Origin of the sequence: Breoghania sp. L-A4 (assembly GCF_003432385.1) — a bacterium.
Lineage (GTDB): Bacteria > Pseudomonadota > Alphaproteobacteria > Rhizobiales > Stappiaceae > Breoghania.
This window is the reverse complement of record NZ_CP031841.1, coordinates 4,582,501-4,638,912: the sequence shown is the minus strand read 5'-3', so window position 1 is coordinate 4,638,912 and position 56,412 is coordinate 4,582,501. Positions and strand designations below refer to the sequence as shown.

General features: G+C 65.3%; 49 protein-coding genes and 3 pseudogenes (2 of these 52 cut by a window edge). 26 read left to right on the top strand and 26 right to left on the bottom strand.

What is annotated here, in order from left to right; genetic code table 11:
- The 5 genes from D1F64_RS21200 to D1F64_RS21185 form a co-directional block, all read right to left on the bottom strand.
- Positions 1-839, bottom strand: partial view of a Gfo/Idh/MocA family oxidoreductase gene (locus tag D1F64_RS21200; RefSeq protein ID WP_117414042.1) — the 5' portion only. The gene continues 466 nt to the left of window position 1, outside the view; 839 of the gene's 1,305 nt are visible here — the first part of the coding sequence; it begins with the start codon at positions 837-839; the stop codon falls past the left edge of the window.
- An 89-nt stretch (positions 840-928) separates the two neighbouring features.
- The gene (locus D1F64_RS21195; RefSeq protein ID WP_117414041.1) at positions 929-1,324 is read right to left on the bottom strand and encodes a GtrA family protein; all 396 of its coding nucleotides are present in this window, start codon (positions 1,322-1,324) and stop codon (positions 929-931) included.
- Positions 1,325-1,337: 13 nt separating this feature from the next.
- Positions 1,338-1,787, bottom strand: coding sequence for a hypothetical protein (locus tag D1F64_RS25565; protein WP_346432273.1), 450 nt, complete (start codon positions 1,785-1,787; stop codon positions 1,338-1,340).
- Positions 1,784-2,347, bottom strand: a complete 564-nt coding sequence (locus tag D1F64_RS25560) for a glycosyltransferase family 2 protein (protein WP_346432272.1) — start codon at positions 2,345-2,347, stop codon at positions 1,784-1,786. Before D1F64_RS25560 ends, D1F64_RS25565 begins: the two co-directional genes overlap by 4 nt.
- On the bottom strand, positions 2,340-3,557 hold the full coding sequence (locus D1F64_RS21185; protein WP_117414040.1) for a glycosyltransferase family 87 protein: 1,218 nt from the start codon (positions 3,555-3,557) through the stop codon (positions 2,340-2,342). Before D1F64_RS21185 ends, D1F64_RS25560 begins: the two co-directional genes overlap by 8 nt.
- A 240-nt stretch (positions 3,558-3,797) precedes the next feature.
- On the opposite strand from D1F64_RS21185, the gene D1F64_RS21180 reads away from it, so the two are divergent.
- The 4 genes from D1F64_RS21180 (at position 3,798) to D1F64_RS21165 (ending at position 7,168) form a co-directional block, all read left to right on the top strand.
- Positions 3,798-5,000 (top strand): pyridoxal phosphate-dependent aminotransferase, encoded by a 1,203-nt coding sequence (locus D1F64_RS21180; RefSeq protein ID WP_117414767.1) that lies wholly within the window; start codon positions 3,798-3,800, stop codon positions 4,998-5,000.
- Between the two features lie 181 nt (positions 5,001-5,181).
- Positions 5,182-5,664, top strand: a complete 483-nt coding sequence (locus tag D1F64_RS21175; protein WP_248304539.1) for a DUF992 domain-containing protein — start codon at positions 5,182-5,184, stop codon at positions 5,662-5,664.
- 150 nt (positions 5,665-5,814) lie between these two features.
- Positions 5,815-6,213 carry a DUF992 domain-containing protein gene (locus D1F64_RS21170; RefSeq protein WP_162901694.1) on the top strand — a complete coding sequence of 133 codons (399 nt, stop codon included), beginning with the start codon at positions 5,815-5,817 and terminating at the stop codon, positions 6,211-6,213.
- Between the two features lie 124 nt (positions 6,214-6,337).
- Positions 6,338-7,168 (top strand): hypothetical protein, encoded by an 831-nt coding sequence (locus tag D1F64_RS21165; RefSeq protein ID WP_162901693.1) that lies wholly within the window; start codon positions 6,338-6,340, stop codon positions 7,166-7,168.
- Between the two features lie 112 nt (positions 7,169-7,280).
- Here the strand turns inward: D1F64_RS21165 and D1F64_RS21160 are convergent, their stop codons facing one another.
- Entirely contained in the window at positions 7,281-8,576 is a 1,296-nt protein-coding gene (locus D1F64_RS21160; protein WP_117414036.1) for a phenylacetate--CoA ligase family protein, read from the bottom strand.
- 300 nt (positions 8,577-8,876) lie between these two features.
- Between D1F64_RS21160 and D1F64_RS21155 the strand changes: the two are divergent.
- Together D1F64_RS21155 and msrP are read left to right on the top strand one after the other, a co-directional pair.
- Positions 8,877-10,945: pseudogene (locus tag D1F64_RS21155) on the top strand (elongation factor G).
- Between the two features lie 156 nt (positions 10,946-11,101).
- On the top strand, positions 11,102-12,067 hold the full coding sequence (gene msrP, locus D1F64_RS21150) for a protein-methionine-sulfoxide reductase catalytic subunit MsrP (protein WP_117414035.1): 966 nt from the start codon (positions 11,102-11,104) through the stop codon (positions 12,065-12,067).
- Positions 12,068-12,451: 384 nt separating this feature from the next.
- Here the strand turns inward: msrP and D1F64_RS21145 are convergent, their stop codons facing one another.
- The 3 genes from D1F64_RS21145 to D1F64_RS21135 all read right to left on the bottom strand — a co-directional run bounded on the left by D1F64_RS21145 (position 12,452) and on the right by D1F64_RS21135 (position 15,392).
- Positions 12,452-13,348 (bottom strand): LysR family transcriptional regulator, encoded by an 897-nt coding sequence (locus tag D1F64_RS21145; RefSeq protein ID WP_117414034.1) that lies wholly within the window; start codon positions 13,346-13,348, stop codon positions 12,452-12,454.
- 73 nt (positions 13,349-13,421) lie between these two features.
- Positions 13,422-14,387 (bottom strand): thioredoxin-disulfide reductase, encoded by a 966-nt coding sequence (trxB, locus tag D1F64_RS21140; RefSeq protein WP_117414766.1) that lies wholly within the window; start codon positions 14,385-14,387, stop codon positions 13,422-13,424.
- 57 nt (positions 14,388-14,444) lie between these two features.
- Positions 14,445-15,392, bottom strand: a complete 948-nt coding sequence (locus D1F64_RS21135; RefSeq protein ID WP_248304538.1) for a mitochondrial fission ELM1 family protein — start codon at positions 15,390-15,392, stop codon at positions 14,445-14,447.
- Between the two features lie 156 nt (positions 15,393-15,548).
- Here D1F64_RS21135 and D1F64_RS21130 point away from each other — a divergent pair, with 156 nt between their 5' ends.
- Entirely contained in the window at positions 15,549-16,016 is a 468-nt protein-coding gene (locus D1F64_RS21130; protein ID WP_248304537.1) for an Lrp/AsnC family transcriptional regulator, read from the top strand.
- Between the two features lie 95 nt (positions 16,017-16,111).
- Here the strand turns inward: D1F64_RS21130 and D1F64_RS21125 are convergent, their stop codons facing one another.
- The 6 genes from D1F64_RS21125 to D1F64_RS21100 all read right to left on the bottom strand — a co-directional run bounded on the left by D1F64_RS21125 (position 16,112) and on the right by D1F64_RS21100 (position 21,315).
- Entirely contained in the window at positions 16,112-16,321 is a 210-nt protein-coding gene (locus tag D1F64_RS21125; RefSeq protein WP_117414031.1) for a cold-shock protein, read from the bottom strand.
- Positions 16,322-16,765: 444 nt separating this feature from the next.
- On the bottom strand, positions 16,766-18,460 hold the full coding sequence (locus tag D1F64_RS21120) for an acyl-CoA dehydrogenase family protein (RefSeq protein WP_117414030.1): 1,695 nt from the start codon (positions 18,458-18,460) through the stop codon (positions 16,766-16,768).
- A gap of 244 nt (positions 18,461-18,704) precedes the next feature.
- Positions 18,705-18,929: a Flp family type IVb pilin gene (locus D1F64_RS21115; protein ID WP_117414029.1), complete on the bottom strand. Its 225-nt coding sequence runs from the start codon at positions 18,927-18,929 to the stop codon at positions 18,705-18,707.
- Between the two features lie 41 nt (positions 18,930-18,970).
- The gene (locus tag D1F64_RS21110; protein WP_117414028.1) at positions 18,971-19,372 is read right to left on the bottom strand and encodes a (deoxy)nucleoside triphosphate pyrophosphohydrolase; all 402 of its coding nucleotides are present in this window, start codon (positions 19,370-19,372) and stop codon (positions 18,971-18,973) included.
- Positions 19,373-19,704: 332 nt separating this feature from the next.
- Positions 19,705-20,946 carry a bifunctional glutamate N-acetyltransferase/amino-acid acetyltransferase ArgJ gene (argJ, locus tag D1F64_RS21105; protein WP_117414027.1) on the bottom strand — a complete coding sequence of 414 codons (1,242 nt, stop codon included), beginning with the start codon at positions 20,944-20,946 and terminating at the stop codon, positions 19,705-19,707.
- Positions 20,947-21,066: 120 nt separating this feature from the next.
- Positions 21,067-21,315, bottom strand: a complete 249-nt coding sequence (locus D1F64_RS21100) for a hypothetical protein (protein WP_117414026.1) — start codon at positions 21,313-21,315, stop codon at positions 21,067-21,069.
- Positions 21,316-21,532: 217 nt separating this feature from the next.
- On the opposite strand from D1F64_RS21100, the gene D1F64_RS21095 reads away from it, so the two are divergent.
- Positions 21,533-22,129, top strand: coding sequence for a TetR/AcrR family transcriptional regulator (locus D1F64_RS21095; RefSeq protein ID WP_117414025.1), 597 nt, complete (start codon positions 21,533-21,535; stop codon positions 22,127-22,129).
- Positions 22,130-22,220: 91 nt separating this feature from the next.
- Here D1F64_RS21095 and D1F64_RS21090 read toward each other — a convergent pair whose 3' ends face one another.
- Complete coding sequence (locus D1F64_RS21090) at positions 22,221-23,093, bottom strand: peptidylprolyl isomerase (RefSeq protein WP_117414024.1); 873 nt, start codon at positions 23,091-23,093, stop codon at positions 22,221-22,223.
- 391 nt (positions 23,094-23,484) lie between these two features.
- Here D1F64_RS21090 and secA point away from each other — a divergent pair.
- The 4 genes and pseudogenes from secA to D1F64_RS21070 all read left to right on the top strand — a co-directional run bounded on the left by secA (position 23,485) and on the right by D1F64_RS21070 (position 29,286).
- Positions 23,485-26,261: pseudogene (gene secA, locus D1F64_RS21085) on the top strand (preprotein translocase subunit SecA).
- Between the two features lie 159 nt (positions 26,262-26,420).
- Positions 26,421-27,485 carry a glycosyltransferase family 2 protein gene (locus D1F64_RS21080; RefSeq protein ID WP_117414023.1) on the top strand — a complete coding sequence of 355 codons (1,065 nt, stop codon included), beginning with the start codon at positions 26,421-26,423 and terminating at the stop codon, positions 27,483-27,485.
- Positions 27,482-27,931 carry a GtrA family protein gene (locus D1F64_RS21075; RefSeq protein WP_205470568.1) on the top strand — a complete coding sequence of 150 codons (450 nt, stop codon included), beginning with the start codon at positions 27,482-27,484 and terminating at the stop codon, positions 27,929-27,931. Before D1F64_RS21080 ends, D1F64_RS21075 begins: the two co-directional genes overlap by 4 nt.
- 125 nt (positions 27,932-28,056) lie before the next feature.
- On the top strand, positions 28,057-29,286 hold the full coding sequence (locus D1F64_RS21070) for an adenylate/guanylate cyclase domain-containing protein (protein ID WP_117414022.1): 1,230 nt from the start codon (positions 28,057-28,059) through the stop codon (positions 29,284-29,286).
- A 90-nt stretch (positions 29,287-29,376) separates the two neighbouring features.
- On the opposite strand, the gene D1F64_RS21065 is transcribed toward D1F64_RS21070, so the two are convergent.
- Positions 29,377-29,979: a L,D-transpeptidase gene (locus D1F64_RS21065; protein WP_117414764.1), complete on the bottom strand. Its 603-nt coding sequence runs from the start codon at positions 29,977-29,979 to the stop codon at positions 29,377-29,379.
- A 338-nt stretch (positions 29,980-30,317) separates the two neighbouring features.
- On the opposite strand from D1F64_RS21065, the gene D1F64_RS21060 reads away from it, so the two are divergent.
- Positions 30,318-31,097 carry an alpha/beta fold hydrolase gene (locus tag D1F64_RS21060; protein WP_117414021.1) on the top strand — a complete coding sequence of 260 codons (780 nt, stop codon included), beginning with the start codon at positions 30,318-30,320 and terminating at the stop codon, positions 31,095-31,097.
- Between the two features lie 28 nt (positions 31,098-31,125).
- Here D1F64_RS21060 and D1F64_RS21055 read toward each other — a convergent pair whose 3' ends face one another.
- The 3 genes from D1F64_RS21055 to D1F64_RS23635 all read right to left on the bottom strand — a co-directional run bounded on the left by D1F64_RS21055 (position 31,126) and on the right by D1F64_RS23635 (position 34,614).
- Entirely contained in the window at positions 31,126-32,328 is a 1,203-nt protein-coding gene (locus tag D1F64_RS21055) for an FAD-dependent oxidoreductase (protein ID WP_117414020.1), read from the bottom strand.
- A gap of 127 nt (positions 32,329-32,455) precedes the next feature.
- Positions 32,456-33,466, bottom strand: a complete 1,011-nt coding sequence (locus D1F64_RS23640) for a methyl-accepting chemotaxis protein (RefSeq protein WP_205470567.1) — start codon at positions 33,464-33,466, stop codon at positions 32,456-32,458.
- Positions 33,463-34,614, bottom strand: coding sequence for a hypothetical protein (locus D1F64_RS23635; RefSeq protein WP_162901692.1), 1,152 nt, complete (start codon positions 34,612-34,614; stop codon positions 33,463-33,465). The genes D1F64_RS23640 and D1F64_RS23635 overlap by 4 nt, the downstream gene beginning before the upstream one ends.
- Positions 34,615-34,965: 351 nt before the next feature.
- Between D1F64_RS23635 and D1F64_RS21045 the strand changes: the two genes are divergently transcribed.
- Entirely contained in the window at positions 34,966-35,871 is a 906-nt protein-coding gene (locus D1F64_RS21045) for a DMT family transporter (protein ID WP_117414019.1), read from the top strand.
- A 10-nt stretch (positions 35,872-35,881) separates the two neighbouring features.
- Here D1F64_RS21045 and D1F64_RS21040 read toward each other — a convergent pair whose 3' ends face one another.
- Positions 35,882-36,811 carry a methyltransferase domain-containing protein gene (locus tag D1F64_RS21040; protein ID WP_117414018.1) on the bottom strand — a complete coding sequence of 310 codons (930 nt, stop codon included), beginning with the start codon at positions 36,809-36,811 and terminating at the stop codon, positions 35,882-35,884.
- Between the two features lie 130 nt (positions 36,812-36,941).
- Between D1F64_RS21040 and D1F64_RS21035 the strand changes: the two genes are divergently transcribed.
- The 4 genes from D1F64_RS21035 to D1F64_RS21020 all read left to right on the top strand — a co-directional run bounded on the left by D1F64_RS21035 (position 36,942) and on the right by D1F64_RS21020 (position 39,617).
- Complete coding sequence (locus D1F64_RS21035; RefSeq protein WP_117414017.1) at positions 36,942-37,751, top strand: ComF family protein; 810 nt, start codon at positions 36,942-36,944, stop codon at positions 37,749-37,751.
- A 156-nt stretch (positions 37,752-37,907) separates the two neighbouring features.
- Positions 37,908-38,165, top strand: coding sequence for a glutaredoxin 3 (gene grxC, locus D1F64_RS21030; RefSeq protein WP_117414016.1), 258 nt, complete (start codon positions 37,908-37,910; stop codon positions 38,163-38,165).
- Positions 38,166-38,232: 67 nt separating this feature from the next.
- Positions 38,233-39,093 carry a carbon-nitrogen hydrolase family protein gene (locus tag D1F64_RS21025; protein WP_117414015.1) on the top strand — a complete coding sequence of 287 codons (861 nt, stop codon included), beginning with the start codon at positions 38,233-38,235 and terminating at the stop codon, positions 39,091-39,093.
- Complete coding sequence (locus D1F64_RS21020) at positions 39,090-39,617, top strand: DUF1178 family protein (protein WP_117414014.1); 528 nt, start codon at positions 39,090-39,092, stop codon at positions 39,615-39,617. The genes D1F64_RS21025 and D1F64_RS21020 overlap by 4 nt, the downstream gene beginning before the upstream one ends.
- Before the next feature lie 103 nt (positions 39,618-39,720).
- On the opposite strand, the gene D1F64_RS21015 is transcribed toward D1F64_RS21020, so the two are convergent.
- Positions 39,721-40,167: a phasin family protein gene (locus tag D1F64_RS21015; protein ID WP_162901691.1), complete on the bottom strand. Its 447-nt coding sequence runs from the start codon at positions 40,165-40,167 to the stop codon at positions 39,721-39,723.
- A 584-nt stretch (positions 40,168-40,751) separates the two neighbouring features.
- On the opposite strand from D1F64_RS21015, the gene D1F64_RS21010 reads away from it, so the two are divergent.
- The gene (locus D1F64_RS21010; RefSeq protein WP_117414012.1) at positions 40,752-42,596 is read left to right on the top strand and encodes an alpha/beta fold hydrolase; all 1,845 of its coding nucleotides are present in this window, start codon (positions 40,752-40,754) and stop codon (positions 42,594-42,596) included.
- Between the two features lie 15 nt (positions 42,597-42,611).
- On the opposite strand, the gene D1F64_RS21005 is transcribed toward D1F64_RS21010, so the two are convergent.
- A complete protein-coding gene (locus tag D1F64_RS21005) occupies positions 42,612-43,301 on the bottom strand; it encodes an alpha/beta fold hydrolase (protein WP_117414011.1) in 690 nt (229 codons plus the stop codon).
- A 179-nt stretch (positions 43,302-43,480) separates the two neighbouring features.
- On the opposite strand from D1F64_RS21005, the gene D1F64_RS21000 reads away from it, so the two are divergent.
- Positions 43,481-44,428 carry a helix-turn-helix domain-containing GNAT family N-acetyltransferase gene (locus tag D1F64_RS21000; RefSeq protein ID WP_117414010.1) on the top strand — a complete coding sequence of 316 codons (948 nt, stop codon included), beginning with the start codon at positions 43,481-43,483 and terminating at the stop codon, positions 44,426-44,428.
- Positions 44,429-44,437: 9 nt separating this feature from the next.
- Here the strand turns inward: D1F64_RS21000 and ubiG are convergent, their stop codons facing one another.
- Positions 44,438-45,187, bottom strand: coding sequence for a bifunctional 2-polyprenyl-6-hydroxyphenol methylase/3-demethylubiquinol 3-O-methyltransferase UbiG (gene ubiG, locus D1F64_RS20995; protein ID WP_117414009.1), 750 nt, complete (start codon positions 45,185-45,187; stop codon positions 44,438-44,440).
- Positions 45,188-45,399: 212 nt separating this feature from the next.
- On the opposite strand from ubiG, the gene D1F64_RS20990 reads away from it, so the two are divergent.
- From D1F64_RS20990 to clpB, 6 genes and pseudogenes are all read left to right on the top strand, one after another.
- Positions 45,400-46,650 (top strand): aspartate kinase, encoded by a 1,251-nt coding sequence (locus D1F64_RS20990; protein ID WP_117414008.1) that lies wholly within the window; start codon positions 45,400-45,402, stop codon positions 46,648-46,650.
- Positions 46,651-46,734: 84 nt separating this feature from the next.
- Positions 46,735-49,002, top strand: coding sequence for a phosphoenolpyruvate--protein phosphotransferase (ptsP, locus tag D1F64_RS20985; protein WP_117414007.1), 2,268 nt, complete (start codon positions 46,735-46,737; stop codon positions 49,000-49,002).
- An 82-nt stretch (positions 49,003-49,084) separates the two neighbouring features.
- On the top strand, positions 49,085-50,158 hold the full coding sequence (gene prfA, locus D1F64_RS20980) for a peptide chain release factor 1 (RefSeq protein WP_117414006.1): 1,074 nt from the start codon (positions 49,085-49,087) through the stop codon (positions 50,156-50,158).
- On the top strand, positions 50,155-51,027 hold the full coding sequence (prmC, locus tag D1F64_RS20975) for a peptide chain release factor N(5)-glutamine methyltransferase (RefSeq protein WP_248304536.1): 873 nt from the start codon (positions 50,155-50,157) through the stop codon (positions 51,025-51,027). The genes prfA and prmC overlap by 4 nt, the downstream gene beginning before the upstream one ends.
- 453 nt (positions 51,028-51,480) lie before the next feature.
- Positions 51,481-52,230, top strand: coding sequence for a DUF4167 domain-containing protein (locus D1F64_RS20970; RefSeq protein WP_248304535.1), 750 nt, complete (start codon positions 51,481-51,483; stop codon positions 52,228-52,230).
- Positions 52,231-52,582: 352 nt separating this feature from the next.
- Positions 52,583-55,182 (top strand): annotated as a pseudogene (gene clpB / locus D1F64_RS25230) (ATP-dependent chaperone ClpB).
- Positions 55,183-55,425: 243 nt separating this feature from the next.
- Here clpB and D1F64_RS24930 read toward each other — a convergent pair.
- Both D1F64_RS24930 and D1F64_RS24925 read right to left on the bottom strand, forming a co-directional pair.
- Entirely contained in the window at positions 55,426-55,923 is a 498-nt protein-coding gene (locus D1F64_RS24930) for a M23 family metallopeptidase (RefSeq protein ID WP_205470566.1), read from the bottom strand.
- Positions 55,923-56,412: the 3' portion of a hypothetical protein gene (locus D1F64_RS24925; protein ID WP_205470565.1), read on the bottom strand. 155 nt of this gene lie beyond the right edge of the window; 490 of the gene's 645 nt are visible here — the last part of the coding sequence; its start codon lies off the right edge, out of view; its stop codon occupies positions 55,923-55,925. The genes D1F64_RS24930 and D1F64_RS24925 overlap by 1 nt, the downstream gene beginning before the upstream one ends.

Here is a 56,412-nt window from a genome sequence, read left to right as displayed (position 1 = left end):
TCGCGGTAGACCGGGCGGCCGTCGCGCTCCAGGCTCGAGACCACCTCGACCATCCCCGGGCCTTCGAGCTGGCCGCCGGCCTCTTGCGGGCGCAGCACATGGGCCAGGTCGTCGACCCCGCATGGCGGGAACCGCAATCCGTCCGAGGGCACGGCGAGATCGCAGGCGTTGGCGATGGCCGCCATCTCGATGGCCGACTTGGTGCCGTCGAGAAACGAGTTGAACATCTGCGGGTTCATGCCCGCGCTCTGAGCCTGTTCAGGCGTCAGCCCGTAGTGGCCCCAGACGGTGTCCGGCGTGCTGAGGTGATAGCTGGGAAGATATTTGGTGCCCTTGCCGGCGGCTGTGACCCGGAAGCCGCAGGCGCGCGCCCAGTCGACCATTTCCGCCGTCAGCGCGGGCTGGTCGCCATAGGCCAGCGAGTAGACCGTGCCGGCCTCGCGCGCCTTCTCCGCCAGCATGGGCCCTGCGAGGACATCCGCCTCCACGTTGACCATGACGATGTGCTTGGCGTTGCCGATGGCGTCGAGCGCATGCTTGATGCCGGCCAGCGGGTGCCCGGTCGCCTCCACGACCACGTCGACATCGCCGCTGGCGATCAGGTCGCGGCCGCTGTCGAGAAACCGGACCGCACTGATGCATTCGCTGCTCCAGCCGACGTCCTTGCATGCCCTGCGCGCGCGTTCGGGATCGAGATCGGCGATGGCCGTCACTGCAAGGCCGGGGCTGGTCGGCACCTGCGAGAGAAACATCGAGCCGAACTTGCCGGCGCCGATCAGCCCGACCCGGACGGGATTGCCCGACGCGGCCCGTTCGGCCGCCAGTTTCGCAAGGTTCATCACCGTCTCCCCCGTATCGCTTGTTTGGGGGATGGTTTCCGCTCGCCCGCGGTTTGGCAAGCGGCAAACATTTGTTCCCGGGCGAACGGTCAGCCAGGACGCCCGCGGAAGGCATAGATCCGCGATCCGGTGAAATTGACGATGAGCGCCGCAGCCGAGGCGCCGGCAAGCGCGACCAGTGGCTCGAGCGCGGCGAAGACGAAGAGCAGGGCGGCATAGACGGAGAAGTTGAACGCCGCGCCGACGCCGTTCACGGCCACAAAGCGCAGCCATTCGGCCGTACGGCGGGGATCTTGTGAGCTGAAGGTGTAGCGGCGGTGGAAGCCCCAGGTGACGCTGACGGCGACGAGGATGGCGAGCACGCGCGCGGGGATCGGATCGAGCCCGACGCCCCGGTGCAACAGCAGCAGCACACCGGCGTCGATTATGAGACCGAGGATGCCGATGAGGCAGAAGCGTACGAACGTGGTCAATTCACCGCGCACGAGGGTCTCCCGCTCATGTGAACGTCGGCATGGCGCTGAGCGAGGGCAGCTGCAGGTAGCGCAACCGCTTGGCCTCGCGCCGGCCCTCGCTGATGGCCTTGAGGATCACCCCGGCCGTGGTGCTCAGGATGCCGATCTGCATGATGCCGGTCGCAAGGATCGCGGTGGGGAAGCGCGGCACCAGCCCGGTTTCTAGAAAGGTGGCGACGATGGGCGCGCCGAGAATGACCGCGACCAGGCATTGGGCGAGGCCGATGCCGCCGTAGAAGTGCAGCGGTTTCAGCGCGCGGTACATCTTCATGATGATCCAAAGAATGCGCAGCCCGTCGCGGTAGGTGTTGAGCTTGGAATGCGAGTTTTCGGGACGCGACGCATAGCGCACCGGCACCTCCGCCGTGGCGATCTTCAGATCCAGCGCGTGGATCGACAGTTCGGTCTCGATCTCGAAGCCCGAGGAACTCACGGGGAAGGATTTCGCGAAGCGCCGCGACATCGCCCGGTAGCCGGAGAAGATGTCGGAGAAGCCGGGCCGAACAGGCCGCGCACGATGTGGTTGAAGGTTCGGTTGCCGAAGCGGTGGCCGCGGCGGTAGGCCTCGGACTCATCGGTCTGGCGGACGCCGACGGTCATGTCGAGGTTGTTGGCGACCAGTGTCTGGATGAGCAGTGAGGCGGCCTTCGGATCATAGGTCATGTCGCCGTCGGCGATCAGGTAGATGTCCGCGTCGATGTCGGCCAGCATGCGGCGCACGACGTTGCCCTTGCCCTGCAGGTGCTCCCGGTGGACGCTCGCGCCGGCTGCCTGGGCCTTCGCCGCCGTTTCGTCCGCCGAATTGTTGTCGTAGACGTAGATCCGGGCGCCGGGGAGGGCCTGGGCGAAGCCGGCGATGGTCGGTGCGATGGTCTCCGCCTCGTTGTAGCAGGGCAGCAGCACCGCGATGCTGTGACGCCTGCTTGCATCCTCGGGCGTGCCGTGCGGGCTCGCGGCGAGCGGTGCGGCGGCGGATGTCGCTGGGCTAGGCATGCCGTATGTCTCCGTGTGCGGCTGCAACACTCTGCTCGCTCCAGGCGCGGTTCATCACGACACCATAGAAGGCAAGCATGGCGAGGAAGCCGATCGGCAGCGGAATATGGCCGCCAATGGTTCGCGAGATCAGTGGAGCGATCCACAACACCGCGAGCGTGGTCTTCTCCCAGTCGCGAAAACCCATGCGTACGCCGTGGGCGGCGAACCAGGCGATTGCCGGGGCGAGCGCCACCATATCGTAGTCCAGCGCATAGGGGGTGACCAGAAGCGAGGCGGCGATCAGGGCGGCGGCTTTCAGCGCAAACGCACTGGATCCGCGCCACAGCCATGTCAGCGAGACGGTCAGCGCCGCGGCCAGGACCAATTGTGCCGCATAGGCCGCCTCGACGCTGCCGCCCAGGTGGCGCACGGCCGAGAACAGACTCTGGATCTTCTCCCAGCCCGTGCCCCCGGCCTCCAGCACAATTTCGCGCGTGAACCCGGTGCTCTCCAGGAACGCGGTCCAGATGTCGATGCCGAAGGCAAGGGTTGCGACCGCGACCAGCGCCGCGACGGTCAGGCTGGCTGCCGCGAAGGTCGTCCAGCGGCCGCTCACGGCCAGCACGAGCGGCAGGAAAATCCCGAACTGCGGCTTGTACGCCAGCAGCCCGATGAGCACGCCCGCCAGGATCGCGCGCCTGTCGAGGCACAGCAGCGCGCCGCCGATCAGCGCGGCGGTCAGAAATCCATTATGGCCGTGACCCAGGTTGATGAACACCGCGGGAAAGGCGAGCGCGGCCACAAGCGTTAGCGGGTGCGGCGCAATCTTTCGCACGACGACGAGATACAGCGGCAGCGTTGCCGCCTGCCACAGCACAAGCGCGGGCGCATAGGGCAGCAGCGCCAGCACGGCTGCGACCAGCAGGAAGAACGGCGGATAATGCCAGCCGTAGAAGGGAATATCGGCGCGCGCGAAGGTCTGCTGTTGGACCGCATAGTGGCTCGCCGGGTCATAGGCCAGTGGCGCGTGACCCTCGAGCACCATGCGCCCCGCGGTCCAGACATTGGAAAAGTCCGTGCCCAGCGGTTTGCCGAAGGCGTCGACCAGCCCGTCGGCGAACACGACCAGGCCCGCCAGCGCGAGCAGCGCCTGGGCGATCAGTATCCACGAATAGACCTTGATCCGCTCGCGCGTTAGCCAGTCGCCCGAGCGCAGCAGTGCCAGCATGAGGCCAATTCCGGTTGCCGCTTCAGTGGCGTTATTTCCTACAGCGAAGATTCTAAGGAATGCTTTCACGCCATGTTAATTTGCCGCCGCCGGCCCGATCCGGCGGATCGGGCTTGAACTTCGACGCTGCCGGGCCTAGAGCATATGGCGTTCCATGGATCGGCGGAATGGCTCCATTTCGCCGGATTTTGCTTCGGACCGGACGTGCCTCCGTCGCGATCCGAGAGTGAGGAGATACAGATGGCCTTTATCGCCGACGCGCTTTCCCGTGTGCAACCGTCCGCTACGATCGCGGTCACCAACAAGGCGCGGGAACTGAAAGCCGCGGGCCGCGACGTGATCGGTCTTGGCGCAGGGGAGCCGGATTTCGACACGCCCGAGAACATCAAGCAGGCGGCGATCGATGCCATCAATCAGGGCAAGACCAAATACACCGCCGTCGACGGCATCCCGGAACTGAAGCAGGCGATCTGCGACAAGTTCAAGCGCGAGAACGGCCTCGACTACACGCCGGCGCAGGTGACGGTCGGCACCGGCGGCAAGCAGGTGCTCTACAACGCGCTGATCGCGACGATCAACCCCGGCGACGAAGTGCTGGTGCCTGCGCCCTACTGGGTGTCCTACCCGGACATGGTGTTGCTGGCCGGCGGCACGCCGGTCACCGTCGACGCTTCCATGGACACCGGCTTCAAGATGACGCCGGAGGCGCTTGAGGCGGCGATCACGCCGAAGACCAAGTGGCTGATCTTCAACTCGCCGTCCAACCCCTCGGGTGCCGCCTACACGCGCGCCGAGCTGAAGGCGCTCACCGACGTGCTGATGAAGCATCCTCAGGTCTGGGTGATGACGGACGACATGTACGAGCATCTCGTCTACGACGATTTCGAGTTCACCACGCCCGCGCAGGTCGAGCCGGCGCTCTACGAGCGCACGCTGACGGTCAATGGCGTCTCCAAGGCCTATGCGATGACCGGCTGGCGCATCGGCTATGCCGCGGGTCCGGTGGAACTGATCAAGGCGATGGCCAAGATCCAGTCGCAGTCGACCTCCAATCCCTGCTCGATTTCGCAGTGGGCGGCGGTCGAGGCGCTGAACGGGCCGCAGGACTTCATCGGCGAGAACAACAAGGTGTTCAAGCAGCGCCGCGATCTGGTGGTGTCCATGCTCAACCAGGCGACCGGGATTTCCTGCCCGACGCCGGAAGGCGCGTTTTATGTCTATCCCTCCTGCGCGGGGCTGATCGGCAAGACGGCGCCTTCGGGCAAGGTGATCGAGACGGACGAGGATTTCGTCACCGAGCTGCTGGAGACCGAAGGCGTGGCCGTTGTGCAGGGCTCGGCCTTCGGTCTGGGACCGAACTTCCGCATTTCCTACGCCACCTCGACCGAGGCGCTCGAGGAAGCCTGCATGCGCATCCAGCGGTTCTGCGGCAACGTCAGATAGGCCGTCTGCGAGTTCATGTGTGCGGGGCGATGGAACCAATGGTTCCTCGCCCCGTTGTATTCCCGAGCCTTGAATCACGGTCGTTCTGGTGGCGCGTTCGCCGCTGGGTCGTCAACTTCGTGATGACGCTTGGTTGCAGATGTTCCGCGACGCTCGCGCGAGCACAGCGAAAGGAATACACATGACACGTTCTATGAAAGCACTGCTCGCCACCGCCCTCATCGCCACTGCTGCGCCCGTCGGGCTCGCGCATGCCGAGGATGCCGGCGTGAAGGCCGGTGTCCTCAATTGCACGGTGGCCGGCGGCACGGGCTTCATCTTCGGTTCGTCGAAGACCCTGAGCTGCGCCTATCATCCCGTTCAGGGTGCGACCGAGGTCTACACGGGCTCGATCACCAAGTTCGGCATCGATGTTGGCGTCACCAACGTGACCCAGCTGTCCTGGGCCGTTTTCGCGCCGAGCTCCGATGTTGAGCCGGGCGCGCTGGAAGGCGACTATGCCGGCGTGACGGCCGAGGCCACGCTTGGTGCCGGTGTCGGCGCCAACGCGCTTGTGGGCGGGTTGGACAAGTCCGTCGCGCTGAATCCGCTCAGCGTTCAGGTGCAGACCGGTCTGAACGTCGCCGCCGGCATCGCGTCGCTGAAGCTGACCTCGGTGCAGTGATCGCCCTGGCGCGGCCGCTTGAAACACGAGCACGGAACGCGCCGGAGGCACTGCGACGATGACAAGAGGGTTCCTCCGATGCGTATGATTCGAACATTCCTGGCAGGCGCGCTGGTTTTTGCCAGTGCGCCTGCCGTCGCGCAGACACATGTGAAAATCGGCGTACTGGATTGCGCGGTGAAGAGCGGTCAGACGACCGTTCTGTCGTCGGCCAAGGATCTGTCGTGCAATTTTCTGCGTGGCGAGGATGCTCCCGCGGACGTCTATTTCGGTCAGATCCGGCGCGTCGGAATCGAGCTTGGGTCAACCGAAAACGGCGTGATCCGCTGGGTCGTGCTGGCGCCAAGCGAGGATGTGCCCACCGGTGCGCTGGCTGGCGATTATGTCGGCGTGTCGGCGCAGGCGACGCTCGGCGTCGGAGCCGGCGCCAATGTGCTTGTCGGCGGCAGCGAAAGCTCCTTCGCGCTACAGCCTGTCAGCCTCCAGACTCAGACCGGACTCAATCTTGCCGCCGGGATCGCGGAGCTGGAATTGCGGTCATTCAACTGAGCGGGCCGTTGCGCTTGTGATCGATCCGCAACACGTTTGATGGATTTACCTTACCTTACGTAATGTTACTTCGCCAGGCCGGGACTTCGTGGAACCATGCACGGAGCAACGACGGAGGCTTGGCATGGTAGACCGATCGAAATGGTTCATGTGCACCGCCTTGTCCGGCGGCTGGCTGATTGCCGCTGTGCCCGGTTTCGCGGCCGATTATTCCGACGCGGCTTTCGGCGCCGGCACGCGTCCGGCTGTTTCCGAGATCAACGGCAAAATCGCCGGCGGCTTCGGCATCTTCGATGACGACGCGCTGGCGTTCGGGCTTGGCTCCGTCAGCGTGCCGCTTGGACATGCCTTCGGCTTCCAGCTCGACGGTATTGGCGGTGGCGCCGGATCCGGTTTCGGCGGCGTCGCCGGCCATGCCTTCTGGCGCGATCCGGACCGCGCGCTCCTCGGCGTCTATGCTTCCTATCTGAAGAACAACCGTGTCGATTTCGACGTCGGCCACGTTGCCGCCGAGGGCGAGTTCTATTTCAACCGGGTGTCGCTGGAAGGCCTGGCGGGCGTCGAATTCGGCGATGCCGACACCGATTTCTACGGTTCCGCCAACCTGGCGTTCTATCCGGTCGACGATTTGCGCCTCTATGCCGGCTACCGCTATGTCAACGAGATCAACGTCGCGGCCGCCGGCTTCGAATGGCAGGTGCCCAACGACCGGGTTCACGGCCTGTCGCTGTTCGGCGACGGCCGCGTCTCCGATACCCGCCTGTGGTCCGTGTTCGCCGGCCTGCGGATCTACCTCGGCGACGACAAGTCGCTGATCCGGCGCCACCGCGAGGATGATCCCAACGGCACCCAGCTGATCGACGATCTGTTCGGCCTGTCCGACCAGCGGGGCTCCTCCTGCGACCCGCCGAACATGATCATCGACGGCACCTGCGTGATAATCACTCCGGAATAGGCCGTCCGCCTCGAGAGCGGCAGTTGGGCCGTGATCGTCGCTCTGACGACGCTCGGAGCGCGTTTTTGAATCCATCGGAACAACCGGTGTTTCGCGCCCGTCTCGACCCGCCTCAAAAATCCCGCACATATTCCTGGTATTTTCCACCCGGCAAACGCGCGATGGTCTCGCACGGTCGGAAGCTGACGTCGATCCGCGGGTCGAACTGCCGACGCAGATAGGCGGCCAGTGCCGCCCGGTCCTCGGACTGTCCCGGCTGTTGCGGAACATAGCGGTATTCGACCGCAAGCGGCGCCGTCTGGGCGATCTGGAATTGCCGGCTCGGCACGTGACGCAGCATCTCCACCGAGGATGCCTGCGGCCAGATGCTGCGGCCGCCGGGAAAGGTGAACATGTGCCGCTGCCGGCCGAGTATCCGCGCGATCGTCGGCAGGGTGCGGCCGCAGACGCAGGACGCGGCACCGGCGGTGGCCAAGTCGCCGGTGTCGTAGCGGATGAACGGCATGGCGAAATTGTAGAAGCTGGTCACCACCAGCCGCCCGGGCGCGCCGGCCGGCACCGGATCGCCCGCCGCGTCGACGATCTCGACGAACTGGCTTTCCGCACACACGTGATAGTGCGGCGCCTGCGGGCATTGCCCGGCGATTTGACCGAGTTCCTGGGTGCCGTAGGCATCGACGACGCGGCCGCCCGACAGTCCCGCAATCTCCCGGCGCGTGTCGTCGCCGATCACTTCGCCCGTGGTCAGCACCGCCTCCAGTGGAAGCGGCGGCCCCTGTTCGGCGGCGGCGCGCAGGATTGCCAGCGCCGCAGTCGGATAGCTCAACAGATAACTCGGCGCGACACGCCGCAGCCACGCCGCCTGTTGCGCCGCGTCGCTGCCCTCGATGCCCAGATGCCAACCCTCGCCCGTCCCCTCTCGGCTCCACGGTCCGCCACACAGGCCGTCGGGAAGCACCGCGCGGCCGCTCCAGTCGATGGTGATGCGCGCCAGCCGCTTGTCGAAGTCAAGGCCGTGCCAGCGGTGCAGCCGGGTGGTCATGGCGTTGGAGGCAAGGTCGGCGAGCGCGCTGCGGGCGTGGTGGAACGACATGCCGGTGGAACCCGAGGTCTGGCCCTCGACCGTGGCACCCGCCTGCTCCGGCACGCGCGCCGCGCGCAAGGCGTCGACCTGCTGCTGCGCCTGTGGCCGGGTGAAGATGGGCACCTCGCGCCAGGCTTCGGGTACGAACCGGTCCGCGGAATCGAACAGCGCATCCAGCCGCGCGCGATAGAATGGAACCTGCGCGCGCGCGTGCCGCGCCAGCCGCTCCAGCGCCCGGCCGCGATAGCGCGCCATATCGCCTGGCGACAGCCGCTCGGTGGTCGCGAATGTCGCGGTGAAATGCTCAAGCGTCGTGTCGCTCATCGAGTCCCGCCGTCGAATCCGCGGTCGGCCTCTGGAACGATGTCCCCGGCCGAACGCCGCAAGGCTGTTCTAACCCCGCGGCACCTTTCTGTCTTCCGCCAACCGTATTGGTTCCGCCCCGTGCCGCGCGCGGTGGGTTTGGCCGTTGGCGCATCGCCCCGGATGCCGCAGTGCGGCGCGAGTTTCCCTTGCGTGATGTCTCGTTGCTTGAGACGATAAAGCCCTATCGGCGCTTCCCGCAGCCGTACATCGCACGGCCATCGGGCGCAGCATGCCGAGCACACAGCGGGAGAGATCATCATGGGAGACGACCAAGGCAAAGACACCGACCATGGCAGAGAGGCCGGGCCCCGGTGCGTAGCGCTCGTTGGACCTTTCGCCAGCGGCAAGACGTCGCTGCTCGAGGCCATTCTGGCGCGCACGGGGCCATAGCCAGGCAGGGCCGGGTGGCGGAGGGCAACACGCTCGGTGACGCGACGCCGGAAGCCCGCGCCCATACGATGAGCGTGGAGGCGAATATCGCCGAAACCGATTTCATGGGTGATGCCTACACCTTCATCGACTGTCCCGGCTCGGTGGAGTTCCTGTTCGAGTCGCAGGGCATCCTGGGTGGCGCGGATGTCGCCGTGGTGGTGGCCGAAGCCGACGAACGCAAGGTGCCCGCGCTTCAGGTGATCATGAAGACGCTGGAAGACCGCGGCATTCCGCGGATGCTGTTTCTCAACAAGATCGACAAGGCGGACAAGGGCGTGCGCGCCGTGCTGGAAATGCTGCAGCCGGCATCCAGCATTCCGCTCGTGCTGCGCCAGATCCCGATCTGGAAGGACGGCGTGGCGACGGGCTTCATCGATCTGGCGCTGGAACGCGCCCACGTCTACCAGCACCACGCGGAAAGCGAGATTGTGCAGATCCCGGACGCGGAGAAGAGCCGCGAGCTGGACGCGCGCTTCGAGATGCTGGAAACGGTGGCCGATTATGACGACGCCCTGATGGAGCAACTGCTGGAGGACATTCCGCCGGAACCCGACGCGGTGTTCGCGGATCTGGCGGCCGAACTGCGCCAGGGACTGATCTGCCCGGTGTTCATCGGCTCGGCGGAGAACGGCAACGGCATTCTGAGGCTGCTGAAGGCCTTGCGGCACGAGTCGCCGTCCATCGTGGAGACGCGGGCGCGGCTCGGCGCCGGCGAGGCGCAAGGCACCGTGGTGCAGGTGCTCAAGACCATCCACACGACGCACGGCGGCAAACTCTCCGTCGGCCGGGTGCTTTCAGGCGAGGCGGGCGACGGCTCGGTTCTGCTGCGCACCAGCGGCGAGGAAAATCGCATCTCGGGACTGTTTCGCGTGATGGGCACCCAGGCGCTCAAGCGCGGCGCGGCTCACGCCGGCGAGACCGTGGCGTTCGGGCGTCTCGATACGGTGCAGACCGGCGACACGCTTGCGGTGGACGCGCCGTTTGCGGAGAATCTGATCGCGCTGCAGCCGCCCGAGCCGGTGCTGGGCATGGCCGTGTCCCCGGTCGAGCGCAAGGACGAGGTGAAACTGTCGGCGGCGCTGTCAAAGGTGGTCGAGGAGGATCCCTCCATCCGCGTCACCCAGCTGCAGGACACCGGCGAGACGCTTCTGGAGGGGCAGGGGGAAATGCACCTCCGCGTGGCGCTGGAGCGGCTGACCGGAAAATACGCCATCTCCGTGGATACGGCGCCGCCGCAGGTCTCTTACCGCGAGACGATCCGCGCGGGCGCTTCCGCGCGCGGCCGCCACAAGAAGCAGTCCGGCGGTCATGGCCAGTTCGGCGACGTGGCTTTGGAGATCCGGCCGCTGCTGCGTGGCGAGGGCATTCAGTTCGCCGAGACGATCACCGGCGGCGTGGTGCCCAAGCAATATATTTCCTCCGTCGAGCAGGGCGTGCGCGAGTATCTCAAGAGCGGGCCGCTGGGCTTCCCGGTGGTCGATGTGGCGGTGACGCTCGTCGACGGCTCGTATCATTCGGTCGACAGTTCCGACCAGGCCTTCAAGATGGCAGCGCAACTGGGCATGCGGGAAGGCATGGGCGGCTGCAAGCCGGTGCTGCTGGAGCCGATTTCGGAGGTCTGTATCCATTGCCCCTCGGAGGCGACCGCCCGGATCAACGCGATCGTCTCCAGCCGCCGCGGTCAGATCATGGGGTTTGACGCGCGCGACGGTTGGCCGGGCTGGGACAGCGTGCGGGCGATGATGCCGGAGGCCGAGCTGCAGGACCTGATTGTCGAGCTGCGGTCGGCGACCGCCGGTGTCGGCACCTACACCAAACGCTTCGATCATCTGAACGAACTGACGGGAAAGCTGGCCGATCAGGTGCTGATGAAATACGGACGCCGCGCAGCGTGAGCGCGGGGTGTCTATGACACGGAGATGACTACCCATAAAACGGAGGTGATTTGCCCATGACACGGCAGTGATTTGCCCATGACACAGAGGTGATTTGAATGTGTGCCGGGCCCGTTCTAGCTGTACTTGAGACTGGAACGGACTCGGGAGAAGACCATGCTGATCAAGCGCCGACAGGGCTGGGAGATACCCGAAAGCCAGGCAACGCCGGAGGGCATTTTCCTCAACCGGCGCGCGTTCCTCTCGGGCACGGCGGCCCTCGGCGCGTCGATCGCCACAAGCGCCATGCTGCCGGGTCGCGCCCGGGCGGAGACCGATCCCAGCGCCCATCTCTATCCGGCCGAGCGCAACGAGGCCTTCGTCCTCGACCGCGCGGTGACGCCGGAAGAGATCAATTCCACCTACAACAATTTCTACGAGTTCGGTTCGCACAAGCAGATCTACACCTACGCGCAGAAGCTGCCGATCCGGCCGTGGGAAGTGCGCATCGACGGCATGGTCGATGAGGAGATGACGCTCGGCATTGACGAGCTGCTCGCCAGGGTATCGCTTGAGGAGCGGCTCTACCGGCACCGCTGCGTCGAGGCCTGGGCGATGGCCATTCCGTGGAGCGGTTTCGCGCTGGCCGATCTGGTGCGCATCGCCAGCCCCAAGGCGGGCGCGAAATATCTGGCGATGGAAACCTTCTTCAATCCCGACGTGGCCTCGGGCCAGCGCCAGTCCTGGAATCCGTGGCCTTATACCGAAGCCGTGACCATGGCCGAGGCGACCAACGATCTGGCGTTCCTCGTCACCGGCGCCTACGGCAAGCCGCTCGCCAAGCAGTTCGGCGCGCCGCTCCGCCTGGCCCTGCCGTGGAAATACGGCTTCAAGTCCATCAAGTCGATTGTCCGCTTCACCTTCACCGATGTGCGCCCGCAGAGCTTCTGGGAGAAGATCGGCCCGAGCGAATACGGTTTCTGGGCCAACGTGAATCCGGATGTGCCGCATCCGCGCTGGAGCCAGGCAAGCGAACGCATTCTGGGGACGAATGAGACTGTGCCGACGCAACTGTTCAACGGCTATGGCGAGCAAGTTGCCGGAATGTACGCGGGACTCGACGGCGAAAAGCTCTTCATGTGACCGCGGCCGGATGATCGCCGCCCGGGTGTGGCGTGGCAATCGGCATGCCGCAATCGCATGGCTGCGACATTCTGTCAGGCCGTCAGATTGCCAAGGCGCAGATTAAAATCTGGGCGCGCTTAATTTTTCATCAAATAGTGGGATTGGACAAAAAAGAAGCCGGACTCCAGAGGAGCCCGGCAGTTCTGACCGCAATTGCTTGCGGTGCAATACCTTCCAGAGGGAACAGCTGGTTGCCTCGTCGTTTGCCGGGAGGAGATTGCAAACGATTTGACGATCAGCTGGCGCTTATATGCGCAAACGGTGCCCGCCAGACAAGCAGTTCGGACGCAATGCTGGTATGCGATTTTCGCATATGTGAAGGGAGCTGCTGAAACCGCAGCGTCAGAAGGTCCAGCGCTCGGCGTTCGACAGCAAAAAGTCCCGGAACGCGGTGATGCGCGCGGTGTTGCGCAGTTCCGCCGGGTAGACGAAGTAGGTGTCGAAACTGGGCGCCTGGGCCTCGGGAATCAGCTGCACCAGGCCAGAATCGGCCTCGATCAGATAGTCCGGCAGGATGCCGATGCCAATGCCGCGTTGAATGGCGCGTTTGATCGCGACCACATTGTTGACGCGCAGCGCGGTTCGCCGCCGCTGTCCTTCCGGCATGCCGGCGGTTTCCAGCCAGTTCATTTCGCGCAGATAGGCGGGGGCGGGCTCGCCGAACATGACGATGCGGTGGTTGTGGCTGTCGAGATCGTCGACGGTCGCGGGGCTGCCGAAGCGCTGCAGGTAGGCGGGCGAGGCATAGAGATGAAAGTGCACCGTGAACAGCTTGCGCTGGATCAGGTCGGGCTGCACCGGCTGGCGCAGGCGAATGGCGACATCGGCCTCGCGCATGGTGAGGTCCAGCTCGTCGTCGTTGAGGATGATCTGCAACTCGACATCCGGATACAGCTCGACAAATTCGTTCAGCCGTGACGTCAGCCAGGTGGAGCCCAGACCGACGGTCGTGGTGACCCGCAGCAGGCCGGAGGGCTTTTCCTTGCTGTCCGTCAGCCGGGCCTGCACGGCTTCGAGCTTGCGCAGCACGTCCTGCGCCGTGCGGTAGAGCAATTCGCCCTGTTCGGTCAGCAGCAGGCCTCTGGCGTGCCGGTAGAACAGCGAGACGCCGATCTCCTGTTCGAGCGCGGAGACCTGCCGGCTGACGGCGGACTGGCTCATGTGCAGCGTATCGCCGGCATGCGTGAAGCTGCCGGCCTGGGCGGCCGCATGAAAGATGCGCAGTTTATCCCAATCCATCACCGGTCCCCGGTTGGTCGGCGCGCCAGCGCAAGGAGATGGCCGGCACGCGCGGCAGCAATATGAGAGCCGGTTACTCGGCTGCTTCCTCGGAGACGGTTTCCAGCGCCGTCACGTATTTTTCCGCTTCCAAAGCCGCCATGCAGCCCATGCCGGCGGCCGTGACGGCCTGGCGATAGACTTCATCGGTCACATCACCGGCGGCGAAGACGCCCGGGATCGAGGTGCGCGTGGAATCGCCCTCGGTCCAGATGTAGCCCGACGGCTTCAGCTTGACCTGGTCCTTGAACAGTTCGACCGCCGGCGCGTGGCCGATGGCGATAAAGATGCCCTCGGCGTCCACGTCGGTGGTGGCGCCGGTCTTGACGTTCTTCAGCCGCGCGCCGGTGACGCCCATCGGCTGGCCGCCGCCGAGCACTTCCTCAAGCGCGCTGTCCCAGATCACGTTGATCTTCGGATTGGCGAATAGACGGTTCTGCAGGATCTTCTCGGACCGCAACTCGCCGCGGCGGTGCACCAGTGTGACGCTCTCCGCCAGATTGGCGAGATAGAGCGCTTCCTCGACGGCCGTGTTGCCGCCGCCGATCACGATGACCTTCTTGCCGCGGTAAAAGAACCCGTCGCAGGTGGCGCACGCTGAGACACCGAGGCCCTTGAACTTTTCTTCGGTATCGATGCCGAGCCACTTGGCCTGGGCGCCCGTGGCGATCACCAGCGCATCGGCGGTGTAGACGTCGCCGCTGTCGCCGATGAGCCGGACCGGCTTGGCGGTCACGTCGGCCTCCACGATGGTGTCGTAGATGATCTTCGTGCCGACGTTCTCGGCCTGCTTTTGCATCTGCTCCATCAGCCACGGACCCTGAATGGGATCGGCGAAGCCGGGATAGTTTTCCACATCGGTGGTGATCGTCAGCTGCCCGCCCGGCTGGATGCCGCACACCAGCGTCGGTTCCAGCATGGCGCGCGCGCCATAGATTGCCGCGGTGTAGCCCGCGGGGCCCGATCCGATGATGAGAAGCTTGCTGTGATACGTGGTCATGGCGTCTTGCCCGGGCTTGTCGCTGCCCGCGCATGCGGCCAACGGGGTCTGTAACGGTTACGCGTGCGCATCCGCCTTGCGGCGATAACGCTCGAGGATCGCGGCTGCGATCGTGCAGGTGGAATCTAGTGGCTCGTACCTATAGGTTTCAAGGCGTCCGGCAAAGGGGCGTGTGATCCCCAACTCTGACATTTTTTTGAGAAAATGCCGAATTTTCGCATGGCCGCCGCTTGGCTCGAACACCAGCACGGGTTTTCCGGTGACCGCGGCCTCGCCGACCATGTTGGTCGAATCCGCCGTCACCACCACGGCATCCGCGTGAGCGAGAAAATCGGCAAGCGGATTGCCGCCGGTTCCATCCCACAGCACGTGGTCGCCGGAGGCGGCGATCTCGCGCAGGACGCGGGCGAGTGACTCGGGCGTGCGCCGCGATGTGGTGATCATCAGGTGGGCGCCCGACGCGGCAAGGCTTTGCAGCTTGGCGGAGAGACTTTCGATGTCCCGGGGTGTGAAGGTGTGGTGCCGGCTGTCGCCGCCGACCAGAACCGCGACGCGCGGCGCGGGCAGGGCCGCAATGTCCGCCGGCGTCGCCGCGCGGCACTCTTCCAGTATCTGGGCGGAGAAGCGGTGCGGCGGTGTCGGTGTCGCCAGGACGTTGGGACCGCGCAAAGCATCATGCTCGGGAACCCAGATGAAGTCTGCGGCGCCGGCGCCTGTGCGCGGGTCTTTCAGAAATACCGTGAAGCAGGCGCCCCGGGAGGCGCGGCGCAGGGCGCGCAGGTAGGGTACGGCGCGGCGGCCCGAGGCGATGGCGACGTCGGGCCAGGGTGGGGCAAGCGGGCTACCAACGCGCGATGGCGCGTCGCGGGGGTCTATGGGGCCCCAGGGCATCAGCAGCGCGAACAGAGGGCGCGGTGCCACGCGCCGGATCGTGTAGGGCACGGCGAGCGCCTCGGCGACGCCGATGCATTGCGCCTCGTCGCCGGGTTTTCCGTCGCTCAGCACCCAAACGCTCCGGGGGGTGGCGAGTCTCGTCAAGCCGCGCGCCTTTCGTGATCTTTTCGAATCATGCGTGGAATTGTTATAGTCTTGCAAATTCACGCAAAGAATCATAACGAAGCCTCTGATGAATTGTGCACCTGCGAATACGAGGAGACCAGCGTGAAGGCGCGTCTTGATGCTATCGACTGGAAGATCCTGAAGGAACTTCAGGACAACGGGCGCATCACCAACGTGGAGCTGGCGCGGCGCGTCGGCATTTCCGCGCCGCCGTGCCTGCGCCGGGTGCGCGCGCTCGAGGAAGCCGGGATCATTCACGGCTACCGCACGCTGGTTGACGAGAAGCAGCTCGGCTACGACCTGACGGCGTTTGCCATGGTCGGCCTGCACAGCCAGGCGGAGAGCGATCTGCTGGCCTTCCAGGAAACCGTCGAGACCTGGCCGCTGGTGCGCGAGGCGCACATGTTGTCGGGCGAGGTGGATTTCCTGCTCAAGTGCGTGGCGCCGGACCTGCAGGCGTTCCAGACGTTCGTGATCCGGGATCTCACCGCCGCGCCGAACGTCGACAGTGTGCGCACCGCGCTGACCATCCGCCGCACCAAGGACGTGCCGCTGGTGCCGATCGACTGAGCCGGCTTGCGGGCGCGCTTCCGGACGTCCGCCTCAGAATGCAAAAAAGCCTCCCCGGGCGACCGGGGAGGCTTTTCATTCACGACAGGCGTGAATTAATCGATCGCGCGGAGCGAGCCAGCGGAGGTACGGCCGTCACGACCGGTCTCGAGCTCGAACTCCACCTTCTGGTTCTCGTCCAGGCCGTGCATGCCAGCGCGCTCAACGGCCGAGATGTGCACGAAGACGTCCTTGCCGCCGTCGTCCGGCTGGATGAAACCAAAACCTTTGGTGGTATTGAAGAATTTAACGGTGCCGGTAGCCATCTACCTGTCTCCATATTTTAGGACCGCACTGCGATATGCCGCGGCTTCGACTCAGTTACCGAAATCATCGAGAGACTGCGGCCTTGGTCAGACAGGCAGGATCTATCAATGCGTATCAACTGGTGGCGGCCATTTAAAACTTTGTACAGCCAGAATCAAGAGCTTCTGTCGCGAAAAATTTATGAGCACGGGGCACATACCGACCGTGTATGTCCGAACGTTGAATGTCACTAGAGGCAAATCTTGTCAGAATTCAAACGATTTAGTGGCGTTCGCACAATTTCCGGGAAAGCCCGTGTGCCGCTGCGTAAATTTTGTGCTCTCAATTTCGTGATCGAACCGGCGCGGAACGATTGCCCGCGACGCGGGCGCGGCGGCATGCATTCGGGCGCTCCGGGCCAGCTTTGCAGGTCCGAAAAACGGTGAACGGGCAAATCCGCCGCATTACTGTCCCGCGGTTTCAAGCAATCGCCGCGCAATCACCTGGGCCTGAATTTCCGCGGCGCCCTCGAAGATGTTGAGGATCCGGGCGTCGCAGAGAACGCGGGAGACCGGGTATTCCTGCGCGAATCCGTTGCCGCCGTGGATCTGCACGGCGTTGTCGGCCGCAGCCCACGCGACGCGCGCGCCCAGCAGTTTCGCCATGCCGGCTTCCAGGTCGCAGCGATGACCCTGGTCCTTTTCGCGGGCCGAATGATAGGTCAACTGGCGGGTGATCATCACTTCCGCGGCCATCATCGCCAGCTTGTCGGAAACGCGCGGAAAGTCGATCAGCGGCTTGCCGAACTGCACGCGATCCTGAGCGTAGCGCAGGGCCAGGTCCATGGCCGACTGGGCGACACCGATGGCGCGGGCCGCGGTCTGGATGCGGGCGCCCTCGAATGTCTGCATCAATTGTTTGAAACCCTGACCCTCGACCTGGCCGAGCAGGTTCTCGCCCGCCACCTCGAAGCCGTCGAAGGCGATCTCATATTCCTTCATGCCGCGGTAGCCGAGCACCTCGATCTCGCCGCCGCTCATGCCGTCCGCCGGGAACGGATTGGCGTCGTCGCCGCGCGGCTTCTCCGCAAGGAACATCGACAGGCCCTTGTAGCCGGGCTCGGCCGGATTGGTGCGGGCCAGCAGGGTCATGACGTCGGCGCGCACCGGATGGGTGATCCAGGTCTTGTTGCCGGTGACCTTCCAGACGTCGCCGTCCTGAACCGCGCGGGTTTTCAGCGAGGCGAGGTCGGAGCCGGTGTTGGGCTCGGTGAAGACGGCCGTTGGCAGGATCTCGCCCGAGGCGATCAGCGGCAGCCATTTGTCCTTCTGCGCGTCGGTGCCGCCGCACAGGATGAGTTCGGCGGCGATCTCGGAGCGGGTGCCGAGCGAGCCCACGCCGATATAGGCGCGGCTCAGTTCCTCGGAGACCACGCACATGCTTTCCTTGCCGAGCCCGAGCCCGCCGTATTGCTCGGGAATGGTCAGGCCGAAGACGCCGAGCTCGGACATTTTCTCGATGATGGAGAGCGGGATGTATTCGTTCTTCAGGTGCCATTCATGCGCGTGGGGCATCACCTCGGCATCGGCGAAGCGGCGCATTTCGTTGCGGATCTGCTCGTAGGTGTCCTCAAGCCCGGCATCGCCCAGGGTCGAGGAACCTTCGCTCTCGCGCATCAGGGCGACGATGCGGGCGCGCAGCTCCGGTGTGTTTCCGGTGCTGATCAGCGTCTCGACCGTGTCGGTGCGCGCGTCCGCGGCCGTCTGGGCGGTCACGCCCAGATCGGCCAGGCGAACGATCTCGCCCTGGTTCATCGGGATGCCGCCGAAAATCTGCGCCAGATACTCGCCGAACGCCAGGCGGACCAGCAGCGTCTCGATCTCGCCGAGACGGCCTTCGCCCTGCATGCGGTCGGCATAGGCGCTCATCTGGCGCAGCGCCTCCACATAGGTGGCGATCCAGGCAAGCCCATGCGTGGCCCGCTGCTCGGCCTCAACGCGGGCCGATGACACGCGGCCATCGACAAGGAACCGGGCGCGCACGGCGTCGCGCGCCTGCGCCAGAAGTCTGTCCAGCGTCGGCAGGGCCTCGCGGGCAAGTGTGATCGCATCGATGCCGGATGCGTTCGAAACGGTTTCTGAGGCCACGGCCTGGCTCATGGGAATGCTCCGTGCTGCGCACTGAACGCGCCAAATTGCTGCATCGCAAACTTAGCCGGGTCCAGCGGCTTCGCAATGCATCTTTTGGTCAAACGGCAAAGATCATGCCCAAGCCGGCGTCCGCGCCGCATGCTTCGCGGCGCGCGCGACAGGCGGCGGTGCGCCGGAAAGCGCATCGGAGACAGAGTCAGGCGGTTGGAAATGTTATGAGTTCGAAGCGCGCGCGAAAGTCGCGCGAGGGTGCCTATTCGGCCGGCTGGGAACTGACGAAGGCGTTGGAAATGGTCGGGTTGTAAAGCGATTCGGTCACGCTTTCCCTCAACGTGATCAGCGAGCCGATCAGCGCGATCGTAAGGATCGCGGCAATCAGGCCATATTCGATGGCGGTCGAGCCACGCTCGTCGCGCAGGAAGGTCGCGGCCAGGTGACCGAAGGCTGTCTTGTTGGTTTTTCCGGTCCGAAGCGCCATTGCACCCACCCATGCTGCTCAGACCGTCCCGCGCGATCTCCTCACAGAAGATCGATCAGGTGCGGGATGAGCGGTTCATCCGCCGGCGGCATCGGATAGTCCCGCAGGCGCACCGGACGTACCCATTTGAGGGATTGCCCTTCCACGCCGCGGGTCGTACCCGACCATCGCCGACATATGTAAAGTGGCATGAGCAAGTGAAAATCATCATAAGCGTGGCTGGCGAAGGTCAGCGGCGCAAGGCACTCTTTCTTAACCTCAATTCCAAGTTCCTCGGCGAGTTCCCGGATCAGAGTCTCCTCCGGACGTTCGCCTGTTTCGACCTTTCCACCGGGGAATTCCCACAATCCGGCCATGGATTTTCCAGCCGGCCGCTGCGCGATAAGAACCCGGCCGTCGACATCGACAAGGGCGCAGGCGACGACGAGAAGCATCCGTGACATGGGCGCAGTGTTCCGTAGTGAGACGCGGCCCGAACGGCCGGTTAACGATAACGAGGAATTGGTGGGTCGTGGCGCACCACTCCGCGGCCCGCGGCTGGCGGGCGCCGATAGTGATAGCGACAGGCTTTGGAAAAGCCCAGTCCCGCGTATGGCGCCTGTGCGCTCCGGTTGTGTCCGGCGACCTGCAGCGACGCGGTGACGGGGTTGCAGGGCGACAGCCGCGCGACCCATCCCTCGCTGATCGTTTTGTCGAGCGCGGGGAAGGCCCTGAGATCGGCCACTCCAGGGTCTGGATCAGCGAGAGGTCATCCGGCCGGTCGACACAGGGCGCCTCAGCTTCTGTAGTCGCCATTGATCGCCACATATTCCTTGGTGAGGTCGCAGGTCCAGACGGTGGCCGAACCGTCGCCGAGGCCAAGGTCCACGCGCAGCGGGATTTCCTGCCGTTTCATCACCGCGGAGGCGGCGGCTTCGGAATAGTCGGGATCGCGTTCGCCCTCGACGGCCACCCGCACATCACCGAACCAGATGGCGAGGCGGTCGCGGTCCGCCGGTTCGCCGGCCTTGCCCACGGCCATGACGACGCGGCCCCAATTGGCGTCCTCGCCGGCGATCGCCGTCTTGACCAGCGGCGAGTTGGCGATGGACAGGGCGATGCGCTTGGCCGAGGCATCGCTTTCCGCGCCATGGATGCTCACCTCGACGAACTTGCGCGCGCCCTCGCCGTCCTTGACGATCCAGTGCGCCAGTTCCCGCATCAGATCGGCCAGGGCCGTGCGGAACGTCTCCAGGCGCGGGTCGGCGGCGTCGGTGATCATCGGCGCGCCGCGCTCAGCAGCCTTGCCCGTGGCGAACAGCAGGACTGTGTCGGACGTCGATGTGTCGCTGTCGATGGTGATGGCGTTGAAGGAGCCGCCGACGTTCTGCGACAGCAGCGACTGCAGCACGGGGGATGCGATCGGCGCGTCGGTGAACAGGAACGACAGCATGGTGGCCATGTCGGGCGCGATCATGCCGGCGCCCTTGGCGATGCCGTTCAGCGTCACGTCCACGCCGCCCAGATCGATGGTGCGGGTGGCGACCTTGGGAAAGGTGTCGGTGGTCATGATGGCCCTGGCGGCCTCGATCCAGGGACCCGCCGTGGCGCGCTGCGCCAGATCATCGGCGACGGCCGCGAATTTTTCCGCGGCCAGCGGCTCGCCGATGACGCCTGTCGAGGCAAGATAGATTTCCGAAGGCGCACAGCCGATGGCCCTGGCGACGATGTCGGCTGAAAGCTCCACCGCCGCCTGACCCTTCTTGCCGGTGAAGGCGTTGGCATTGCCGGAATTGACCAGCAGGGCCCGCGCGGCTCCGTCTGCGAGGTTCGCTCGGCACCAGTCGACCGGCGCGGAAGGGCAGCGGGATTTCGTGAACACGCCGGCGACGCTGGTCTCAGGGTCCAGCAGCATCAACAGCACATCGGTGCGGCCCTTGTATTTGATCCCGGCCTCGGCGGTGGCGAAGCGCACGCCCGGCACGTCCGGCATGGACGGATAGGATTGCGGGGCAAGCGGCGAAATGGCGGTCGACATGGGGGCCTCGGACAGGATTTGCGGGTTGTGGCGTCGGGGACGATGGCAAAGCCTTGCCCGATGCCTGCGGCACGCGCAAGCCCATTCCGGGCATCCGCCGCCGCCCGGCGACCTGTCCGGCTATCCGGGAAGGCCGCGTCCGCTGCGGTGGAGGAAGGCCCCGAACCGGCGATGAATGAGCGGGATGATCGCCCAGATCATCACGATCACGATGACCGGCACCAGCACGAGGGTGCGCTGCCACAACGCCCAGCCATTGGTGAGCGGGAAGACGAGATAGAGCAGTGCGGTGACGACCGGATAGACGCCGAGGGCGACGAGAAGGGCGAAGCGGGGACGGGAGAAGGAACTGGCTGCTGGTTTGGACATTCGGAGATCCTGCCTGGGAAGCGATTTCAGTATAATACGGAACGGCTCGTTCCGTTGAATAGAACGATCCGTTCCGTTCTGTCAAGAGCGATGCTACTGTGCCGAAGGCCGCGTCGATCCAGGTGGAAAACACCGGGAGACGCGGCAGCACGGATACGGCCGAAAGACGCCTGAGCGGAGAAAAGCGCCGGGAAAACCGGGAATCAAGGGGGAGACGATGACCGAAGATGCCGGACAACCGCGCAAGTCGATCGGCGCGCGCCGCAATCCCGCGAGCGCGGATGCCATTCGCGACGCCGCGGAGGCGATCTTGTGCGAAGCCGGCTATGCCGGCTTTTCGATCGAGGCTGTCGCCCGGCGCGCGCGCGCCGGCAAGCCGACCATCTATCGCTGGTGGCCCAGCAAGGCCGCGCTGCTGCTGGAGGTCTATCATCGCCAGAAAGGGGATGTCTTCGATCCGGACAGCGGGTCGCTGGAAGAAGATGTCTTTCTGTTCCTGCGCAGCCTGTTCCGGCTGTGGCGGGAAACCCCGGCGGGCAACACTTTCAAGTCAATCCTGGCGGAAGCGCAGACGGATACCGCGGCCGCGGAGGCGGTGAAGGCCTACCGTGCCGATCGGCTCGTCCACACAAGCCGCATTATCGAGCGCGCGCGGGCGCGCGGGGAGGTCCGGGACGATGTCGATCCGCTGCTGGCGGCCGATCTGATCGCCTCCTTCGCCTGGAGCCATCTTCTCGTCGATGCGCTGGCGGACGACATCGATCTTTTTCGAAAGGCGGCCCGGCATCTTTGCGGAAGCTGGGCTCCTCAATAAAAGCGCCGGCCGTCGTCATGACGGCCGGCGCTCGCAAGATCCGGTTCGCGCGGGGGGGGCGCGACTTTGAGGCTTATTGTGCCGAGGTTGCTTATTGTGCCGAGGTTTCGGGAGCGTCCGGTGCGTCCTGATCGGAGCCCGGCACCTTGACAATCTCGATCGTCGCCTCGGCCTTCAGCTTGGCCATCACTTCCTGGAAACGTGTGCGAAGAAGGTCCTCGCGCAAGTTGTTCTTGACCGCCTCGAAGGCGGGCGCGGGCTGCTTGCGGTCTTCCTCAGCCTTGATCACGTGCCAACCGAACTGGGTCTCGACGGGGGTTTTCGTGTAGGCGCCGATCTCGAGCGAAAAGGCCGCATCCTCGAATGCCGGAACCATGCGGCCCTTGGTGAAGAATCCCAGATCGCCGCCGCTGGGACCGCTCGGGCCGGTCGACTTCTCCTTCGCCAGTTCGGCGAAGTCCTTGCCCGCGTCGAGTTCGGCGATCACGGCCTTCGCTTCTTCTTCCGTCTTCACCAGAATGTGGCGCGCGTGGCGCTCGTCCGGGCCCTCGAAGTCGGCGAACTTGGCGTCGTAGGACGCCTTGAGTTCTTCGTCGGTGGTCTCCAGCGCCACGTTCTTGCGGAAAAACGCGTCGCGCAGGGCGCGGGTTTCGAGATAGGCAATATGCTTCTTGAATTCGGGATCCTCGTCGAGGCCCGCCTTACGCGCGGCGTCGGCAAGCACATGCATGTCGACCATCACGTCGGTCAGAACCTTGGGGCGCATGGCTTCCGGCACCTGCATCAGGTCCTTGGCGTAGTCGACGCCGACCAATGCGAGGTCGGTCTGGGTGATTTCGGTGCCGTTGACGCGCGCGACGACTTCGTCATCCTGCTCGGCGTGTGCGGGCATCGCAACGAGCGTGGCCAGCAGACCTGTGATGGCGAGCGGACGCGCGGCTGCGGTCAGGACGGTGCGAAACATGTGATATCCTTGTGTCTGGGCCTTTGTCTCACGGGCCGTTGTGCGGGCCCCGTTGAGCAGCCTGATGGCGGGACCTTGCGCCTCGGTCGTCGCTCGCCTCCAGCGACGTGACCGTGTGCAGGGCCCGGCGGACGTTTCCCTCTGGCCGGGCGAGAAATCGTCATGCCCGGCGTGCCGGGGCACACTTGCCGAAACCGGCGGCGTTGACAAGCTTTCAGGGCGCTCTTATCTGTCGAGCGTCCCGGCCCGCGGTGGGGATTGGTCTTTATATGGGCGGTGCGTGTTAAAGGACAATCGTTTTCCGCGCGCGCCGCTGCCTGTCATATCTGCTCGTCTCTCAAGCCGTGCCGCATTTCGCGAAGCGGTCCGGTTTCCCAAAGGAAGGACCATCATGGTCGGCCTCGGCGCTCTCGCCCGTAAAATCTTCGGTTCCGCCAACGATCGCAAGATCAAGACCTATACGTCCACTGTCGAGGCCATCAACGCCCTCGAGCCAGAGCTGCAGGCGCTTTCCGACGACGCGCTGCGTGCGCGCACCGACGTGTTTCGCGCGCAGCTGTCCCAAGGGCCTCGCTCGACGACATTCTCGTGCCCGCCTTCGCGACGGTGCGCGAGGCCGCCAAACGGGTGCTCGGCCAGCGCCCCTACGACGTGCAGCTGATCGGCGGCATGGTGTTGAACGAGGGCAAGATTTCCGAGATGAAGACCGGCGAGGGCAAGACGCTGGTCGCCACGCTTCCGGTCTACCTCAACGCGCTGACGGGCAAGGGCGTGCATGTGGTCACCGTCAACGACTATCTGGCCAGCCGTGATGCCGACTGGATGGGCCGGATCTATCGTTTCCTGGGGCTGACCACGGGCGTCATTATTCACGGTCTGCAGGAAGACCAGCGCCGCGCCGCCTACGCCGCCGACGTGACCTATGGCACCAACAACGAGTTTGGTTTCGACTATCTGCGCGACAACATGGCGCATGAGCGGTCCATGATGGTGCAGCGCGGCCACCATTTCTCGATCGTCGATGAGGTGGACAGCATTCTCATCGATGAGGCGCGCACCCCGCTGATCATCTCCGGTCCGCTCGAGGACCGCACGGATTTCTACAACACGATCGACACCTTCATTCCGCGCCTCTCGGAAGAGGATTATGAAGTCGACGAGAAGCAGCGCTCCGCCCATTTCACCGAAGCGGGCAACGAGAAGCTCGAGAGGCTGCTCGCCGAGGCGGACCTGTTGAAGGGCGAGTCGCTCTACGACATCGAAAACGTCACGGTCGTGCATCACCTGCAGCAGGCGCTGAAGGCGCACCGGCTGTTCCAGCGCGACAAGGACTACATCGTGCGCGGTGGCGAAGTGGTGATCATCGACGAATTCACCGGTCGCATGATGCCGGGCCGCCGCTTCTCCGAAGGCCTGCATCAGGCGCTGGAGGCCAAGGAAAAGGCCACCATTCAGCCGGAAAACCAGACGCTCGCCTCGATCACCTTCCAGAACTACTTCCGCATGTACGAAAAGCTCGCGGGCATGACCGGCACGGCGCTGACAGAGGCGGACGAGTTCCTCGACATCTACGGACTCGAAGTGATCGAGATCCCCACGAATCTGCCGATCAAGCGGATCGACGACGACGACGAGGTGTATCGCACGGCGCAGGAGAAATATAACGCCATCCTGATGCTGGTCGACGAATGCAAGTCGCGCGGACAGCCCATTCTGGTCGGCACGACGTCGATCGAGAAATCGGAGCTGATCGCCGAGCTCCTGAAGAAACATGGCTACCGGCAGATTGACGTGACCGACCCGGCGGCGTTCCAGCCGCTGTATGACGGTGACCAGGGCACGGCGAAGGAAAAGATCTTCGCGGTTCTGAACGCGCGCTATCACGAGCAGGAAGCCGCGATCATCTCGCAGGCGGGCATTCCCGGCGCCGTGACGATCGCCACCAACATGGCTGGCCGCGGTACCGATATTCAGCTTGGCGGCAATGCCGAGCTGCGTATCGAACGCGAGTTGGCGGACATGGAAGAGGGTGAGGAGCGCGCGGCCAGGGAAGCCGTGATCCGCGCCGAGATCGAAGCGTTGAAACAGACGGCGCTGGCAGCCGGCGGCCTCTATGTGGTGGCCACGGAGCGGCACGAAAGCCGCCGCATCGACAACCAGTTGCGCGGCCGTTCCGGCCGTCAGGGCGATCCCGGCCACACCAAGTTCTTCCTGTCGCTGCAGGACGACCTAATGCGGATCTTCGGCTCCGAGCGCATGGACGGCATGCTGCAGAAGCTCGGCCTTCAGGAAGGCGAGGCGATCATCCATCCCTGGATCAACAAGGCTCTGGAGAAGGCGCAGCAGAAGGTCGAGGCGCGCAACTTCGACCAGCGCAAGAACGTGCTGAAGTTCGACGACGTGATGAACGACCAGCGCAAGGTGGTGTTCGAGCAACGTCTTGAATTGATGGACGGCGACGCCATCGCCGACACGGTCGCCGACATGCGCCACGATGTCATCGATGATCTCGTCGCCCGCCATATCCCGGAAAAAGCCTATCCCGAACAGTGGGATACGGATGGACTTGTGGAAGAGACGCGCAGTGCACTGAACCTCGATCTGCCCATCAAGGAATGGGCGGCCGAGGAAGGTATTGCGGACGAGGAAGTGCGCCAGCGCATGAAGAACGCCGCTGACGCGGTGATGGCCGCCAAGGTCGCCAACTACGGTCCGGACCTCATGCGCCGGGTCGAAAAGGCGGTCCTGCTGCAGACACTGGATCACTTGTGGCGCGAGCATCTGGCGACGCTGGATCATTTGCGCTCGGTGATCGGCTTCCGCGGCTATGCCCAGCGCGATCCGCTGCAGGAGTACAAGACCGAGGCCTTCACCCTGTTCGAGGCCATGCTGTCGAACTTGCGCCAGATTGTCACCGCGCAGCTGATGCGCGTGGAGCTGGTGCAGGAGCAGCCGCCCCGCGAGGCGCCCATGCCCGAGATGCACGCCCATCACATCGACCCGCTGACGGGTGAGGATGAGATGGCGCTGGCGGATGCCGCCATCTCGCAGGGACGTCAGGCGCGTGACCCGAACGACCCGTCAAGCTGGGGCAAGGTCGGCCGCAACGAGGCATGTCCTTGCGGGTCCGGCAAGAAGTTCAAGCACTGCCACGGCGCCCTGGTCTGATTTCGGAATCCACGGCACTGCGCACAGACGGACACGGCGGGCTCAGGCCCGCCGTTTTCATGTGCGGGTCCGGGCGAGCGCGGCCCGTGTTGGCATGTGACATTTGCCGAAATCCGGGTTAGGCAGAAGCCGAACGAGACGGCGGCAGGATCGAAGGTGATGCAGCACGACAGCAATCCCTACACGCAGCGCCGCGCGGCAAGCCGCCCGGCGCGGCCGCGGCTGTCCATCATCGTGCCGATGTACAACGAGGAAGCCGTCGTCGACGTGTTTCTCGAGGCGATGCAGCGCGCGCTGGGCGAGGCGCGATCCGCCGGGTCCGACTTCTCGCACGCCTATGTCTTCGTCGACGACGGCAGCCGGGATTCCACCGCGGAGATCATCGCCCGCAGGCTTTCCGAAGGCGTGCCGGGCACGCTCATCGGCCTTTCGCGCAATTTCGGCAAGGAGGCGGCGCTCACCGCCGGGCTCGATCATGCGGACGGCGACATGGTCGTCGTCATCGATGCTGATCTTCAGGACCCGCCGGAGCTGATCGGCCCGATGATCGAGCATTGGCGCGCCGGTCACGACGTGGTCTACGGGCTGCGGGTGAACCGGTCGAGCGACAGCGTGCTCAAGCGGCGCTCGTCGCAGGCCTTCTACCGGCTTTTCAACCGGCTCGCGAACATCGACATGCCCGCCAACGCCGGCGACTTCCGCCTGATGGACCGCGCGGTTGTCGAGGCGTTGAAAAGCCTGCCGGAGCGCAACCGCTTCATGAAGGGCCTGTTCGCCTGGGTCGGTTTCTCGGCCGTGGCGGTGCCCTATACGCGGCCGGAGCGGGCGGCGGGCACCAGCAAATGGAATTACTGGAAGCTTTGGAATTTCGCGCTCGATGGGTTGATAGGTTTCACCTCGATTCCCTTGCGCATGTGGTTCTATTGCGGCGCGCTGATCGCGGCGCTGTCGTTTGCCTACGCGCTCTATCTCGTCATCCGCGTGCTGCTCTACGGCGTCGACATGCCGGGATATGCCTCGCTGATGACGGCGGTGCTGTTTTTCTCGGGCATTCAGCTTCTGTCGGTGGGCATCATTGGCGAATATGTCGCCCGGCTGTTCACCGAGACAAAGTGCCGCCCGATCTATGTCGTCGCGGATGTGATCGGCGGGGCGGCGGCGGACGGTGAGGGCGACGCCAAGGCCGGCGATCAGGACGCGAATCCACCGGCGCAGGCGTCATGACGACCGGAGACACCCCACCGCGCCCTCAAACCAGCCGGCACCGGCTTTTCACGGAGATGTTCACGGCCTGGCGCTTCGGGATTGTCGGCCTTGCCGCCACCGCCACCCATGCGGGCATCGCCCTGGCGCTGACGGTGAGCGGGCTCGCGCATCCGCTGGTCGCCAATCTGATCGCGTTTCTTGTCGCCTTTGCGGTCTCCTTCCTCGGGCATCATGTCTGGAGCTTTCCGGATTCGGCAAGCACCGCGCGGCGCAGGCGTCGGCGGATGATGCGGTTTTTCGCGCTGGCGTTCGCCGGGTTTGCGGCGAATTCCGCGGCGCTTGCGGGCTGGCTCGCCTGGGTGCCGCTTCCGGACGCCCTCGGTGTCATCGTGTCCATCGGACTGATCCCGCTGGTCACCTACCTCGGAGCCCGGATGTGGGCGTTCGCCGAGCCTGCCGTGTAAACGATAAGTGCGCGTGCGATGTCTGGCGGAGAAAGTCTCGCTGGTTCGCTCGTGCCGACGCGCTATTGTATTGAGCCACGGACGGACCATTTGAATGCCGTCGTCATCCGCCCCGCGAGGTCGCCATGTCCCATGCCGCCATGATCACATCCGTCGAGGACTGGCTGACCGATCAGGCACTCGGGTCGCCCAGCATCGCCACGATGTACCGTGAGGTTTGCGTCCGGTTGTCGGTGATTGGCATTCCGATCGCGCGGTCCATGATCACCTGGCCGATCCTGCACCCTCTCATCAAGATCGAGACAGCCCTGTGGCGGCGCGACCAGAACGTTGTTCTGGAACAGTACCCGCACCGCGAGAAGGAATCGGAGGAGTGGCAGCGCAGCCCGCTGAAGCATCTGCTCGACGCGGGCCAGGTGCTGATGCGCCGCAGGCTGTCGGGCCCCGAGGCGCTGATCGATTTTCCGCTTTTGGCCGACCTGGCGGAGCAGGGCTACACGGACTATCTGGCCATGGTGACGGAATTCACTGTGCCGCGGATGGGAAAGGATCAGCACGAGACGGGCATTCTCATCAGCTGGGCGTCGGACCGGCCGAGCGGCTTTTCCGATGAGGATATCATCGCGCTCAGGCGGATCCAGCGCGGGTTCGCGGTGGCCTGCCGGACGGTGATCCAGGCGCGGATCGCCAATAACATCACCGAAACCTATCTCGGCCGGCACGCGGCGGAACAGGTTCTGGCCGGCAACATCCGCCGCGGCGATGGCATTACCACCAAGGCGGTGATTCTCTATTCGGATCTGCGCGACTCGACAAAGCTCGCGGAAACGCTCGACCACGACGACTATCTGGCGCTGCTGAACGACTACTACGAATGCTCGGCGAGCGCGGCAATCGACGCCGGCGGCGAGGTGCTGGCCTTCATCGGCGATGCGGTTCTTTCCGTGTTCGCGCTTTCCGAGACCATGGTCTACGAGGATGCGATTCGCGCGGCCAGCCTGTCGGTGCAGGACGCCATCGCGCGCGGAGATGCGGTCAACCGGACGCGGCGGGAGACGGGACTTGCGCCATTCCGCTTCGGCGTTTCCGCATCGGTCGGCGAGGTGATGCTCGGCAATATCGGGGTGCCGACGCGGCTGACGTTCTCGGTGATCGGCCCGGCGGTCAACGCCGCGGCGCGCATCGAAAAACTCACCAAGACCGTTGGCGCGCAGGCCTTGGCCACCGCCGCGATCGCGGCCGTCTTCCCCGATTGCTGGCAAAGCATCGGGCCGCATCGTCTCGACGGCATGGCGACGCCGGTGGAACTGTATCGCCTGCGCGAGGACATGTCGTATCAGGCGGCCGTCGCCTGAACGGCCTTCTGAACGGCACCCCGTCGGGACAAAGAAAAACCCCGGTGTTTCCAGCGGGGGTTTCGCATTTCAGTGCGGTGTCGCCAGAGTTCAGAGCACCACGACCTTGGCGCCGACCTTGACCCGTTCGTAGAGGTCGATGACGTCATCGTTCAGCATGCGGATGCAGCCCGACGACACGGCGCGGCCGATGCTCCAGTCCTCGTTTGTGCCGTGGATACGGTACAGAGTCCGGCCGATATACATGGCGCGGGCGCCAAGCGGGTTCTTTTCGCCGCCGGGCATGAAGGCGGGGATCTTGTTCCCGGCCTTGGCTTCGCGGGCGCGCATTTCCGCCGGCGGCGTCCAGGACGGCCATTTGGCCTTTCGGGTGATCTTTTCCGTACCCTGCCACTCGAAGCCTTCACGGCCGACGCCGATGCCGTAGCGCATGGCCTTGCCGTTGCCCATCACGTAGTACAGGCGTCGCTTGGAGGTGTCGATGACCACGGAGCCGGCCGGCTCGCCGCCCGAATAGTCGATCTGGTCGCGCTTGTATTTCTTGCGCGCCAGCTTGGCCGCGACATGCTGCGGGATATAGGTCTTCATCCAGGTCTTTGACGAGGGGTCGAAACGCAATTGCTGCGCAAGCGACGAGCCCGGAGCCATGCAGACGGCGAACGCAAGAAGGATCAGCGGCACGAGACGGCGCATCAAGGTGTTTCCCTTCATGGATGGACCCTTTCGGATGTGTCAGCCGGGGCGGCGCGGGAGGCCTGCGGCCCGATCTGTCGAATCAATGATTTCCGGGCCGAATCATATCGCGTGATGCGCCTCAATACTGTGTTGTGGAACACACACCGGTCCCATTTTTGTGGCCTTGGCGGGGTGCTCGCCCCCACTGCGTGTCCGATTCCGATGGCTGGAGCGCCGCGTGATCAGAGGCGTTGCCTGAGGGGGCGTTTCCATGTTTGATGCCCGCCAGCGATCGCCCGGTCGCGATTTGAGGTCGCCGGCCGCCACACTCGCCAGCCAAGACGGAAACATCTGCCATGGACACGAAGACTCGCATTCTGCCGCATGTCGTGAAGGGAGAGGGCGCCGGCGCGCCCGTGGTGCTTCTGCACGGGTTCGGCGGCGATGCCCTCTCCTGGAGCAACGTGCAGACGGCGCTCGCGGGCAAGCGCAGATCCATCGCGTTTGACCTGCCGGGGCATGGGTCGGCTGTCGATTGGCCTGAAATCGGCCATGCGGGACTTGCCGCTAAGGCGGTGAGCGCCGGGCTCGACGCGCTGGGTCTCGAGCGCATTCATCTGGTGGGCCATTCCATGGGCGGCGCCATCGCGACGCTGATCGCCTTGCGCGCGGGGGACCGGATCGCCAGCCTGACGTTGCTGGCGCCGGGCGGATTCGGGTTCGAGATCAACCATCGCCTGTTGCGCCGCTACGCCGCGGCGCGCGAGGAGGCGGATATCCAGATCCTTTTGGAGCAGTTTTTCGGCTGGGAGTGCCCCATCCCGCGCAAGCTGGCCGCCCACATCGCGAAGGACCGCAACTCGCCCGGGGCAACCGAGGCGCTTCAGACCATCGTCGACGCGATCATCGATGGCGACGTCCAGAAGGTGCTGCCGCGCGAGAAGCTCGCCGAGCTTGAGTGCCCCGTGAAGGTGGTCTGGGGAACCCAGGACCGGGTGCTGCCCACCCGTCAGTCGCACGGTCTGCCCGGCGTCGTTGCCACCCACATCTTCGAGCGGGTTGGCCACATGCTGCAGCTCGAAATCCCGCGCGAGGTGACGAAGCTGATTCTGGAGAATGTAGCGGCGGGAGAATAAGGCGATCCCCTCGCCGGGATGCCGGCCGTCAGGCGGCCGGCAGCAGGTCCTCGCGCCACGGCTGGCCCAGCGCCCGCCGCGCCATCATGTGCGAACGGGGATGGTTGATCGAATCGACCGCCAGAAGGGCGCCGTCGCGCAGATAGGCGACATAGAACGAGCCGCCCGCCGGATCGCCGACGATCCTGGCCTCGTCGTGCCCGGAAGACAGCCCGGCAATCTGCAGCTTCACGTCATACTGGTCCGACCAGAACCATGGCACCGGGTCATAGATTCCGGGATTGCCGCAGATGGTTGCCGCAGCCGCTTTCGCCTGGTCGATGGCGTTCTGGACGCTCTCCAGCCGGATCCTTGCTCCGAAGCGGGCCGAGAAGAACCGCGTGCAGTCGCCGGCGGCGAGAATATGGGGATCGGAGGTGCGGCAGGCCTCATCGACCAGAATGCCGTCATCGACCGCTAGACCGGCGGCGCGCGCGAGCTGGTCGTTGGGTGCGGCGCCCACGGCGACCAGCACCAGGTCGCAGCCGATGCGTTCGCCGGATGTCAGGCGCACGGCGCGCGCCGCTCCCGGCAGGTTCGGCGTGCCGTCTTCGCCCTCGATCGCGTCGATCGACACGCCGAAGCGCAGCTCGACGCCGTGGCTCTTGTGAAGGCTTTCGAAGAATGTCGAGAGCACCGGGGTCACGACCCGCTTGAGCACCCGGTCCTGGGTCTCGAGAACGCAGACCTCAAGCCCCAAAGTGCGGGCCACCGCAGCGACCTCCAGACCGATATAGCCCGCGCCGATGATCACCAGCTTGCCGCCTCTCATGGAGGGACGGAGAGCGTCGACGTCGGCCATGGTGCGCAGCGGCAGCACAGCGGGACGGTCGATGCCGGGCAGAGGCAGGCTGCGCGAATGGGTGCCTGTCGTCAGCACCAGGTGATCGTAGTCCAGGATCTGCGTGTCGCCGCAGCTCAGCGTGCGCGCCGCCGGATCGATCCCGGTCACCGTGACGCCGGTGCGCAGGGCAATGCTGTTGGTCCCGTAGAATTCCGGCGGCCGCAGCCAAAGCCGCTCGGCGTCGAGCTCGCCCGCGAGATACTTCTTGGACAGCGGCGGACGCTGGTAGGGCGGTTGCGGTTCTTCGCCCAGCATGGTGATGGGGCCGGAGAAACCGCCCTGGCGCAGGCTCTGGGCGGTTTGCGCGCCGGCCTGGCCGGCGCCCACGATCACGCAATGCTCGGTCATGCAGTCCTGATCCGGTGAGTGTCCTGGAAAGGGTTCTGCCGGGACAGACCCCGGCGCCAGACCGACATGTCGCGCGAAATGCGGCCAAATTCAAGGCCGCTGCGTCTCCGCGCGGCGGCCGCGAGATCTACACCGCGCGCAGCTGCTTCATGAAGCTCTTCATTTCGGTGTCGATGCGCACCGCTTCCTCCGTGAGGATCGCGGCCAGCCGGTCTACCGCCTCGCCGGTGCCCTTCGCCTGGTGACGCGCCTTGGTGACGGCGGCGACGGCGCCGCTTCCCTCCGCGCTCAAGGCCTCGGCTTCCGCGATGCTTTGCGACAGCAGACGCACGGTTTCCTCCTGCCGGGCCAGCGCCTCGGCGACGCCGCCGGCGGTGGCGTTGACCTCGTCGACGACCGTGTTGACGTCGTCAAAGGCGGAGACTGCGGATTGCGATGCGGACTGGATCGCGGTGATCTGCGCCTCGATGGCTTCTGTCGCGCGCGCCGATTGCCCCGCAAGGCTCTTGACCTCCTGGGCGACCACGGCGAAGCCGCGGCCGTGCACGCCGGCGCGCGCTGCCTCGATTGTGGCGTTGAGCGCCAGCATGTTGGTCTTGTCGGCGATGCTGCGGATCGCCTCGACGACCTCGATGATCTTGCCCGACGCGTTGCCGAGCGCCGACATGGTCGCGGCCGAATTCCCGGAACGGCCCTTTGCCTGGTCGGCGATGCCGGCCGAGCGGGCGTTGCGGTTGCCCGCCTCGCGAAGGTTTTCCGCCAGAGCGTCGCGGATCGCGGCAACGGAGGCCAGCGTGCCGGTGATGCTCGTCTGGGCGTCGCCTGCCTTGTCGGCGGCGCCGAGGACGTTTTTCGATGTCACCTCGACGGCGGTCACCGCTTCGTTCATGGCGCCGGCCGCCGTCCTCAGACTGGCAAGCGCCATGGCCATGGTGTTCTCGAAGCCGCGCGCCAAAGCGTCGATCTCCTCTTCGCGGGCCAGACGGCGCGCCGCCGTGGCGGCAGCGGTATCTCCAGCATTGCCGCTCGTTTCGCTGGCTGCGCCGTTCGTTGCCGCCGTTGGCTTCGATGCGGACGTCACAAGGGAGGCGGGGGGCGAGGGCTTGATCGCGCCCGCCACGGACAGGTTGTCGTTCACCGCTGCGGTGGCGGATGCCTGAAGCGTCGCTTCAACCGGGACGGCGGACAGGGCGACAGCGGGAGACGGCGCGTCATCGGTATCGATTTCCCATGGCGGGATGTCGGACACCGCGTCATCGTCCTCCTCATCGTCGTATTCGCTGGCCGGCTCCCAGGGGTCTCGTCGGCAAGGGTGGCGTCGGCTTCCAGCACGGAGACGCCGGGGATTGCGTTGGTGATGCCGGATTCGTCCGCATCGGCGGCGGGGACCGGTTGCGCCTCTTGCCGCCGGGCCATGGCACGGCCAAGACCAAAGCACCCCAGCATGCACAGCGTGAGGCCCATGGCCATTCCGCCGGCGGCGATCGGCAGCGATGCGGTTTCGGGGACCGCGGGCGGGCGGGACTGGATCCGGGTCGTGCGATCGAGAATGACGTCCAGATGCTCGTCGACCACGGTCGTCGCCGCGGTTCGTTTGGCCACGGCACTTCCGTAGGCCTGCAGAGCCTCGCGATAGGCGTCGATGAGGCTTTCGATCTTCTCGCCGCGTTTCTTGGGCAGGCGGGTGTCGTCGAGAATGCCTTCGAGCGCGGCCAGCTTGCCCTCGTAGGGCGACAGATCGACGATGCCGGCGGTGATCAGGAAAACCGTCTCGATGCGCCGGATGTCCTCGAACGCTTGCGCCACCTTGCGCAGGGCCGCCTTGGCGGACTTGCCCTTGACCGGCGCCGCCAGATCCGTCTGGACCGCAGACCCGGCCGCTTTCAGGACGCCGAGCGCCCCGTCTTCCGTGCCGTCGCCGATCGCCTGTTGAACACCTCGCACGGTGCTGAGCTGCATGTCGAGCTGGTCCAGCATGGTGATGAGATCGTCGCGCTGGGCGGCGAGCGGTGCGAACCGGCTGAGCGACGGCAGGCTCGCCAGGGTCTCGCGCAAGAGGCTTTCCGCCGTGCGAAGGGCCTGCTCGCTGGCGGTGTCGGGACTGGCGAGATAGATCCGGCCCGCTTCGCGCAGGTCGCGCGCCGCAAGGCCCGCGTCGCGCAGTCCGAGCGACAGTTCCGCGCCCGCGGAATAGTCGTGCCATGCGGCGGCGGTGCGCATGTGGTACCAGCCGAAAGTACTTGCGATCGTCAGCAGTCCCAGCGCGACAAGCGCCGCCCGCGCCACGACGCGCGGGCTCCTCGGAGTGCTCCCGGAAGGTCGATTACTGCGATCCGCGGCCCGTGCCATACGCCACCCTACGATCGGAACCTTAACGCCCACGCGCCGGTGTCCTGCTGTGTTACGTGTTTCGCTTTATGACTTATTAACCTTGACAAATCGTTGCACATTCCCGTCCCAAGGCCGGAAAAGGCGGACAATAGGCATTCTCCCGAGGGGCGCAACGAGGCGGATCTAGGTGGCGCGCTTGGCTGCTTCTGTGCTCGTTCCGACACAGCGTGTGGGCATTCTCGCGCCGTCGCGAGGACGTGCGCTTTGCCGCTTGCCGGTCTTTCCCGCCAGGCATAAAAGGCGCGCATGTCCCTATCCTCAGCCGTTGTCCGACTCACCCCGATCCTGTTCGTGCTGCTCTGGTCCACCGGTTTCATCGGATCGAAGCTTGGCGCGCCTTACAGCGAACCCCTGACATTCCTGGTGCTGCGCTACATTGCGGTGCTGGTGGTGCTCGGCGGCTCCATGCTGGCCATGCGCCCGGCGCGGGGCATGTCTGTCTCCGACTGCCTGCACGCCATGGTCGTCGGCGTGCTGATCCACGGCGTCTATCTCGGCGCGGTGTTCTGGGCGATCGACCATGACATGCCCGCGGGTGTCGCCGCCCTGATTGTCGGTCTGCAGCCGGTCGTCACCGCGCTGTTCGCGGGTGTGCTGCTGGGCGAGCGCATCACGGCCAAGCACTGGATCGGCATGGCGCTGGGACTCATCGGCATCACGCTGGTGCTGGGTCCGAAGGCGGGCGTCGCGGGTGCGGGTATCGATGCCGCCACCGTCGGCGTCTGCGCGACCGGCGTTCTCGGCATCACGCTGGGCACGATCTATCAGAAGCGCTTCGCCCAGCAGATGGACATGCGCGGCGGCGTGACCTTCCAGTATGTCGGCGCGTTCATCGTCACGTTGGCGGCGGCGCTGGTGCTGGAGGACTTCCAGGTGGAATGGAGCGGCCAGTTTCTCTTCGCGCTGGGCTGGCTGGTGCTGGTGTTGTCCATCGGCGCGGTGACGCTGCTGATGATGCTGATCCGCAAGGGCGCGGTCTCGAAAGTCGCGACCCTGTTCTATCTGGTGCCGGCGGCCACCGCGGTGGAAAGCTATTTTCTGTTCGGCGAGGAACTCGGAATCGTACAGCTTGTCGGCATGGCGATCGTTATTGGCGCGGTGGCGCTGGCGTCGCGCACGCCGGCCGCGGCGCCCCCCGCGACCACCACCTGAGCCTCTCAGGCTAAGACGGCGTCTCGCCGGTCGGGATTTCCCTGGTTCCCAGCGCATCGGCCAGCCGCACCTTGGCGGAGCCGGGGGCGAGCGGCTTCTGCTGGCTTTCGTGCGGCGCCCAGCCGGAGAGCGACAGCATCTGGAACGTCGCGCGGATGCGGCCGTCGGGATCGGCGTGGCGCTCGGCGTAGAGTTCCGCCGCGCGCAGGAACATGGCGCGGGTCGCGGCGCGGCCGCGTTCGCGCAGCACGCTCGTCGCGCCCATGGCCCGCAGATCCCGCATCAGGTCGAACAGCGTGTCGTAGCGCACCGTGAAGCGGTCCTGATCGGCCACCGGCAGGGCGAAGCCGGCGCGTTGCAGCAGCCCGCCGATTTCACGCGTATCGGCGAATGGCGCCACGCGCGGGCTGGCGCCGCCCGTAAGTTCCGCCTCGGCCATCAACAGCACGTCGCGCAACTCGTGCAGGGTCTCGCCGCCGATCAGCGCACCGAGAAACAATCCGTCGGGCTTCAGGGCCTTGCGGATCTGGATCAGCGCGCCGGGCAGATCGTTGGCCCATTGCAGAGACAGCGAGGACACCACAAGATCGAGCGAGCCGTTCGCGAAGGGCAGGGACTCGTCGTCCGCGACGAGATCCGGACCGCTGGAATCGGAAGTCTCATTGCTGTTTTCGGAGACATCCGGAGCGAAGAGATCCGCTCGAATGACGCGCTCAACCTTGCCGCTCGAGGCCAGCGCGGCGCTGATGCGGCCGGTGTGGCCGCCCAGGTCCAGCGCCAGGGGGAATGTGCGGCTCAGGGTCTCCAGCCGTTCGGCGAGATCCTCGGCGGCCAGGGCCAGCAGGAAATCCGCGCCCTCGGCATTGGCCTTCAGCGCGCGCGCGCGGCGCAGCGCCAGCAGACGGCGGTTGAAGGGCGCGATCTGGTCGTCGTGGGTCATGGGCTTGTGGTTCGCACGTGATTGGCGCGGCCTTTCGGCCGCCGCAATGGTGCCCGGCGAGCGTTCGGCTGGTGCCGAAGCGGGTCCGGATGGTGTAGGCTGGTTATGGCGTGGAACGCGGACAAAGACAATGATGGCGGCAGAGCGTGCATTGCGGGCAGGCACGGAAGGGGCCCTTCCGCTGGTCGCGCGCGGCGCGCGGGTCCTGGCCGTCGGCTCGCGGATCGTGGGGCGGCGGCTTCTCGATCTGGCCCTGCCGCCGGTGTGCTGCGTTTGCGAGCGCCCCTTGGCGGAGGATGTCGGGCTGTGCATGCCGTGCTGGTCGCGTCTGACCTTGATCGAGCGGCCGTATTGCGAGCGTCTCGGCACGCCGCTGGCCTACGATATCGGTCCCGGCGCGCTGAGCGCCGCGGCCATCGCAGAGCCGCCGCCTTTCGGCCGGGCCCGCGCCGTCTGCGTGCATGACGAGATTTCGCGCGCGCTGGTGCACGGTCTGAAATACCGTGACCGGCTGGAACTGGCGCCGCTGATGGCGCGCTGGATGCTGCGGGCGTCCGATGGTCTCGTCCATGAGGCCAATCTGATCGTGCCGGTGCCGCTGCACCCGCGCCGTCTGTGGCGCAGGAGGTTCAACCAGTCGGCGTTGCTCGCACGCGAGATCGGCAGCCAGGCGGACCGTCCGGTTCTGCTGGAGGGATTGCAGCGCATTCGCGCCACGCCGCGTCAGGTTGGGCTGGACGCAGCGGCGCGGGCCGCCAACGTGCGCGGGGCGTTCAAGGTGGATGGCCCGCACCGCGCGGCGCTCGAGGGCCGGAGAATCCTTCTGGTCGATGATGTGGTGACGACGGGCGCGACGCTCGGCGCGTGCGTGCGGGCGCTCGTGCGCGCGGGCGCCGCATCCGTCGATGTGCTGACTTTTGCGCGGGTGCACAACCGCTAAGCTCGGGTCCCTGCGTCAGGCGCCGCGCGCTGTACGCGGATCTTGCCGGAACGGGAAGGCTTGCCGGATATCGGCATGCAATCCTATATGCATGGGAACCGATTTCAGGAACGGGACTGACGCTTGCGGGCCCGGCCTGCGCACGAAAGAGAGAGCATGGCCAAAATCCAGATCTACACGCGCCAGCTGTGCGGCTTCTGCACGGCGGCGAAGCGGCTTCTTGACGACAAGGGGCTGGAGTATGAAGAATTCGATGCGACCTATGCGCCGGAAAAGCGCAAGGAAATGATTCAGCGCGCCAACGGGCGGTCGACATTTCCGCAGATCTTCATCGGCGCGACCCATGTCGGCGGCTGCGACGAACTTTTCGCCCTGGATCGGGCCGGAAAGCTCTCGGCGCTGGCCGCGGCCTGAGGCCCTTGCCGTCTCGATATCAAGCGCGGCATCCCGGCCAAACGACGGAAACACGGATGGAATTATCATGAGTGCGTTCAAAGCCGCCTGCATCCAGATGCGGTCCACCACCAGCGTCGCCGAGAATGGAGCCGCCGCCGAAGCATTGATCCGCGAGGCGGCCTCAAAGGGCGCGTCCTATGTGCTGACGCCCGAGATGACCAACATCCTGGTGCGGGACCGTCAGGCGCTTCTCGATGCGATCGCGGTGGAGGAGGCCGATCCGACGCTCGCGCTGTTCCACAAGCTGGCGGCGGAGCTGAAGATCTGGATCCACGCCGGATCACTGGCGATTCTGGTCGAGGGCGAAACAGTGGCCAATCGCGGTTTTCTGATCGGCCCGGACGGCGGCGTCCGCGCGCGCTATGACAAGATCCACATGTTCGACGTCGATCTGCCCAACGGCGAGAGCTGGCGCGAGTCGCGCACCTATCGCCCCGGGGAGACGGCAGTCGTCACCGAGCTGCCGTGGCTCAAGCTCGGCATGGCGATCTGCTACGACGTACGCTTTCCGCAGATCTTCCGCACGCAGGCGCTTGCCGGCGCGCAGTTGCTCACCGCGCCCGCGGCCTTCACCCGGCAGACCGGCGAGGCGCATTGGCATGTGCTGCAGCGCGCCCGCGCCATCGAGAACGGCGCCTTTCAGATGGCCGCCGCGCAGGGTGGCCATCATGCGGACGGTCGCGACACCTACGGTCATTCGCTGATTGTTGATCCCTGGGGCAAGGTGATTGCCGAGGCCGACCACGACGAGCCCTGCGTTGTGCTCGCCGAGATCGACCCGGCGGCCTCGGATGCCGCGCGCGGGCGGATCCCGGTGCTGCTCAACGAACGTGCGTTCGAGCTTGGCGATGGAGCGGACGTGGTCCTTTCCGGGGCGGCGGAATGATCCATTTCGCGCTCGTCTGCGACGGAGGGCATGCGTTTGACGCGTGGTTTCGCAACGCGGGCGATTTCGATGCCCAGGCGCGGGCCGGGCACCTTGTCTGCCCCGTCTGTGCGAGCGCGGATGTGCGCAAGGCGCTGATGGCGCCCAATGTCTCGACGGCGCGCAAGAAGGCCGCAGCGCAGCAGGAGGCCGGGGGCGTCCGTGCATCCGGCACCGCGGGAATCGACGAAGCCGAGGCGGATACGCCGCCGCAGGTCCCGGTCCCTTCGCCGGCTGCAAGCCTCGCGGCTGCCGATCCGCGGCGCAGCGAGGTGGCGGCCATGATGCGCGCCCTGCGCGACACGGTGATCCGCAACACCGAGAACGTGGGCACGGGGTTCGCGGAAGAAGCGCGCAAGATGCATTACGGCGAGGCCGAGAAGCGCGGTATCCACGGCGAGACCAGCGCCCGGGAGGCGCACGAGCTGCGAGAGGAAGGCATCGATATTCTGCCGCTGCCGACCCTGCCCGAAGACAATAACTGATGGGCCACGACTGATGGGCCATGACACGGAGCGCGGCGGCGAGCCGCCAGCGCCCCGGATCGGGTCCGTTCCCGTGATGGACCGGTCTTTCGGATGCGGCCTCTTAAGCGGCTGTCTTCTTGGCCATCGACGTGATGGCTTCCTCGGCCGAATTGGCAGCCTCCATCGCCGTTTCCGTTACCGCCGTCGTGGTGGTCCAGGCTTCCGCCATGCACTTGTTCATCTGCTCGCCGGCCTTTTCCGTGGCCTTGGCGTAGTCGGTGAAAAGCGTTTGCCAGAAATCGGTGATCACCTTCGCGGCGTCGTTCGGCTCACGGCATTCGGACAGGGTCTTGGCGCATTCGAAGTCGGCTTTCAGCCGCTGCTTCATGAAGGCCAACTGGTCGTCGACCATGCTTTCGAGACAGTTGATCGTTTCGCGGCTGCCGGTGGAAACCGTGTCGGCGAAGCGGCTGCCATAGCGGTCGGCGCTTTCGGCCCACGCGGAGTCGAGCCAGGGCATGGGGATGACGCTGGGATCCTTGCTTGCGGATGTCGGTTTGCGTGCCATGACGGCCTCCTTCCCGTTGCGGATGAAATCTTCTGGCGCGCGGGCGTTGCCGCGCATTCGTTGGCGCCCGCTTGACGCATGCGGGTCTTGGTATTCATGCTTCACAATCGGACTTTCCGCCCGCCATCACGCCAAGACAACATGACATCCGTGTGGCATTTCCGGTGGCAGGGGCTGTCTTTTACGAAATTTTTCGCCGTTTTGTTGTGTTGTGAAACAGTTACTGAGCGCCAACGACCGCTGTCCGATCGCCGTTACTCAAGGTGGCCCGATTGTACCAGATTATCTTTGATGTGAATCAAGAGTAATCGTCTCTCTTTTGCTGATTTTTGCGCTTCCTGTGCGACAAATTGTTTCTTGACTATTTTCGATATCCAATATTTGCGCATGTCTTGCGCCTGTTGCATTGAATTTGTGCAATTGATCCAAAGCAAGGGAACGAGCGTTGCAAGGTTTATGATCGGTTTCGCCGCGGGCGCGAGGCTCATTGCGGGGACGGCGTCGATCTGGAGCGTGGTGTCGTCATGGCGCCATTGTTTTGCGTGCAGGCTGGCGAGTGATCGCGGGCGATGAGGACTGGGACCATGGTGAGCAAGACAGAGTTGATCGAAACACCGGCGCGCGCCGCTGAATTGTATCCGTTTCCGATCGGCGCGGGCCGGGCCGTTGCGCCGCAGCCGCCGCTTGACGAGGCGGACAGTTACTCCGCGCGCGCCTTCGCCGAGGTGGCGGATCGGGCGTTCCGCGCGGGCATTGCGCGAGCGACGCTCGGCATCTCCCCCAGCTCATTGGCCCAGGCCTATTTCGATTGGTTCAGCCATATCGCCGCCTCGCCCGGCAAGCAGATGCGGCTTGCGGAGAAGGCGCTGCGCAAGTCCGTCCGGATGTCGCAATTCGCGGCCACTTGCCTGTCGGGGAGCAGCTCGGCGCGTTGCATCGAACCGCTGCCGCAGGACAAACGTTTCTCCGATCCCGCCTGGGACAGATTTCCCTTCAACCTGATCCACCAGTCGTTCCTGCTCAATCAGCAATGGTGGCATAACGCGGTCACCGGTGTTCGCGGGGTCTCGGTGCATCACGAGAAGGTCGTGGAATTCGTCACCCGGCAGATCCTCGACGTGTTTTCGCCGTCCAACAGCCTTCTGACCAACCCGGAGGTGCTGGAAAGGACGCGCGCGGAGGGCGGGCGCAACCTGGTGCGGGGTTACGAGAACCTGATCGACGACTGGGAGCGCTGGCTTGGCAACAAGCCGCCGGTCGGCACTGAAGATTTTCAGGTCGGCGAGACGCTGGCGGTCACGCCCGGCAAGGTGGTCTACCGCAACGACCTGATCGAGTTGATCCAGTACACGCCAACGACCAAGACGGTGGCGCGCGAACCGGTGCTGATCGTGCCGGCCTGGATCATGAAATACTACATTCTCGATCTGTCGCCGGAAAACTCGATGGTCAGATACCTGGTCGAGCAGGGCCACACGGTGTTCATGGTCTCCTGGAAGAATCCTGGCCCGAGCGAGCGCGACTTCGGACTGGAGGCCTATCGCCGCCTCGGCGTGATGGCGGCGCTCGAGGTAGTGGGCGCCATCGTGCCGGACGCCAAGGTGCATGCGGTTGGCTACTGTCTGGGGGGTACGTTGCTGGCGATCGCCGCCGCCGCCATGGCGCGCTTCGGCGACGACCGGCTCGCGACAGTGTCGCTGTTTGCCGCGCAGACCGATTTCACCGAAGCGGGCGAACTGACGCTGTTCATCGACGAGAGTCAGGTCAGCTTTCTCGAGGACATGATGTGGGAGCAGGGTTTTCTCGACACAAAGCAGATGGCGGGCGCCTTCCAGTTGCTGCGCTCCAACGATTTGATCTGGTCGCGCAGCATCCGCGAGTATCTCATGGGCGAGCGCCCGGCGATGTTCGATCTGATGGCGTGGAACGCCGACGCCACCCGGATGCCATACCGCATGCATTCGGAATACCTGCGCCAGCTGTTTCTCGACAATGATTTCGCCGCGGGGCGCTATCATGTCGGAGCGGAGCCCGTCGTGGTGGAGGACATATCCGCCCCGTTCTTCGTGGTCGGCACAGAAAGCGATCATGTCGCGCCCTGGCGTTCGGTGCACAAGATCACGCATCTTGCGGATTCCGAGCTGACCTTCGTGCTGACCACGGGCGGCCACAATGCCGGTATCGTGTCCGAGCCGGGCCACAAGCACCGCTCCTACAAGATCATGACGCAACCGGCGCACGACGGCTTTCTCGATCCCGAGGGCTGGAGCGAGGCGGCGGAGCAGCGCGAGGGATCCTGGTGGGAGGCCTGGGCGGCATGGCTGACCGAGCATTCCTCCGCTCAGGTGCCGCCGCCAGAAACGGGTCGCGCCGACGCCGGTTATCCGCCGCTGATGGATGCGCCGGGAAGCTATGTCTTGATGAAATGACGCGGAATGCGAGGCTCAGGCATCGAGCCACCCGCGCAAGGCGCTTGTTACCACCTCGGGGCGTTCGAGCGTCGAGAGATGGCCGCAATGGGGAACCACCTCCAGCCGCGAGCCCGGGATGATCGCGTGCATTTCCTGCGCGCGCTCGGGCGGCGTCAGCGCGTCGGCATCGCCAACGAGCACCAGTGCCGGACAGGTGACATTGGCGAGCGAGGCGCGCGAGTCGGGCCGGGCGATGATCGCCGCCTGTTGGCGCAGGAAGGCTTCGGGCCCGGTGTCGCGGGCCATCTCCTCGGTGGCGCCGCGCAGATCCGCGTCCGCCACCCGGTCCGGGTGCACCAGGCTTGGGTGCAGTAGCGGCACGATGCGGTTGAACTGACCCTTTTTGGTGATACCGACCAGCGTCTCGCGGCGCGCGGTCTGCTCCGGCGTGTCGGCGCGCGCGGCGGTGTCCAGCAGCGCCAGGCGCGATACGCGGTCTGCCGCCTGGCGCATGATCTCCATGGCCACATAGCCGCCCATCGACAGCCCGACGAGCGCAAAGCGCTCGGGCGCCTGAACCAGAATGGCGGCGGCGATTTTTGCCATGGTCTCATGGCCGCGATGATCGGCGACCATCAGCGGCCGGTCGCCAAAGGCGGCCAGCTGCGGCGCGTAGAGGATCTCGGTGCACAGCAGCCCCGGCACGAAGACAATCGGTTCCATATCCCATCCCATCCTTTGTCGTACCTCCGATATAGCGCACCGCGCGCGCGTCGGCTTCCGGTCCGTGTGCGTTTCCCGCCGGAAAGATCGGGGCGGGGCTTCGGGATCGCTTGTTTGTTGACTAAGTCAATCAATTATGATGCTTTTACAACGATATGGGATCTGTCTGGAGCTGACGCATGCACGATGGTCCGCCGCGCGCCGATGTGGAGGCGATGCGCGCCTTCAACCGGTTCTACACCCGCTTTGTGGGTGCGCTGGACGAGGGTCACCTGGGCAGCGCCTATTCGCTCGCGGAGGTCCGCGTGCTCTACGAACTGGCCCGGGGCGAGGGCAGTGTTGCGGCGCGCGACTTGCGCGAGATGCTGGGCCTCGACGCGGGCTATCTCAGCCGCATGCTGAAGACGTTTCGCGATCGCGGGCTGGTGGACGCGCATGCCAGCGCGGACGACCGCCGCCAGGTCCTGCTGTCGCTGAGTGATGCCGGGCAGGCGGCGTTCGCGCCGTTGTATGAGGCTGCCAACGCGGAGGTCGCCCGGGTGCTGGACGGCCTGCCGCCGGACAGGCACCGCCGGCTTCTGGCGGCGATGCAGACCATGCGCGCAGTGCTCGACGGCGAGACGCGGCAGCGTGCCGCTTACGTGCTGCGGCCGCACCGGATCGGAGACATGGGCTGGGTGGTGAGCCGGGAAGCCCTGCTCTACGCGCGCGAATACGGATGGGACGCAAGCTTCGAGGCGCTCGTCGCGGAGATCGTGGCCACCTTCCTGCGGCGCTTCGATCCTGCCCGGGAGATCTGTTTCATCGCGGAGATGGACGGCGAGCCGATCGGGGCGATTTTTCTCGTCAATGGGGATGTGGAGGGTGATGCGGCGGGGCTCGCGAAAATCCGCCTGCTGCACGTGGAGCCCTGCGCGCGCGGGCTTGGCATCGGCCGGCGTCTCGTCGAGGAGGCGATCCGCTTTGCCCGCGAGAGCGGCTACCGGCGCGTGACGCTGTGGACCAACGACGTGCTGACCTCGGCGCGCCGGATCTATCAGGCGGCGGGGTTCGAGCTGGTCGAGGAGGAGCACCACCACAGTTTCGGCAAGGATCTGGTCGGTCAGAACTGGGAGCTGCTGTTGTAGCGCCGGCCTTTATGCCGGCCGTTCGGCCAGCAGCATGTAGTTGACGTTGAGATCCTTCGAGCGGTCCCATCGGTCAAACAGCGGGTTGTAGGACACGCCCGTGCGCTCGATCACCCGCATGGCGGCCTGCTCCAGCGGGACTTCCAGTTCGTCCGGCTTCACCAGCTTGTTGTAGTCGTGGGTGCCGCGCGGCAGCCAGCGCAGCACCACCTCGGCGCCGACGATGGCGAGTGCATAGGCCTTCAGGGTGCGGTTGATGGTGGCAATGAACATCAGCCCGCCGGGGCGCACCATCTGCGCGCAGGCATCGATGAACAGGGGCACGTCGGATACATGCTCGACCACTTCCATGTTCAGCACCACGTCGAAGCGCTCGCCGGCCTCGGCCAGGGCTTCCGCCGTCGTCGCGCGGTAGTCGATCGTCAGGCCGGACTGGGCCGCGTGCAGCTTCGCCACCTCGATGTTGGTGGCGCCGGGGTCCGCGCCGACGACCTCCGCGCCGAGCCGCGCCATCGGTTCGCACAGCAATCCGCCGCCGCAGCCGATGTCGAGGAACCGCAGGCCCTTGAAGGCGTCGGGCGCGTTCGGATCTCGGCCGAAGCGGGCGCAGACCTGCTCCTTGATGTAGGTCAGACGGACGGGATTGAACTTGTGCAGCGGCCTGAATTTGCCGGCCGGGTCCCACCACTGCGCAGCGATCGCGGAAAACCGCGCTATCTCGCTTTCGTCGACGGTGGTCGTCTTTGCCTTGCCGGTCATACGTGATCCTGTCGCGTTCGTCTGTCTCGGGCGGCGTCGGAACCGCCGCTCCATTTGGTCGGTGTTTGCCGCTGGCTTGTCAAGCAGCCGCACCGGCTTTCGCAGGTTGCGGCGCGCGCGGCTAGTCTGTATGCATACGCGCCAATCCCAAGTGCGCTGAGCGCGCTGCTTCGGTGACGCCTACACAAACACAGCTCGCAGAAACTGGCTCCATGTCTCGTCTGGTTATGAAATTCGGCGGAACGTCCGTCGCCGATCTCGATCGCATTCGCAATGTGGCCCGTCACGTCAAACGTGAGGTCGACGCCGGCCATCAGGTTGCGGTCGTGGTCTCCGCCATGGCGGGCAAGACCAATGAGCTCGTGGCGCTCTGCCGCGAGGCTTCGCCGATGCACGACGCGCGCGAATATGACGCGATCGTCGCCTCGGGCGAGCAGGTCAGCGCCGGGCTTCTGGCCATCGTCCTGCAGGAGATGGGCGTGGACGCGCGCTCCTGGCTCGGTTGGCAGATCGCCGTGACCACCGACGGATCGCACGGGGCGGCGCGCATCGCCGACATCAATGGCGAGAAACTGCTCGAGCGCCTGGCGATGGGGCAGGTGGCCGTTGTCGCCGGCTTCCAGGGCGTGGCGCCGGACAACCGTATCACCACGCTCGGCCGCGGCGGCTCGGACACCAGCGCCGTGGCGATCGCCGCCGCCATCAAGGCCGACCGCTGCGATATCTATACCGACGTCGACGGCGTCTACACCACCGATCCGCGCATCGTGCCCAAGGCGCGGCGGCTGGACCGCGTCGCCTTCGAGGAGATGCTGGAGATGGCGTCGCTCGGCGCCAAGGTGCTGCAGGTGCGCTCCGTCGAACTGGCCATGGTGCACGGCGTGCGGACCTTCGTACGCTCCAGCTTCGATGACCCGGATGCGCCGCAGATCGGCGTCGACAATCTGCCCCCTGGAACTCTTATCTGCGACGAGGACGAGATCGTGGAACAGCAAGTCGTCACCGGAATCGCCTTCTCCAAGGATGAAGCGCAGATTTCCATTCGCAACGTGCCGGACAAGCCCGGCGTCGCCGCCAGCGTGTTCGGTCCGCTGTCGGACGCCAACATCAACGTCGACATGATCGTGCAGAACATTTCGCCGGACGGCTCGACCACCGACATCACCTTCACGGTTCCCGAAACCGAGTATCAGCGCGCGCTCAACGTCCTGGAGGCGACGCGCGCGGTACTGAAGTTTGGCAGTCTTGAAGGCGCCACCGATGTGGTCAAGGTCTCGGTGATCGGCATCGGCATGCGCAGTCACGCGGGCATCGCAAGCATGTGTTTTCAGGGGCTTGCGGAAAAGGGCATCAACATCCGCGCGATCACCACATCGGAAATCAAGATATCCGTTCTGATCGATTCCGCTTATACCGAACTTGCGGTCCGGACTTTGCATTCGCTATACGGACTCGACGAATAACAGCGGACGGTACGGCGGACTGTCCACCCAGCTGAGGATGAGTATCGGAGCACGCCGGCCTGACTGTTGAGGAAGTGGCGCATCATGCGAGGCAATCTCGCCGGCCCGCGCGTTCTGCTGCGCCGTCTCCGCGAGGTGATGGCGGATCAGAGCAGCGCCCAGGAACGGCTCGACAAGATTGTCGTGCTGATCGCGGCCAACGTGGTCGCGGAAGTGTGCTCTGTCTACATCCTGCGCGCCGACGGGCGGCTCGAGCTCTATGCCACCGAGGGCCTCAACGCGAGCGCGGTGCACCAGACCAGCCTGTCGGTCAACGAGGGCCTGGTCGGCCTGATCGCCGCCGAGGCACGGCCGCTCAATCTGCCCAATGCGCAGGCGCATCCCTCCTTCGCCTATCTGCCGGAGACCGGCGAGGAAATCTACAATTCCTTCCTCGGCGTGCCGATTCTGCGCGCCGGACGCACGCTTGGCGTTCTGGTGGTCCAGAACAAGGCGCACCGCACCTATTACGAGGATGAGGTAGAGGCGCTGCAGACCACGGCGATGGTCATCGCCGAGATGCTCGCGGCGGCCGAGCTGGAAGCGATTTCCCATCAGGGCGCCCGCCTCGATCTGACGCGTTCGCTGCATCTCACCGGCCTGTCGCTGGTCGACGGCGTCGGCCTGGGTCACGCGGTGTTGCACGAGCCGCGCGTCGTGGTCACCAATCTGATCGCCGAGGATATCGAGCGCGAGGTGGAGCGGCTGGAGAAGGCCGTGAACACCATGCGCGTGTCGCTCGACGACATGCTGTCGCGTGGCGAGATGGTGCAGCACGGCGAGCACCGCGAGGTGCTCGAGGCCTATCGCATGTTCGCCCAGGACCGTGGCTGGGTGCGCCGCATCGAGGAGGCGATCCGCAATGGCCTCACCGCGGAAGCCGCGGTGGAGAAGGTGCAGAGCGACACGCGCGCGCGCATGCTGCGCCAGACCGATCCTTACCTGCGCGAGCGCTTGCATGACCTGGACGATCTGGCAAACCGCCTGATGCGCGAGCTGATCGGCCGGCCGCACGGAGCGGTGGCGGCGGATTTGCCCAAGGACGCGATCATCATCGCGAGGACGATGGGCGCGGCCGAGCTTCTGGACTACGACCGGAACTGTGTCCGCGGTCTGATCCTTGAGGAAAGCGGCCCGACCAGTCATGTGGCCATCGTGGCCCGGGCGCTCGGAATCGCGACCGTCGCGCAGGTGCCCGACATCGTCTCGCTGGTCGAAGGCGGCGATGCGGTCATCATCGACGGCGAGCTGGGGCAGGTGCATTTGCGTCCGTCGGCGGACGTTGAAAACGCTTTCGCCGAGAAAGTCCGCTTTCGCGCCCGCAGGCAGGCGCAGTTCCGCCGTCTGCGCAACAAGCCCTCGATCAGCCGTGACAAGCAGGACGTGACGCTGCAGCTCAACGCAGGCCTGGTGGTGGATCTGCCGCATCTCGACGAATCGGGCGCCGCGGGTATCGGTCTGTTTCGCACCGAGCTGCAGTTCATGGTGGTGTCCACCTTCCCGCGCATGACCGAGCAGTGCGCGCTGTATTCGCAGGTGCTGGATTCGGCCGGCAGCCGGCCTGTGACGTTCCGCTCGCTGGATATTGGCGGCGACAAGGTGCTTCCCTATATTCGCTCCATCCAGGAAGAAAATCCGGCGATGGGCTGGCGCGCGATCCGGCTCGGGCTCGACCGTCCGGGCCTGTTGCGCACCCAGATCCGCGCGTTGCTGCGGGCGGCGAGCGGGCGCGAGCTGAAGCTGATGTTCCCCATGGTCTCCGATGTGTCGGAATTCGAGCAGGCCAAGGTGCTGGTGGAGCGCGAGCTGCGGCACCTGGGCCGCCACAAGCACCGGCCGCCGGACAAGGTCCGGCTCGGCGTCATGCTGGAGGTTCCCTCGCTGCTGTATCAGTTGGAGGATCTGTTCCAGGCTGTGGATTTCGTCTCCGTCGGCTCAAACGACCTGTTCCAGTTCTTCAACGCCGTCGATCGCGGCAATACGCGGGTGGCGGAACGGTTCGATCCGTTGAACGTGTCGTTCCTGCGGGCGCTCAAGAAGATCGTCGATGAGGCGAATGGCGCCCACGTACCGGTGACGCTGTGCGGCGAGATGGCCGGCAAGCCCCTGGAAGCCATGGCGCTGCTGGCCCTGGGCTATCGCGACATCTCGATGTCGCCTTCGTCCATCGGTCCGGTCAAGGCGATGCTGCTCAAGCTCGATATCGGCCGGCTGCGCGCGCGGCTGCTGCCGCGGCTGGAGCCCGGCAGCGGCGCGGTCAACATCCGGCAGTTACTGCGCACGTTCGCCGATGAGCATGGCGTGCAGGTCTGATTTGTGACATTCACGAGCGCGTCTTCTCTCGCGGCGCGCCAGCGCCGCGATCAACACCGACCATTCTGGAGATCCGCGCCCTATGCTCGCGCAGGACAAACTTGACGGTCTGCTCGACCGCTTCGCTGAAATCGAGGCCCGGATGTCCGCCAATCCGGACCCGGCGACCTATGTCCGACTGGCGCGTGATCACGCCGAGCTGGAGCCGGTCGTGGGGATGGTTCGGACCCTTCGGCAGGTGAACGAGGAACGCGAGGGGCTGGAAAGCCTGCTTGAGGATCCCGAGACCGACGCCGAGATGCGTGAGCTGGCCGAAGCCGAGCTTCCGGAGTTGAAGGAACGCGCGGCAACGCTGGCGCAGGAAATCCGCGTCGCGCTGCTGCCCAAGGACGCGGCGGATGCGGGCAACGCCATTCTGGAAGTGCGCGCCGGCACGGGCGGCGATGAGGCGGCGCTGTTCGCCGGCACGCTGTTCCGCATGTATCAGCGTTACGCCGAGCTTCACAACTGGAAGGTCGAGATCCTGTCCGCCAGCGAAGGCGAGGTGGGTGGCTACAAGGAAGTCATCGCCTCGGTGATCGGCAACGGCGTTTTCGCGCGGCTCAAATTCGAATCGGGCGTGCATCGCGTACAGCGGGTTCCGGCCACCGAATCGGGCGGCCGCATCCATACCTCCGCCGCCACCGTGGCCGTGCTGCCCGAAGCGCAGGATGTCGACATCGAGGTCCGCAGCGAGGACATCCGCATCGACACGATGCGTGCCTCGGGCGCCGGCGGTCAGCACGTCAACACCACCGATTCCGCCGTCCGGATCACCCATATCCCCAGCGGCATCGTGGTCACCTCTTCCGAGAAGTCGCAGCACCAGAACCGGGCCCGTGCCATGACGGTTCTGCGCGCCAAGCTGTATGAAGCCGAGCGCGACAGGCTGGACAGCGAGCGCTCGGAGGCGCGGCGCGGGCAGGTGGGCTCCGGTGACCGGTCAGAACGCATCCGCACCTACAATTTCCCGCAGGGCCGCGTCACCGACCACCGTATCGGGCTGACGCTGTACAAGCTGGAACCGGTGATCGCGGGCGATGCCCTGGACGAGATCATCGATCCGTTGATCACCGAGCATCAGGCGGCTCTGCTGGCTGCCAACGAGGGCGCGTGACGATCCCGACGACGCTTGGCGCCGCCTATCGCGATCTGCGCGATGCATTTCGCGCGGCCGGATTTGCGTCGCCTGAGATTGACGCGCGCATGCTCGTCGCCGCGGTCGCGGGCATCGAGCCCGCGCGGGTCATGGTGGAAGAGGACCGCCCGCTGGACAGCGACCAGCTTGCGCAAATCGCGCGCATGCGCGCGGCGCGCCTGGGACGGACGCCCGTCGGCCGGATCCTCGGACGGCGGGCCTTCTGGGGGATGGAGTTTGTCCTGTCGCCGCAGACCCTGGAGCCGCGCCCGGATACGGAGAGTCTGGTGGAAGCGGTGCTCGCGGATGTCGACGCCCGGTCACGCCGCACCGATTCGCTGCGCTTTGCGGATCTGGGGACGGGATCCGGCGCGATTCTCACAGCTCTGCTGAGTGAGTTGCCGAATGCCTCCGGTATCGGCACGGATATCAGCGCGGAGGCGCTGGCGACCGCCCGGCGCAACGCGCAGGCCAATGGCGTCGGAGATCGCGCGGCCTTCCAGCGCAGCTCATTCGGCGAGGCGCTGGAGGGGCAGGGCGGATTCGATTTCATCGTTTCAAATCCGCCCTACATCACCGATGCGGCGCTCGCGCGGCTGGATCCGGAAGTCCGCCTGCATGATCCGGAAAGGGCGCTGGCGGGCGGTCCCGACGGACTCGATGCCTATCGCGCGATCGTCGTCTGGGCCGCGAGCCATCTGCATTCTCCCGCAGCATCGCTCTATCTGGAAATCGGCTACGATCAGGCTGCGTCGGTCAGCGGCTTGTGTCGCGCGGCGGGCTTTTCGAACATTACGTTGCGGCAGGATCTGAGCGGCCTGGATCGGGTCGTGATCGCCACGATGTGACAATCCGGCAATGGCGATGGCCATCGTGGATTTGTTGTAAAAATGCGCTTGGAAAAACGTCACGAACGGGCTAGGTTCTCCACGCCGAAGCGCATTTCCGACAATCGATGTGTTTGGTGTGGATGCCAAACGGGCTGGGGTGAGCCACACGATTGCCGAGCGCATGGGGGCATCGGATTTGCGCGCGATGTCCATTATCGGTTCGTCAAGACACGGATCGGTTTTTCGGTGATCTAGATCACCGCGTGTCCAAGACAGCGGACTATCTGAACCCACCAAATGCGTCGTGATCCGGAATTCGGTTCGCAACGTCGACAGGCGTCAAGTGATGGACGGCAACGTCCAAGCTGACAATCATCGCCTGGGCGGTGGGTCGGGTGTCGATGGAAACCCATCGGCCAGCCGCTCTGAAGAGATAACGGCAGAATGAGACAAGTTAATCAGAATAAGCGTATGCGCGGACGCGGTCGCAAGACACCGAGTCTGTTGTCCCGATCGTTTGAGTCCAATGGTCCGGACGTCAAGGTGCGTGGTACCGCGATGCACGTCGCGGAAAAATACCAGCAGCTGGCGCGTGACGCCCATGCCTCGGGCGACCGGATCATGGCCGAGAACTATTATCAGCACGCCGAGCATTATTCGCGTCTCGTCGCCGCGGCCCAGCCGCAGGGCGAGTCGTCCAATGACAGCCGCGATGATGATGACCGCGATGAGCGCGACGATCGCGAGGAAGCGATGGGCCGCGAAGAACGGGTGCCTGCGCGTGGCGGCCGCGACAACGATCGTGCGTTCTCCGATGGCAACCGCCGCAATGATGGAAATCGGGGAAGTTCCGCACAGGATGACCCTGCGCCGCGGCCCCGTCCCGCGCCCAGCCGCGGGCCGATCATGCCTGAGGACGCGCCGCAGCCGTTCATCGACGGAATGCCGAACACCAATACCAAGCGTGCCGATATCAACGGCGCGGCCGTCGCCCCGGTGGCGAAGCCTGTCCCTGCGGGAAACAGCGCCGCGCCCGAGGAGGCGGCAAGTGCGCCGTCCGCTGCCGATGGTGAGGAAGAGGTGGCCAAGCCGCGCCGCCGCACGCGCGGGACGCGCGGACGTGGCGCACGCCGCTCCACATCCTCGGAAGGCGGGGATGCTGACGCATCCGCACCGGAGACGGCCGAACCGGCGTCCGCGCCGGAAGCAAGCGACGCCTGATCGGCGCGCTGGTCAGGCGACTGAGATCACTGTGAAAACGGCGCGGGCTTTTGGTCCGCGCCGTTTTGCGTTCAGGCTCTCTCGCGGCGGCGGCGCGCGCGAATCTCGCGCCCGCAGCCTGCGGCAGAAAGTCCGGCCGCAAGAATTCTGTCGTTCTTGCGATGGATCAACCTCTTTTGTTGTCAATCTGCAACACTATATCGGATGCGCGGCCAGTGTGCCGCGCGAGGGCCAATCGCATGCGCGTCAGCCACGGGACGGATGATTTTCTCCGTCGCGCGGTGCGCTGTCCGGCCTCGCGGTCCGAAACGTCCGCCATGCCTCGGGTGGCGGTACGCTGTGGAGAGTGATTATGGATCTGGAAAAATATACAGAGCGTGTCCGTGGCTTCATCCAGTCGGCGCAGACCTACGCGCTTGGACAGGGGCACCAGCAGTTCACGCCCGAACACGTTCTCAAGGTGTTGCTTGACGATCGCGAGGGCCTGGCCGCGGGCCTGATCCAGCGCGCCGGCGGCCGCCCGCAGGATGCCTCCGGCGAGTTGGAGCGCGTCCTGGCGGCCATGCCCAAGGTGACCGGAGGCAGCGGCCAGCTCTATCTGGCGCAGCCGCTTGCCAAGGTGTTCGACACGGCGGAGAAACTGGCGGACAAGGCAGGCGACTCCTTCGTCACCGTGGAGCGGCTGCTGCTCGCGCTGACGATGGAGAGCGCCGCCGAGAGTTCGAAAATCCTGGCCAAGGCCGGTGTCACGCCGGCGGGCCTCAATCAGGCGATCAACGATTTGCGCAAGGGCCGAACCGCGGACACCGCGTCCGCAGAGAATCAATACGATGCGCTGAAGAAATTCGCGCGCGATCTGACCCAGGACGCCCGCGATGGCAAGCTTGATCCGGTGATCGGCCGGGACGAGGAAATCCGCCGCACCATTCAGGTGCTCTCCCGGCGCACCAAGAACAATCCCGTGCTGATCGGCGAGCCCGGCGTGGGCAAGACGGCGATCGCCGAAGGCCTGGCGTTGCGCATCATCAACGGGGACGTTCCGGAGTCCTTGCGCGACAAGAGCCTGTTGGCGCTCGACATGGGCGCGCTGATCGCCGGCGCGAAATACCGCGGCGAATTCGAGGAGCGCCTGAAGGGCGTGCTTTCGGAAGTGCAGGCGGCCGAAGGCGGCATCATCCTGTTTGTCGACGAGATGCACACGCTGGTGGGTGCGGGCAAGGGCGAAGGCTCGATGGATGCCTCCAACCTGCTCAAGCCGGCGCTGGCGCGCGGCGAACTGCACTGCGTGGGCGCCACCACATTGGATGAGTACCGCAAACACGTGGAAAAGGACGCGGCGCTCGCGCGGCGCTTCCAGCCGGTGTTCATTTCCGAACCGACCGTCGAGGACACGATTTCGATCCTGCGCGGACTGAAGGAAAAATACGAGCTGCACCACGGCGTCCGCATCACCGATTCGGCACTGGTCGCTGCCGCGACGTTGTCGAATCGCTACATCACGGACCGCTTCCTGCCGGACAAGGCGATCGATCTGGTCGACGAGGCCGGCTCGCGGCTGCGCATGCAGGTGGACAGCAAGCCGGAGGAACTCGACGAGCTCGACCGGCGCATCATCCAGCTGAAGATCGAGCAGGAGGCGCTCAAGAAGGAAACCGACGAGGCCTCGCGCGACCGGCTGCAGAAATTGCAGCAGGAACTGGCGGATCTCGAGGAGGAATCGGCCGACCTGACCAACCGCTGGCAGAGCGAGAAGGACAAGCTGTCATCCGCGCAGAAGCTCAAGGAGCAGCTCGACCAGGCGCGTGGTGATCTGGAGAAGGCGCAGCGCGAGGGCAATCTCGCCAAGGCGGGCGAGTTGGCCTACGGCGTGATACCCGATCTCGAGCGGACACTCGCCGAGGTCGAGGCTTCAGAGGAGGCGTCCGGTGCGATGATGGAAGAGGCGGTCACCGCCGACCACGTCGCTCAGGTGGTGGCGCGCTGGACCGGCATTCCGGTCGACCGGATGCTCGAAGGCGAACGCGACAAGCTGTTGCGGATGGAAGATGAGATCGCCCATCGGGTTGTCGGCCAGGAGGAGGCGATTCACGCCGTCTCCACCGCGGTGCGCCGGGCGCGCGCCGGATTGCAGGACCCGCACAGGCCGATCGGTTCGTTCATGTTCTTGGGCCCCACGGGCGTCGGCAAGACGGAACTCACCAAGGCCCTGGCCGAGTTCCTGTTTGATGACGAAAGCGCGATGGTGCGTGTCGACATGTCGGAATACATGGAGAAGCATTCCGTGGCCCGGCTGATCGGCGCGCCTCCGGGATACGTCGGCTATGAGGAGGGGGCGCGTTGACCGAGCAGGTGCGGCGCCGGCCCTATCAGGTGGTTTTGTTCGACGAGATCGAAAAGGCGCACCCGGACGTCTTCAACGTGCTGCTGCAGGTGCTCGACGACGGCCGGCTGACCGATGGTCAGGGGCGCACCGTCGATTTCCGCAACACGCTGCTCGTGATGACGTCGAACCTGGGCGCGGAGTTCCTGTCTCAGCAGGGCGAGGGCGAGGATTCGGATGCGGTGCGTGGACCCGTCATGGACGTGGTGCGTAGCCACTTCCGGCCGGAGTTCCTCAACCGGCTGGACGAGATCATCCTGTTCCACAGGCTGAAGCGCAGCCAGATGGCGGCGATCGTGGACATCCAGCTGAAGGGGCTGATGCGGCTTCTCGAGGATCGCAAGATCACCATCGAGCTGGACGAAGGCGCCCGGGCCTGGCTTGCGGAGAAGGGATACGATCCGGCTTATGGCGCGCGGCCGCTCAGACGGGTGATCCAGAAGCAGGTGCAGGATCCGCTGGCCGAACGCATTCTCACCGGCGAGATCGGCGACAACGATACCGTGCGGATCACGGCCGGCACGGACCGGCTGCTGTTCGAGCGGGTGCGCGACGCGGAACGCGCGGCCTGACGCCTGGAGGCTGCGTGATTGCGGCATGAATAAAAAGAGCCGGCCCCCGGGGGCCGGCTCTGAGCTTGATGACAAAGCTCATACCCTCGATCGTCATCCTCGGCCCTGTGCCGAGGATCCATGTTTTCAATGACTTATGGATGATCGGGACAAGCCCGACCATGACGACGGAGAGTTTTCCCGGCTTTGTCAGCGGTCTGAGAGCCGGCCCCGGGGCCGGCTCTTTTGGTTTCAGAACAATTTTCAGCGCGCGGCGATGCGGTTCGGTGCGCGGCCGCGGTCCAGCAACTCGTCGATGCGGTCGCGCTCGCGTTCGAAGGCGGCCAGCAGCTTGCCGTCAAGCACGCGGCCGCGCGGCAGCCGGATGCGCATCGGATCCACGAAGCGTTCGTTGACCAGCACCTCGTAGTGCACATGCGGTCCTGTGGAGCGGCCGGTGGACCCCACATAGCCGATGATCTGGCCCTGGCGGACGCGCACGCCTCCCTTGATGCCGCGGGCGAAACCCGACATGTGGCCATAGGCCGTCTCATAGCCGTTGGCGTGGCGGATCTTGACCCAGCGGCCGTAGCCGGCATTCCACTTGGCGTCTTCGACGACGCCGTTGCCCGAGGCCATGATCGGTGTGCCGCGCGGTGCCGCCCAGTCGACGCCGGTATGCTTGGTCATGCTGCCCACCACGGGGTGACGGCGCATGCCGTAGCCTGACGAGAAACGGCCGCCGGACAGCGGCTTGCGCATCAGGAATTTCTTCGCGCTCTTGCCCGTCTCGTCATAGAAGTCGACCAGTCCGTCGTCGGGGTGCGGAAGCGGTAGAAGCGGCGGCGTGTGCCGCCAACTCCCAGCGCGGTGAACAGGATCTCTGACGCCTGGTCGTCTTCCGTCTCGTCGAGAGCGTAGAAGACTTCCATCGCGTCGCCGGGTTTGACGCGGGAATTGTAGTCGACGTCGAAGGAGAAGATGCGCACCAGATCCTGGATCAGCGGTTCGCTGATCTCGTTCTCAAGTGCCGTCTGGTAGATGCTGTCATAAAGCGATGGTGTGGGGCCCGCGTAGCCGAGCCGGTCTGCCTCGGCGAAAGCGTCGGGCAGCAGGTTTGCGGGCGCGTTTGCGGACACGAAGTCGCCGTCGTCGTTGCGCGCCACGGTGGCCTGATGGGTGGTTTCCGAATACAGGCTGATGCGCTCGGGCCGCATGTGGCCGATGTCATCGACCGACGGCGCATAGGCC

Bases quoted from the DNA above. Each gene is read 5' to 3' on its own strand.
- D1F64_RS21080 (WP_117414023.1), top strand. From the start codon at position 26,421: ATGCAGCACGACAGCAATCCCTACACGCAGCGCCGCGCGGCAAGCCGC.
- D1F64_RS21060 (WP_117414021.1), top strand. From the start codon at position 30,318: ATGGACACGAAGACTCGCATTCTGCCGCATGTCGTGAAGGGAGAGGGC.
- D1F64_RS21180 (WP_117414767.1), top strand. From the start codon at position 3,798: ATGGCCTTTATCGCCGACGCGCTTTCCCGTGTGCAACCGTCCGCTACG.
- D1F64_RS21090 (WP_117414024.1), bottom strand. From the start codon at position 23,093: ATGTTTCGCACCGTCCTGACCGCAGCCGCGCGTCCGCTCGCCATCACA.
- D1F64_RS21145 (WP_117414034.1), bottom strand. From the start codon at position 13,348: ATGGATTGGGATAAACTGCGCATCTTTCATGCGGCCGCCCAGGCCGGC.
- D1F64_RS25560 (WP_346432272.1), bottom strand. From the start codon at position 2,347: ATGCCTAGCCCAGCGACATCCGCCGCCGCACCGCTCGCCGCGAGCCCG.
- D1F64_RS21185 (WP_117414040.1), bottom strand. From the start codon at position 3,557: ATGCTGGCACTGCTGCGCTCGGGCGACTGGCTAACGCGCGAGCGGATC.
- ubiG (WP_117414009.1), bottom strand. From the start codon at position 45,187: ATGACCGGCAAGGCAAAGACGACCACCGTCGACGAAAGCGAGATAGCG.
- D1F64_RS21110 (WP_117414028.1), bottom strand. From the start codon at position 19,372: ATGTCACGGATGCTTCTCGTCGTCGCCTGCGCCCTTGTCGATGTCGAC.
- ptsP (WP_117414007.1), top strand. From the start codon at position 46,735: ATGCGAGGCAATCTCGCCGGCCCGCGCGTTCTGCTGCGCCGTCTCCGC.
- D1F64_RS20970 (WP_248304535.1), top strand. From the start codon at position 51,481: ATGCGCGGACGCGGTCGCAAGACACCGAGTCTGTTGTCCCGATCGTTT.
- argJ (WP_117414027.1), bottom strand. From the start codon at position 20,946: ATGTCGACCGCCATTTCGCCGCTTGCCCCGCAATCCTATCCGTCCATG.
- D1F64_RS21065 (WP_117414764.1), bottom strand. From the start codon at position 29,979: ATGCGCCGTCTCGTGCCGCTGATCCTTCTTGCGTTCGCCGTCTGCATG.
- D1F64_RS21045 (WP_117414019.1), top strand. From the start codon at position 34,966: ATGTCCCTATCCTCAGCCGTTGTCCGACTCACCCCGATCCTGTTCGTG.
- D1F64_RS21070 (WP_117414022.1), top strand. From the start codon at position 28,057: ATGTCCCATGCCGCCATGATCACATCCGTCGAGGACTGGCTGACCGAT.
- grxC (WP_117414016.1), top strand. From the start codon at position 37,908: ATGGCCAAAATCCAGATCTACACGCGCCAGCTGTGCGGCTTCTGCACG.
- D1F64_RS21010 (WP_117414012.1), top strand. From the start codon at position 40,752: ATGGTGAGCAAGACAGAGTTGATCGAAACACCGGCGCGCGCCGCTGAA.
- D1F64_RS21040 (WP_117414018.1), bottom strand. From the start codon at position 36,811: ATGACCCACGACGACCAGATCGCGCCCTTCAACCGCCGTCTGCTGGCG.
- D1F64_RS21100 (WP_117414026.1), bottom strand. From the start codon at position 21,315: ATGTCCAAACCAGCAGCCAGTTCCTTCTCCCGTCCCCGCTTCGCCCTT.
- D1F64_RS21125 (WP_117414031.1), bottom strand. From the start codon at position 16,321: ATGGCTACCGGCACCGTTAAATTCTTCAATACCACCAAAGGTTTTGGT.
- D1F64_RS21055 (WP_117414020.1), bottom strand. From the start codon at position 32,328: ATGACCGAGCATTGCGTGATCGTGGGCGCCGGCCAGGCCGGCGCGCAA.
- D1F64_RS21035 (WP_117414017.1), top strand. From the start codon at position 36,942: ATGATGGCGGCAGAGCGTGCATTGCGGGCAGGCACGGAAGGGGCCCTT.
- D1F64_RS21005 (WP_117414011.1), bottom strand. From the start codon at position 43,301: ATGGAACCGATTGTCTTCGTGCCGGGGCTGCTGTGCACCGAGATCCTC.
- D1F64_RS21165 (WP_162901693.1), top strand. From the start codon at position 6,338: ATGGTAGACCGATCGAAATGGTTCATGTGCACCGCCTTGTCCGGCGGC.
- trxB (WP_117414766.1), bottom strand. From the start codon at position 14,387: ATGACCACGTATCACAGCAAGCTTCTCATCATCGGATCGGGCCCCGCG.
- D1F64_RS21075 (WP_205470568.1), top strand. From the start codon at position 27,482: ATGACGACCGGAGACACCCCACCGCGCCCTCAAACCAGCCGGCACCGG.
- D1F64_RS21160 (WP_117414036.1), bottom strand. From the start codon at position 8,576: ATGAGCGACACGACGCTTGAGCATTTCACCGCGACATTCGCGACCACC.
- D1F64_RS21175 (WP_248304539.1), top strand. From the start codon at position 5,182: ATGACACGTTCTATGAAAGCACTGCTCGCCACCGCCCTCATCGCCACT.
- D1F64_RS21095 (WP_117414025.1), top strand. From the start codon at position 21,533: ATGACCGAAGATGCCGGACAACCGCGCAAGTCGATCGGCGCGCGCCGC.
- D1F64_RS21020 (WP_117414014.1), top strand. From the start codon at position 39,090: ATGATCCATTTCGCGCTCGTCTGCGACGGAGGGCATGCGTTTGACGCG.
- D1F64_RS20990 (WP_117414008.1), top strand. From the start codon at position 45,400: ATGTCTCGTCTGGTTATGAAATTCGGCGGAACGTCCGTCGCCGATCTC.
- D1F64_RS21000 (WP_117414010.1), top strand. From the start codon at position 43,481: ATGCACGATGGTCCGCCGCGCGCCGATGTGGAGGCGATGCGCGCCTTC.
- D1F64_RS21120 (WP_117414030.1), bottom strand. From the start codon at position 18,460: ATGAGCCAGGCCGTGGCCTCAGAAACCGTTTCGAACGCATCCGGCATC.
- prfA (WP_117414006.1), top strand. From the start codon at position 49,085: ATGCTCGCGCAGGACAAACTTGACGGTCTGCTCGACCGCTTCGCTGAA.
- D1F64_RS21025 (WP_117414015.1), top strand. From the start codon at position 38,233: ATGAGTGCGTTCAAAGCCGCCTGCATCCAGATGCGGTCCACCACCAGC.
- msrP (WP_117414035.1), top strand. From the start codon at position 11,102: ATGCTGATCAAGCGCCGACAGGGCTGGGAGATACCCGAAAGCCAGGCA.
- D1F64_RS24930 (WP_205470566.1), bottom strand. From the start codon at position 55,923: ATGCGCAAGCCGCTGTCCGGCGGCCGTTTCTCGTCAGGCTACGGCATG.
- D1F64_RS21015 (WP_162901691.1), bottom strand. From the start codon at position 40,167: ATGGCACGCAAACCGACATCCGCAAGCAAGGATCCCAGCGTCATCCCC.
- D1F64_RS21115 (WP_117414029.1), bottom strand. From the start codon at position 18,929: ATGGCGCTTCGGACCGGAAAAACCAACAAGACAGCCTTCGGTCACCTG.